This window comes from Aeromonas sp. S5(2024) (assembly GCF_041403025.1).
Classification (GTDB): domain Bacteria; phylum Pseudomonadota; class Gammaproteobacteria; order Enterobacterales; family Aeromonadaceae; genus Aeromonas; species Aeromonas hydrophila.
Window position 1 is genome coordinate 57,672 of the sequence record NZ_JBGLRI010000003.1, and the last position, 56,959, is coordinate 114,630.

The 56,959-nt window shown below is 62.3% G+C and carries 55 protein-coding genes and 1 tRNA gene (2 of these 56 only partly in view); 29 read left to right on the forward strand and 27 right to left on the reverse strand.

Annotation, left to right across the window (positions count from 1 at the left end):
* The 3 genes in view from ACB032_RS06850 to ACB032_RS06860 are tightly spaced (at most 54 nt apart) and all read left to right on the forward strand, a layout consistent with a single transcriptional unit that may run on beyond the window.
* Positions 1-180, forward strand: the end of a protein-coding gene (locus tag ACB032_RS06850; protein WP_011705681.1) for a LysR family transcriptional regulator. 759 nt of this gene lie to the left of the window's left edge; only the last 180 of its 939 coding nucleotides appear in the window; its start codon lies beyond the left edge, outside the window; its stop codon occupies positions 178-180.
* A 54-nt stretch (positions 181-234) separates the two neighbouring features.
* Entirely contained in the window at positions 235-1,269 is a 1,035-nt protein-coding gene (locus ACB032_RS06855) for a response regulator (RefSeq protein WP_371137623.1), read from the forward strand.
* 8 nt (positions 1,270-1,277) lie between these two features.
* Positions 1,278-1,709: a PAS domain-containing protein gene (locus tag ACB032_RS06860; RefSeq protein WP_005346525.1), complete on the forward strand. Its 432-nt coding sequence runs from the start codon at positions 1,278-1,280 to the stop codon at positions 1,707-1,709.
* Between the two features lie 60 nt (positions 1,710-1,769).
* Here ACB032_RS06860 and ltaE read toward each other — a convergent pair whose 3' ends face one another.
* The 3 genes from ltaE to ACB032_RS06875 all read right to left on the reverse strand — a co-directional run bounded on the left by ltaE (position 1,770) and on the right by ACB032_RS06875 (position 4,070).
* Entirely contained in the window at positions 1,770-2,789 is a 1,020-nt protein-coding gene (gene ltaE, locus ACB032_RS06865) for a low-specificity L-threonine aldolase (protein WP_371137624.1), read from the reverse strand.
* Between the two features lie 90 nt (positions 2,790-2,879).
* Positions 2,880-3,581, reverse strand: a complete 702-nt coding sequence (locus tag ACB032_RS06870) for an SDR family oxidoreductase (RefSeq protein ID WP_219311035.1) — start codon at positions 3,579-3,581, stop codon at positions 2,880-2,882.
* Between the two features lie 81 nt (positions 3,582-3,662).
* Entirely contained in the window at positions 3,663-4,070 is a 408-nt protein-coding gene (locus tag ACB032_RS06875) for a helix-turn-helix transcriptional regulator (protein ID WP_017410195.1), read from the reverse strand.
* Between the two features lie 115 nt (positions 4,071-4,185).
* Between ACB032_RS06875 and ACB032_RS06880 the strand changes: the two genes are divergently transcribed.
* Positions 4,186-5,085 (forward strand): aldo/keto reductase family oxidoreductase, encoded by a 900-nt coding sequence (locus tag ACB032_RS06880; protein ID WP_371137625.1) that lies wholly within the window; start codon positions 4,186-4,188, stop codon positions 5,083-5,085.
* A gap of 71 nt (positions 5,086-5,156) precedes the next feature.
* Here ACB032_RS06880 and ACB032_RS06885 read toward each other — a convergent pair whose 3' ends face one another.
* A complete protein-coding gene (locus tag ACB032_RS06885; RefSeq protein ID WP_026080382.1) occupies positions 5,157-5,435 on the reverse strand; it encodes an RNA-binding protein in 279 nt (92 codons plus the stop codon).
* Positions 5,436-5,654: 219 nt separating this feature from the next.
* Entirely contained in the window at positions 5,655-6,197 is a 543-nt protein-coding gene (locus tag ACB032_RS06890) for a hypothetical protein (RefSeq protein ID WP_371137626.1), read from the reverse strand.
* A 175-nt stretch (positions 6,198-6,372) separates the two neighbouring features.
* On the opposite strand from ACB032_RS06890, the gene mepA reads away from it, so the two are divergent.
* The 23 genes from mepA (at position 6,373) to ACB032_RS07005 (ending at position 31,165) form a co-directional block, all read left to right on the forward strand.
* A complete protein-coding gene (mepA, locus tag ACB032_RS06895; RefSeq protein WP_049049043.1) occupies positions 6,373-7,137 on the forward strand; it encodes a penicillin-insensitive murein endopeptidase in 765 nt (254 codons plus the stop codon).
* 42 nt (positions 7,138-7,179) lie between these two features.
* Complete coding sequence (locus tag ACB032_RS06900) at positions 7,180-7,785, forward strand: LemA family protein (RefSeq protein WP_162275663.1); 606 nt, start codon at positions 7,180-7,182, stop codon at positions 7,783-7,785.
* Positions 7,782-8,513 carry a YgcG family protein gene (locus ACB032_RS06905; protein WP_371137627.1) on the forward strand — a complete coding sequence of 244 codons (732 nt, stop codon included), beginning with the start codon at positions 7,782-7,784 and terminating at the stop codon, positions 8,511-8,513. The genes ACB032_RS06900 and ACB032_RS06905 overlap by 4 nt, the downstream gene beginning before the upstream one ends.
* Positions 8,514-8,533: 20 nt before the next feature.
* Positions 8,534-9,151 (forward strand): TPM domain-containing protein, encoded by a 618-nt coding sequence (locus ACB032_RS06910; RefSeq protein WP_011705669.1) that lies wholly within the window; start codon positions 8,534-8,536, stop codon positions 9,149-9,151.
* Positions 9,152-9,296: 145 nt separating this feature from the next.
* Positions 9,297-9,384, forward strand: a tRNA-Ser gene (locus tag ACB032_RS06915).
* 452 nt (positions 9,385-9,836) lie between these two features.
* A complete protein-coding gene (locus tag ACB032_RS06920) occupies positions 9,837-10,595 on the forward strand; it encodes a flagellar motor protein (protein WP_011705668.1) in 759 nt (252 codons plus the stop codon).
* Positions 10,573-11,448: a flagellar motor protein MotB gene (locus tag ACB032_RS06925; protein WP_011705667.1), complete on the forward strand. Its 876-nt coding sequence runs from the start codon at positions 10,573-10,575 to the stop codon at positions 11,446-11,448. Before ACB032_RS06920 ends, ACB032_RS06925 begins: the two co-directional genes overlap by 23 nt.
* A gap of 258 nt (positions 11,449-11,706) precedes the next feature.
* Positions 11,707-12,111, forward strand: a complete 405-nt coding sequence (locus ACB032_RS06930; RefSeq protein WP_016350419.1) for an NADH-quinone oxidoreductase subunit A — start codon at positions 11,707-11,709, stop codon at positions 12,109-12,111.
* Positions 12,112-12,140: 29 nt separating this feature from the next.
* Positions 12,141-12,815 (forward strand): NADH-quinone oxidoreductase subunit B family protein, encoded by a 675-nt coding sequence (locus ACB032_RS06935; RefSeq protein WP_005299840.1) that lies wholly within the window; start codon positions 12,141-12,143, stop codon positions 12,813-12,815.
* 2 nt (positions 12,816-12,817) lie between these two features.
* Positions 12,818-14,623, forward strand: coding sequence for an NADH-quinone oxidoreductase subunit C/D (nuoC, locus tag ACB032_RS06940; RefSeq protein WP_011705665.1), 1,806 nt, complete (start codon positions 12,818-12,820; stop codon positions 14,621-14,623).
* Positions 14,624-14,684: 61 nt separating this feature from the next.
* Complete coding sequence (nuoE, locus tag ACB032_RS06945) at positions 14,685-15,227, forward strand: NADH-quinone oxidoreductase subunit NuoE (protein WP_029303307.1); 543 nt, start codon at positions 14,685-14,687, stop codon at positions 15,225-15,227.
* Positions 15,224-16,591, forward strand: coding sequence for an NADH-quinone oxidoreductase subunit NuoF (nuoF, locus tag ACB032_RS06950; RefSeq protein WP_011705663.1), 1,368 nt, complete (start codon positions 15,224-15,226; stop codon positions 16,589-16,591). Before nuoE ends, nuoF begins: the two co-directional genes overlap by 4 nt.
* 79 nt (positions 16,592-16,670) lie before the next feature.
* Entirely contained in the window at positions 16,671-19,400 is a 2,730-nt protein-coding gene (gene nuoG, locus ACB032_RS06955) for an NADH-quinone oxidoreductase subunit NuoG (RefSeq protein WP_371137628.1), read from the forward strand.
* Positions 19,397-20,365 carry an NADH-quinone oxidoreductase subunit NuoH gene (nuoH, locus tag ACB032_RS06960; protein ID WP_011705661.1) on the forward strand — a complete coding sequence of 323 codons (969 nt, stop codon included), beginning with the start codon at positions 19,397-19,399 and terminating at the stop codon, positions 20,363-20,365. Before nuoG ends, nuoH begins: the two co-directional genes overlap by 4 nt.
* A gap of 128 nt (positions 20,366-20,493) precedes the next feature.
* Positions 20,494-21,036, forward strand: coding sequence for an NADH-quinone oxidoreductase subunit NuoI (nuoI, locus tag ACB032_RS06965; RefSeq protein WP_011705660.1), 543 nt, complete (start codon positions 20,494-20,496; stop codon positions 21,034-21,036).
* A gap of 10 nt (positions 21,037-21,046) precedes the next feature.
* The gene (gene nuoJ, locus ACB032_RS06970) at positions 21,047-21,595 is read left to right on the forward strand and encodes an NADH-quinone oxidoreductase subunit J (RefSeq protein ID WP_011705659.1); all 549 of its coding nucleotides are present in this window, start codon (positions 21,047-21,049) and stop codon (positions 21,593-21,595) included.
* Complete coding sequence (gene nuoK, locus ACB032_RS06975) at positions 21,595-21,903, forward strand: NADH-quinone oxidoreductase subunit NuoK (protein WP_005299823.1); 309 nt, start codon at positions 21,595-21,597, stop codon at positions 21,901-21,903. Before nuoJ ends, nuoK begins: the two co-directional genes overlap by 1 nt.
* Complete coding sequence (gene nuoL / locus ACB032_RS06980; RefSeq protein WP_371137629.1) at positions 21,900-23,747, forward strand: NADH-quinone oxidoreductase subunit L; 1,848 nt, start codon at positions 21,900-21,902, stop codon at positions 23,745-23,747. Before nuoK ends, nuoL begins: the two co-directional genes overlap by 4 nt.
* Positions 23,748-23,825: 78 nt before the next feature.
* Positions 23,826-25,346 (forward strand): NADH-quinone oxidoreductase subunit M, encoded by a 1,521-nt coding sequence (gene nuoM / locus ACB032_RS06985; RefSeq protein ID WP_011705657.1) that lies wholly within the window; start codon positions 23,826-23,828, stop codon positions 25,344-25,346.
* Positions 25,347-25,407: 61 nt separating this feature from the next.
* On the forward strand, positions 25,408-26,871 hold the full coding sequence (gene nuoN / locus ACB032_RS06990; protein ID WP_017410206.1) for an NADH-quinone oxidoreductase subunit NuoN: 1,464 nt from the start codon (positions 25,408-25,410) through the stop codon (positions 26,869-26,871).
* Positions 26,872-27,062: 191 nt separating this feature from the next.
* Complete coding sequence (locus ACB032_RS06995) at positions 27,063-28,193, forward strand: FIST signal transduction protein (protein ID WP_371137630.1); 1,131 nt, start codon at positions 27,063-27,065, stop codon at positions 28,191-28,193.
* Positions 28,190-29,623, forward strand: a complete 1,434-nt coding sequence (locus ACB032_RS07000; RefSeq protein WP_223950206.1) for an HD domain-containing phosphohydrolase — start codon at positions 28,190-28,192, stop codon at positions 29,621-29,623. Before ACB032_RS06995 ends, ACB032_RS07000 begins: the two co-directional genes overlap by 4 nt.
* Positions 29,624-29,638: 15 nt before the next feature.
* Positions 29,639-31,165, forward strand: a complete 1,527-nt coding sequence (locus ACB032_RS07005; protein WP_371137631.1) for an HD domain-containing phosphohydrolase — start codon at positions 29,639-29,641, stop codon at positions 31,163-31,165.
* Between the two features lie 60 nt (positions 31,166-31,225).
* Here ACB032_RS07005 and purL read toward each other — a convergent pair whose 3' ends face one another.
* Positions 31,226-35,131 carry a phosphoribosylformylglycinamidine synthase gene (purL, locus tag ACB032_RS07010; RefSeq protein ID WP_371137632.1) on the reverse strand — a complete coding sequence of 1,302 codons (3,906 nt, stop codon included), beginning with the start codon at positions 35,129-35,131 and terminating at the stop codon, positions 31,226-31,228.
* Positions 35,132-35,280: 149 nt separating this feature from the next.
* Here purL and mltF point away from each other — a divergent pair, with 149 nt between their 5' ends.
* Complete coding sequence (gene mltF, locus ACB032_RS07015) at positions 35,281-36,771, forward strand: membrane-bound lytic murein transglycosylase MltF (RefSeq protein ID WP_371137633.1); 1,491 nt, start codon at positions 35,281-35,283, stop codon at positions 36,769-36,771.
* 358 nt (positions 36,772-37,129) lie between these two features.
* On the opposite strand, the gene ACB032_RS07020 is transcribed toward mltF, so the two are convergent.
* From ACB032_RS07020 to trmJ, 20 genes are all read right to left on the reverse strand, one after another.
* On the reverse strand, positions 37,130-37,363 hold the full coding sequence (locus ACB032_RS07020; protein ID WP_041216326.1) for a zinc ribbon domain-containing protein: 234 nt from the start codon (positions 37,361-37,363) through the stop codon (positions 37,130-37,132).
* Positions 37,364-37,466: 103 nt separating this feature from the next.
* Positions 37,467-38,966: a ribosome biogenesis GTPase Der gene (gene der / locus ACB032_RS07025; RefSeq protein ID WP_011705649.1), complete on the reverse strand. Its 1,500-nt coding sequence runs from the start codon at positions 38,964-38,966 to the stop codon at positions 37,467-37,469.
* Between the two features lie 74 nt (positions 38,967-39,040).
* Positions 39,041-40,225: an outer membrane protein assembly factor BamB gene (gene bamB / locus ACB032_RS07030; RefSeq protein ID WP_024944077.1), complete on the reverse strand. Its 1,185-nt coding sequence runs from the start codon at positions 40,223-40,225 to the stop codon at positions 39,041-39,043.
* The gene (locus tag ACB032_RS07035) at positions 40,218-40,868 is read right to left on the reverse strand and encodes a tetratricopeptide repeat protein (RefSeq protein ID WP_016350407.1); all 651 of its coding nucleotides are present in this window, start codon (positions 40,866-40,868) and stop codon (positions 40,218-40,220) included. The genes bamB and ACB032_RS07035 overlap by 8 nt, the downstream gene beginning before the upstream one ends.
* A gap of 3 nt (positions 40,869-40,871) precedes the next feature.
* Positions 40,872-42,149 (reverse strand): histidine--tRNA ligase, encoded by a 1,278-nt coding sequence (gene hisS / locus ACB032_RS07040; protein WP_049049095.1) that lies wholly within the window; start codon positions 42,147-42,149, stop codon positions 40,872-40,874.
* A 138-nt stretch (positions 42,150-42,287) separates the two neighbouring features.
* Positions 42,288-43,403 carry a flavodoxin-dependent (E)-4-hydroxy-3-methylbut-2-enyl-diphosphate synthase gene (gene ispG, locus ACB032_RS07045; protein ID WP_016350405.1) on the reverse strand — a complete coding sequence of 372 codons (1,116 nt, stop codon included), beginning with the start codon at positions 43,401-43,403 and terminating at the stop codon, positions 42,288-42,290.
* A gap of 10 nt (positions 43,404-43,413) precedes the next feature.
* Complete coding sequence (locus ACB032_RS07050; protein WP_254198138.1) at positions 43,414-44,352, reverse strand: RodZ domain-containing protein; 939 nt, start codon at positions 44,350-44,352, stop codon at positions 43,414-43,416.
* A complete protein-coding gene (gene tapF, locus ACB032_RS07055) occupies positions 44,342-45,133 on the reverse strand; it encodes a PilW family type IVa pilus biogenesis/stability lipoprotein TapF (protein ID WP_371137634.1) in 792 nt (263 codons plus the stop codon). Before tapF ends, ACB032_RS07050 begins: the two co-directional genes overlap by 11 nt.
* A 12-nt stretch (positions 45,134-45,145) precedes the next feature.
* The gene (locus ACB032_RS07060; protein WP_011705642.1) at positions 45,146-46,249 is read right to left on the reverse strand and encodes a bifunctional tRNA (adenosine(37)-C2)-methyltransferase TrmG/ribosomal RNA large subunit methyltransferase RlmN; all 1,104 of its coding nucleotides are present in this window, start codon (positions 46,247-46,249) and stop codon (positions 45,146-45,148) included.
* Positions 46,250-46,417: 168 nt separating this feature from the next.
* Positions 46,418-46,846, reverse strand: a complete 429-nt coding sequence (gene ndk / locus ACB032_RS07065; protein ID WP_011705641.1) for a nucleoside-diphosphate kinase — start codon at positions 46,844-46,846, stop codon at positions 46,418-46,420.
* Positions 46,847-47,115: 269 nt separating this feature from the next.
* Positions 47,116-48,399 carry an aminopeptidase PepB gene (pepB, locus tag ACB032_RS07070; protein WP_016350402.1) on the reverse strand — a complete coding sequence of 428 codons (1,284 nt, stop codon included), beginning with the start codon at positions 48,397-48,399 and terminating at the stop codon, positions 47,116-47,118.
* 103 nt (positions 48,400-48,502) lie between these two features.
* A complete protein-coding gene (gene pepB, locus ACB032_RS07075) occupies positions 48,503-49,804 on the reverse strand; it encodes an aminopeptidase PepB (protein ID WP_371137635.1) in 1,302 nt (433 codons plus the stop codon).
* Between the two features lie 157 nt (positions 49,805-49,961).
* A complete protein-coding gene (gene fdx, locus ACB032_RS07080) occupies positions 49,962-50,300 on the reverse strand; it encodes an ISC system 2Fe-2S type ferredoxin (RefSeq protein ID WP_005299781.1) in 339 nt (112 codons plus the stop codon).
* A 1-nt stretch (position 50,301) separates the two neighbouring features.
* On the reverse strand, positions 50,302-52,149 hold the full coding sequence (gene hscA / locus ACB032_RS07085; RefSeq protein WP_371137636.1) for a Fe-S protein assembly chaperone HscA: 1,848 nt from the start codon (positions 52,147-52,149) through the stop codon (positions 50,302-50,304).
* Positions 52,150-52,177: 28 nt separating this feature from the next.
* On the reverse strand, positions 52,178-52,696 hold the full coding sequence (gene hscB, locus ACB032_RS07090; RefSeq protein WP_016350399.1) for a co-chaperone HscB: 519 nt from the start codon (positions 52,694-52,696) through the stop codon (positions 52,178-52,180).
* A 122-nt stretch (positions 52,697-52,818) separates the two neighbouring features.
* Complete coding sequence (gene iscA, locus ACB032_RS07095) at positions 52,819-53,142, reverse strand: iron-sulfur cluster assembly protein IscA (RefSeq protein WP_011705636.1); 324 nt, start codon at positions 53,140-53,142, stop codon at positions 52,819-52,821.
* A 15-nt stretch (positions 53,143-53,157) separates the two neighbouring features.
* Positions 53,158-53,541, reverse strand: a complete 384-nt coding sequence (iscU, locus tag ACB032_RS07100) for a Fe-S cluster assembly scaffold IscU (protein WP_005299770.1) — start codon at positions 53,539-53,541, stop codon at positions 53,158-53,160.
* A 40-nt stretch (positions 53,542-53,581) separates the two neighbouring features.
* Positions 53,582-54,796: an IscS subfamily cysteine desulfurase gene (locus ACB032_RS07105; protein WP_005299763.1), complete on the reverse strand. Its 1,215-nt coding sequence runs from the start codon at positions 54,794-54,796 to the stop codon at positions 53,582-53,584.
* A 57-nt stretch (positions 54,797-54,853) separates the two neighbouring features.
* The gene (gene iscR, locus ACB032_RS07110) at positions 54,854-55,357 is read right to left on the reverse strand and encodes a Fe-S cluster assembly transcriptional regulator IscR (protein ID WP_011705634.1); all 504 of its coding nucleotides are present in this window, start codon (positions 55,355-55,357) and stop codon (positions 54,854-54,856) included.
* 93 nt (positions 55,358-55,450) lie between these two features.
* A complete protein-coding gene (trmJ, locus tag ACB032_RS07115; protein ID WP_139748649.1) occupies positions 55,451-56,176 on the reverse strand; it encodes a tRNA (cytosine(32)/uridine(32)-2'-O)-methyltransferase TrmJ in 726 nt (241 codons plus the stop codon).
* A gap of 179 nt (positions 56,177-56,355) precedes the next feature.
* On the opposite strand from trmJ, the gene ACB032_RS07120 reads away from it, so the two are divergent.
* A complete protein-coding gene (locus tag ACB032_RS07120) occupies positions 56,356-56,772 on the forward strand; it encodes a hypothetical protein (RefSeq protein ID WP_039214895.1) in 417 nt (138 codons plus the stop codon).
* On the opposite strand, the gene ACB032_RS07125 is transcribed toward ACB032_RS07120, so the two are convergent.
* On the reverse strand, positions 56,719-56,959 hold the end of the coding sequence (locus ACB032_RS07125) for an SCP2 domain-containing protein (RefSeq protein WP_371137637.1). The gene runs 299 nt beyond the window's last position; only the last 241 of its 540 coding nucleotides appear in the window; its start codon lies beyond the right edge, outside the window; it ends in the stop codon at positions 56,719-56,721. The two genes, ACB032_RS07120 and ACB032_RS07125, sit on opposite strands and share 54 nt — an antisense overlap.

The window sequence follows — 56,959 nt, forward strand, 5'->3', positions numbered from 1 at the left end:
GTACTGCCCGACTGGAAAACCGGCAACCGGCCCTTCTATATGTTGCGCTGCCAGCCTCAGTTTGCCCCGCTGCGTGTTAAGATGTTCGCTGAATTTGTTGAAAAATATTCAGCGCGCTACCGGAATCGCCAATGGGACAATCAATTTTCACCGGCGACCAGCCTGTCCCATTGCATCTGACCGTTGGCGGGCCACACTTATAGCAATCCTCGTTGACTAGGCCAGCCTAACACTATGAATGTATTGATATGTGATGACTCAGGATTCGCCCGTAAACAGCTGGCCCGCGCCCTTCCCGCCGACTGGGATGTGACGCTGCATTACGCCGCCAACGGGCTGGAAGGGATAGAGCAGGTGCTGATGGGTCATGGGGATCTGATCTTTCTCGACCTGACCATGCCGGAAATGGATGGCTACGGCGTGCTGGAGACCCTCCAGCGGGAGGGGTTGCGCAACAAGGTCTTCGTGGTCTCCGGCGATATCCAGCCGGAAGCCTATCAGCGGGTGATGGGGCTGGGAGCGCTGGATTTCATCAAGAAACCCGCCGCACCGGAAACCCTCAGCGCCCTGCTGAAACAGCACGATCTGTGGCAGGCCAAAGGCGCCGCCACTGCCCATGACACCCTGCCCGCCGGCCAGAGTGTCAGTGATGTCGGCAGCCTGGATACCGGCATCAAGATCAGTCCCGAGGTACGCGACGTCTATCAGGAGCTCGCCAACGTCTCCATGGGCCAGGCCGCCGACCTGCTGGCCCGCCTGCTCAACGCCTTCGTGGTGCTGCCCATCCCCAACGTCAACGTGCTGGAAGTGTCCGAGCTGCACATGGCCCTCTCGGCCGCCGCCGACTCGGATACCCTCTCCGCCGTCTGCCAGGGCTTCATCGGCGCCGGTATCGCCGGTGAGGCGCTGATCCTGTTCCACGACTCCAGCTTCAAGGATCTGGCCCGGCTGATGAACCATCAGGGCGTGCTCGATCGCAACGCCGAGCTGGAGCTCTTGATGGATACCGCCAACGTGCTGATCGGTGCCTTTTTGCGCGGCTACGCCAGCCAACTCGACACCCCCTTCAGTCAGGGCCATCCTGTGGTACTCGGCCAGCACAGGCCCATCAACGAGCTCATCAACACCAACAAGAGCCGCTGGCGCCGCACCCTGGCCATCGAGATCAACTACCGGGTCCAGGATTACGCGGTGCAGTGCGATCTGCTGCTGCTGTTTACCGAAGATTCCATCGCCACCATGAACAACAAAATCATGCACATGCTCTAGGAGTGACCATGGAAATCCGTGAATTTCATTGGCTGATGAACATAGTCCAGAACCTGGATGTGGGGCTGGTGGTGCTCGACAAGGAGTACAAGGTGCAGGTATGGAACGGCTTCATGGAGAGCCACAGCGGCCGCTTGGCCGGCGAGGTGCGCGATGGCGTGCTGTTCGAGCTCTTCCCCGATGTGGATCGGGCCTGGTTCGAGCGCAAGGCCAACATGGTGTTCAAGCTCAACAACCGCGCCTTCAGCACCTGGGAGCAGAAACCCTATCTGCTGCGTTTTTCCAACTACCGCCCGATCACCGGCTCAGCCCCCCACATGTTCCAGAACCTGACGCTGGTGCCGCTGGCCGATTTTGGCGGTCAGGTGACTCACATCGCGGTAATGATCTACGACGCCACCGACGAGGCCATGCTGATGAGCGGCCAGCGCCAGGCGTGACCCGCTTTCTTCTCAGCAATAAAACAGGGCGCCTTGGCGCCCTGTTTTATTGAGTGAACCTTAACGTACGGCAAGGTACTCGGTGAAGGCATCGATCACCTCGTCGATGTCGTCATCGGTGATCTGCAGGTGAGTCACCAACCGCATCTCGCCGTAACCGGAGAAGAGGATCCCCCGCTCCTTCATGAACGCGAGCAGCGCCTCGGCGTCCCCTTTCACCAGCCGCAGAAATACCATGTTGGTCTGCACCAGCGCGAGATCCAGCTCGATGCCGGGCAATGCGGCCAACCCTTCGGCCAGCTGTCTGGCACGGCGGTGATCGTCCGCCAACCGGGCCACATGCAGATCGAGGGCAAACAGACCGGCCTGAGCCAGGATCCCCGCCTGACGCATGCCACCACCCAGCATCTTGCGCAGCCGTCTGGCGCGGGCGATGAAGGGGCGAGAACCCACCAGTAGCGACCCTACCGGTGCTCCCAGCCCCTTGGAGAGGCAGATGGAGATGCTGTCAAAGGGTGCGGCCAGCTCGTCTACCCCATGACCGCTCGCCACGGCGGCGTTGAACAAACGGGCACCATCCAGATGCAGTTGCAACCCGCGTTCGTCGACGAATTTGCGCATCGCCTGCAGGTAGTCAAGAGGCAGCACCTTGCCGTTATGGGTGTTTTCAAGGCAGACCAGCCGGGTCTGCACAAAATGAGCGTCATCAGGGGCGATCGCCGCGGCGACATCGGCCACTGCCAGCGAACCGTCGGCCTGCATGGGCACCGCCTGCAGCGCGACCGATCCCAGCACGGCGCTCCCCTGCGCCTCATAGCGATAGATGTGGGCCGCCTGACCGACGATGGCGCCCTCCCCCCGCTGACAGTGGCTCATCACCGCCAGTAGATTGGACATGGTGCCCGAGGGGACAAACAGCGCGGCCTCCTTGCCAAGCAGCTCGGCCCCGCGGGCCTCCAGTGCATTGACGCCGGGATCTTCCCCGTAGACATCATCCCCCACCTCGGCATGCAGCATGCTCTGACGCATGGCATCCGTGGGCTGGGTGACCGTATCACTTCGTAAATCGATATAGCGCATGACATCCCTCCTGAAGCAGGAGGATGACGTTAGCCAGCAGGAGCTGGCTTGGCAAGCGGGCCGTTTCCGGAATGTGAAGCCGGTGACGGCTTACCAGGGCAGCGGCTGGCCCTGCAGGTCGAGGAAACTGCCGGACTGGGCCGGCGACAATTGGTTGATGAGATCAAACAGACGCGGCGCCACCAGCGCCGGATCCTGCAAGGTCTCGGCCGCCAGCTCGTCGAGGAAGGGTTGATTCATGGGGGTGGCCATCAGCCCCGGATGCACGGTGACAACCCCGGCGGCGGGGAAGCGCTCCCCCCATTCGTGGGCCAGCGTTCTTGCCCCCATGTTGAGGGCCGCCTTGCTCATCCGGTAGCTGTAACGGCTGCCCGTCTCGTTGGCGCCAAGACTGCCGGCCAGATCGGAGAGAGAGCAAAGCCAGAGACGGGCATCCGGCGTCATCCGGCGGCTCAGGCAGGCGGCCAGAGCCAGCTGCGGCCAGGCGTTGGCCAGCAGGCTGTCGCACAGCCACCTGGGGTTGACCTCCTCCACCCGCCGCTCCGGCATGAAGTTGATGTCGTGCAACAGACCGATGGTGTTGATAACCACGCTCGGCAACGGCGCCGTGTCATAGAGGGTGAACAGGGCATCGAAGGAGAGCACATCCACCTCCTGCAACGGGAAATAGCAGGCGGGATCTACCCCCTTGGGCAGCTGCCTGCCGGCCAGCACCAACTCCTCGCCACGGGCGGATAGCTCATGTGCCAGCGCCGTGCCCAATCCGCCGCTGCCCAAGATCAGATAGCCCATCTCCCTCTCCCTGCTGCCCTTATCTGCTTTAGAGGGTATCAGAATAATCCCCGGCCGTTGCCCGGCCATCCCCATTCAGGCTCACGCCTCATGCAGGTGTTTGCCAAACTCGCGTGCCCGCGCCAGATCCAGAAATCCATCAGCCTGCTTGTGACTGCGCAAGAACTGGTAATAGGCGAGCAGGGTAACCAGCTCGTCTTCTGCGGGCAGACGCTGCTGCGGCAACTGCTCTTGCAACAGGGTGCCGGCGGCGCTCAGCGCGTCTCTGTCCACCACTTCTGCCTGCCGATAAAGGTAGCCGCAGCCGGTGGCAAGCCACTCCAGCGAGCAGTTGGCGGCCATGGCAATCTGGTTGGCCTTGCCAAGGCCGGGTTCGGCTCCTTTCAGATATTTACGGATCAGAGCTTCGCTCAACCCCACCTTGCGGGCAAAGGCACTGATGCTGCCCGTCCCGATCAGGCTCTGCAAGCGCTCGGCAAAACCGTCCATTTCCTTCCCCTTCAGAACCAAAGTTCGAATTAACAAAAGCCGCATTATTGCCTTGCCAGCCATAAGAGACCAAGATGCTGGCAGCATTTTTTCCCTTATCCGCCAAGGAGCCACCATGCCCGTATCCCGCCTCTCCCTGCATCCACAGGGCCCGACCTTCTCTCGCCTCATCATGGGTTACTGGCGTCTGATGGAGTGGCAACTCTCCCCGAACGCCCTGCTGGATCTGATGAAGTACCACCTGGATCTGGGGGTCACCACCATCGATCACGCCGACATCTATGGTGGCTACCAGTGTGAAGAGACCTTCGGCAACGCCCTGCGCCTTGACCCCTCCCTGCGCAACCGGATGGAGATCGTCAGCAAGTGCGGCATCGCCCTCACCGCCAAGCCGGAACACGCGCTGAATCACTACAACACCGGCAAGGCGCACATCATCGCCAGTGCCGAGGCCTCCTTGCAAAAGCTCGCCACCGACCATCTGGATCTGCTGCTGATCCACCGCCCGGATCCCCTGATGGATGCAGACGAAGTGGCCGATGCCTTCATTACCCTCAAGCAAGCGGGCAAGATCAAGCATGCCGGGGTCTCCAACTTCACCCCTCGCCAGTTCGAGCTGCTGCAGTCGCGCCTGCCATTCCCGCTGGTGACCAACCAGCTGGAGATCTCACCGCTCAACCAGAGCACCACCCTGGACGGCACCCTGGACCAATGCCAGCAGCTGCGCATCAAGCCGATGGCCTGGTCCTGTCTCGGTGGCGGGCGCCTGTTCCAGGCCCCCGAGTATGCCCCGCTGCGCGCCGAGCTCGAGCAGATCCGCCAGGAAGTGGGCGCCAAACAGATCGAACAAGTGGTCTACGCCTGGGTCATGATGCTGCCAAGCCAGCCGCTGCCGCTGATAGGCTCCGGCAAACGGGAGCGCATCGCCGCCGCCGTGGCCGCTGAATCCATCGTCCTCAATCGTCAGCAGTGGTTCCGCATCCGCAAGGCGGCGCTCGGCTACGACGTGCCCTGATTCATCCCGTAAACGCCAGAAACAAAAACGGCATGGGGGAAACCCATGCCGTTTTGCGTTATCGAGGCAGCTCAGCGATGGCGCTGGGGGCGACCACGTGGTGCATCTGTCTTCGGCTTGGCCTGGTTGACTGTGATGGTACGGCCACCGATTTCGGTGCCATGCAAACCGGCGATGGCCTTTTCAGCCTCGCCATTGACAGGCATTTCAATGAAGCCAAACCCCTTGGACTGACCGGTATCGCGATCGATGATGATATCGACCTTGTCTACCTGCCCAAATTGGCTGAACACGGTTGTCAGTTCGTCGGCCGTCATCCGGTACGACAGATTACCTACGTAAATCTTCATGCCATCCACTCTCGATTCAAGGTGCCTTCTCTATCCAATCACCAACACAAAGGTAAGGGCACAACCCCCATGCCGGACCTGCCAGGGCATCATGCCTGGGCACTCCCCCGTACGGTTCACTCAAGTCATTGATCTCTTGGGTGAACAGAACGGGCAAGATCAATTCGAGTCACTGGCAGTATCTGAGCTTTGGGGAAGATTGTCGAGAAAATAGTCAGCTCATATGGGGAGCAGGGTATCCAGCAGCCCCTGCAGCGTGCGTCGACCATGCCAGGCGCGCTTAAAGCCAAAGCGATAGATGCCGGGCGCCACGACATGGGCGCCTTCCCGACTCAACCCCATCAGCGCAGTGGCGGCCGCCAACTGCTCATCGTTCAGCGCCAGATCCAGGCTGAAGGCCAGCCACTGACCATCGTGGCCCACCTTGCGATCCCGCTCGATCCCGACCAGCAACGATCTTGGCAAGGCCTGTGCCCGATCACTGCTGCCATTGAGCAGATAAAGATGCGTCTCGTCCCAGGCCAGCTCCGCCAGCCGCCAGCGCTGCCAGCTGCGAGGCAGTATCATCATCAGCAGCACTATGCCGCCAAACACCAGCCCCACCCAGGGCAGCAAGCCCATTTGCGGATAACCCAGACCGACGGCGGCCAGCACGGTGACCAGGCTCGCCAGCAACAGCACCACCATCACCGGATAGAAACGGCGAGCAGGGGGCATCAGCCAGACCAGTCCCTCTTTGTTCACCAGCTCACTGACCTTCATTCTCTTCTCCTCTTGCCTGTGCGTTCACACGCCCTGGATGCACCAATTTTGTCGCGCATTGTGCGCGAGCCCGACACCGGGATGCAACCGGGCTCGCTCATCGGGTGACGGCCTCACCGGACTCTTGGTATCATTCTCTTCACCTGAGCCCATTCGCATGCTTGTCGGGAGTCTCATGCTTGCCACCACCCTGCTCTTCATGGCCAGTACCTTTCTTGCCGAACCTCATCCCCACCAGGCTGAAGCGATTGGCGGCTACTCCGCCGGCTGCCTCAAGAACGGGGTAGCGCTGCCGCTGACCGGCCCCGGCTATCAGGTGATCCGCACCAAGCGACTGCGCTACTACGGCCACCCCGAGCTCATCGCCTACCTGACCACCCTAGCCAACCAGACCCGCATGGCCGGCATGCCGGATCTCTATATCGCCGATCTCGCCATGGCCCACGGTGGCCCCTTCACCTCCGGTCACCGCAGCCACCAAACCGGCCTTGACGCCGACATCTGGTTTCGCATGGCCAACCAGCCCATCTCAACATGGGAGCAGGATGCCCCCAAAGAGTGGGCGCTGATCGATGAGCCCAGCTACCGGGTGCTGCCCGGGCGCTTCGGCCCCCAGCAGCTAAACCTGCTGCGTCTGGCGGCAAGCAAGCCCGAGGTCGCCCGCATCTTCATCAACCCGGTGCTCAAGGCCGAGGTATGCAAACGGGCGCCTGATGAACCCTGGGTCGCCAAATTGCGCCCCTGGGTCGGCCACTTCAGCCACTTTCATGTGCGTCTGCGCTGCCCGGCCGGCAGCCCTGATTGCCAGCCTCAGGCGCCGATCCCGCCCGGCAACGGCTGCGGCGCCGAACTGGCCTCCTGGCTCAAAGACAAGCCACAACTGCCCAAGGTTTCGATGGCTTACCACAAACCCAGGCTGCCCGCCCGTTGTGGCGGTTGACCACAAGCTGGTATGGTGAGCCGTTATCTGCAAAAAATGTCAATGGAGAACAACAAGATGGCCACTTCACTCTGGCAGAGGGCAACCCAGTCCCTGTTGGTTATGAGCCTGCTGCTGGGCCTGACCGGTTGCGGCATGAACAATATTCCGACCCTGGATGAGCAGGTCAAGGCGAGCTGGGGCCAGGTCGAGAACCAGTATCAGCGCCGTGCCGATCTGGTCCCCAATCTGGTGGCCACCGTCAAGGGTTACGCCAGCCACGAGCAAGAGACCCTCAAAGCGGTGACCGATGCCAGAGCCCGCGTAGGCAGCCTGCAGGTCAGCGATCCCGCCCAGCTCAAGGAGTTTGAAGCGGCCCAGAACCAGCTCTCCGGCGCCCTCTCTCGGCTGATGGTTGTGGTCGAGCGCTATCCGGAGCTCAAAGCGGATCAGCAGTTCCTGACCCTGCAGGCCCAGCTGGAAGGCACCGAAAATCGTATCTCTGTGGCCCGGCGCGACTACATAGAAGCGGTACGCCAGTTCAATACCGAGATCCGCACCTTCCCCGGCGTCATCTGGTCCAAGCTGCTCTACTCGGATCTGGAGGCCAAACCCACGTTCAGCGCCAAGCCCGGTGCCGATGAGGCGCCCAAGGTCAGCTTCCAATGAACCGCGTGATCCGTGCCCTGTTGTCCTGCCTGCTGTTGTGGACGACTGTGGTATCCGCCGCCTCCACCTTCCCCGCCTTGAGCGGGCGAGTGGTGGACGAGGCCAACCTGATGTCCCGCAAGCAGGCCCACCAGCTCACCCAGCAGCTGGCGGCATTCGAGAAGCGCAGCGGCATCCAGCTGGTGGTGGTCTCCATCGACACGCTGGCCGGCGACACCATCGAGGAGTACGGCTATCAGCTCGGCCGTCACTGGGGGATCGGCCAGAAGGGCAAGGACAACGGGGTGCTGCTGCTGATCGCCCAGGATGAGCGCAAGGTACGCATCGAGGTGGGTTACGGGTTGGAAGGTGCCCTGCCCGATGCCATCGCCGCCAACATCATCCAGACCCGGATCCTGCCCGCGTTCAAACGCGGCGACATGGTGGCCGGGGTGGTTGCCGGTAGCCAGGCGATCATGCAGGCGCTGGCGGGCGAGTACAAACCGGTGGACAACGCCAGCAAGGATAAACTGGGCGGGCCCTGGCTGTTCATCCTGATGGTGATAGTGATGATCGTGCTGCACAACCTGCGTGGCGGTGGTGGTGGCGGCAGGGGTGGCCGGCGCCGCGCCGCTTACCTCGCCGGTGGCTTCGGTGCCGGTCGCTCCGGTGGCAGCTTTGGTGGTGGCGGCGGTTTCAGCGGAGGGGGCGGCAGTTTCGGCGGTGGCGGTGCCTCCGGTGGTTGGTAACAGGGATTAAGAGACGACACATGATTTCGAAACAGTTCTTTCACACGCTGCAGGCCAGGGTCAAGCAGGCGGAGCAGGCAACCGATGCCGAGCTGGTGACCGTTCTGGCCCCCGCCAGCGACGGCTATCGCTACATCCCCACCCTGTGGGCGGCGCTGCTGGCCATGCTCACCCCGCTGCTGGTATTCGAGCTCGGTTTCTGGCTCGGCTGGTACGAGATCCTGCTGGTGCAGTGGTCGGTCTGGCTGGTGCTGAGCATCCTGTTCCACTGGACCCCCATCAAGATGTACCTGATCCCCAAACAGGTTCGCCAGCACAGGGCCGCCCTGATGGCACGCCTGCAGTTCGTCGAACAGGGGTTGCATCGTACCCAGGATCGGCTGGGGGTGCTGATCTTCGTCTCGGTGGCCGAGCACTACGTGGAGATCCTGGTGGATGACGGCATCGCCCAGCACATCGACAACGGTCAGTGGCAGGAGATCATCGATGACTTCACCCGTCGGGTACGCAACAAGGAAGTGGAGCAGGGTTTCCTCGAGTGCATCGAGCGGACCAGCGCCATTCTGACCGACGCCTTCCCCGCCACCCGCGACCAGAACGAGCTGCCGGACAGCCTGATCATCCTCCCCAAGCCCTGAATGGGTTTAAAAAACCGGCATTCTGTTCAAGGGATAGGCGCTCGATAAAGATTATGAAAAATAAGGGGAAAAGTGGTTGACCCAGGCAGCCCTTTCCCCTAAATTACGCCCCGTTCCAGCGCAACGGCGCTGTGAGCGAAAATTTGGTGAGGTGTCCGAGTGGCTGAAGGAGCACGCCTGGAAAGTGTGTATACGGCAACGTATCGAGGGTTCGAATCCCTCCCTCACCGCCAAATTTTAAAGAACCGACCTGATGGTCGGTTTTTTGCTTTTGGGGTTTTCAGATGCGTTGCTCCCGTGAAAGAAAGCAAAACTCTCGTTGGGTACGAGCAACGTTGCCTGTGGTAATGGAGGGCTGCCCGCCGCCCCCAAGGAAAAACCACACGGACTGAAGCATCCAATTCCCACAATCCAATCTAAGAAAACCGGCCCAGTGGCCGGTTTTTTGCCTTCCAACATTTGCAATCTGATCTGTCGAGGCCCCCTTCCCGTCAAAGTCCTGCGATGGCCCCTCCTCTTTTCGGTAAAACGCCCTGCGTGGCCCGGCTGCTTGCCACCCGGGAAAGAAATCTGTCCATCGAGGTCAAGGCACTCACTTTATTGCTCATCGATTGGATATCATTTTGAAAAACTGATACTTAAATAGCTACACTAGCCATTATCAATATTCAGGGATGTATAAAAAATGAGCTTAATCGGCCTGGTCCTGGCATTGATCGCCATCCTGGGCGGCAACATGATCGAGGGTGGACATCCCAGCGCCCTGCTCGATCTGCCCGCCTTCCTCATCGTGATCGGAGGTACCATAGGTGCCGCCTTGACCCAGTTCCCCTTCTCCGTTGTCGGCAGCACTCTCAAGCGTTTCAAGTGGCTGCTGGCCCCCCTCAAACTGGACATGCAGCAGCAGGCCGAACTGCTGGAAAACCTGGCCGGCAATGCGAGACGCAGCGGCATGCTGGCCCTCGAAGGCATGATCGACGAGATCAAGGATCCCTTCCTGCAAAAGGGGGTGCAGATGATGGTCGACGGCTACGAGAAGACCAAGATCCACGAGGTGCTGGAGAACGAGATCGAGTTCGAGCAAGAAGATCTCGAGCAGACCGTCAAATTCTATGAAGCCATGGGCGGCTACTGCCCCACCATGGGGATCGTGGGGGCGGTGTTTGGCCTGATCCACGCCATGGGCCTGCTGGATGCCCCTGACAAGCTGGGTGGCGCCATCGCGGTGGCCTTTATCGCCACCATCTACGGGGTCTCGGCCGCCAACCTGATCTTCCTGCCTTTTGGCAACCGTTACAAAGGGTTTGCCCATCAGATCCGTCACTACAAGGAGATGACCCTGACCGGTATCCTCTGCATCGTGGATGGCGAATCCCAGCAACGCCTGCAAGTCACCCTCGAACCCTACCTCGGAGGCCACGGTGGCAAAAAAGAAAAAGGCTGAAGCGCCGGAGAACCACGAACGCTGGCTGGTCTCCTATGCCGACTTCATGACATTGCTGTTCGCCCTGTTCGTGGTGCTCTACTCCTTTGCCATGGCCAAGCAGTCTGAAACCCGGGTGCTGATCCAGGGCTTCATCGAATCGCTGGGCAAAATTGGCCTCATCTCCCCTGCCGCGGGCTCCCCCGTGATGCAGGGCGGTACCGGCATCCTGGAACCCGAGTCCAAGACCACTCCCAGCAGCCCGAAGAAAGAGACGGTATTGGAGAAGGATGCCCCCATGGCCGCCTCGGACCCCTTCAACGAGACCATCGGTGCCTCGGAAAAGCCGAGCGCAACGGAATCATGGCCTCACAAGACCAAGGAGCAGGAGTGGGTGCAGGTCACCAAGAAGAAGCTGGAGCAGCAGCTCAAGGCACAGATTGAATCCAAGGATCTGGAGGTGGAACAACTGGGCAGCCAGCTGGTGATCCGCATCGGTGAGAAGGCGCTGTTCCCGGCCGACTCCGCCTTCCTGCAGCCCCAGTTCATTCCGCTGGTCAACAAGATCTCCGGCATTCTGGCTGACATTCCGGGCAAGGTGGTGGTCACCGGCCACACCGACAACTCCCAGGCCCCGGTAGAGCTCTATCGCAGCAACTGGGAACTGTCGGTATTGCGCTCCGCCTCCATCGTGCACACCCTGCTGACCAACCCCAAACTCGATGCCACCCGGGTCATCGCCCAGGGGGTCGCGGATGCCCAGCCCCGCTATCCCAATGACACACCCGAGCATCGTCAGGCCAACCGCCGGGTCGAGATCACCCTCTCCCAGGGCAAGGCAGCCGAAGAGGCGCTACCCATCCTCAAACCCTGATCGAGCAGACCCCGCCTGGCGGGGTCTCTCATTTCACGATTAGTTTATTTTTCAAACGATCCCGCCATTTCCGCCTCATCCTAAAAGCGATTGAAAATGATTCTCAAATAGGAACATTGACTCCGCTAGCAAAATACGATTTTCCTCCCGTTGATTAATAATTAATCCTTTGAAATGACATGTAAATCAGTACGAAAGTGGCATAATACGTAACATCCTTGTTAAGTCGCGTGATTAATTCGGTTAGGGAAAACTCCTATGTTTGCTGATATTGCTGTCCAGCATTGGGCTTTTGCTGTCTATGTAGTTGGGGCCATCTGCATCTGCCTGACCATGATCGGCCTTGCCGCCCTGCTGGGTGGTCGAGCCTATGGTCGTGCCAAGAACAAACCCTTCGAATCTGGCGTCGATTCGGTGGGCAATGCCCGTCTACGCTTCTCCGCCAAGTTCTATCTGGTTGCCATGTTCTTCGTCATCTTCGACGTCGAGGCACTCTACCTCTTCGCCTGGTCCGTCTCCGTTCGAGAAAGCGGCTGGGTCGGTTTCATCGAAGCCACCATCTTTATCTCCCTGCTGCTGGTAGGACTCGTCTACCTGTGGCGCATTGGCGCCCTCGACTGGGCACCGAAAAAGCGCGTCCTGACCGACAAGAAGCCAGACTGAATTACTGATTATCCCTTTGAGGTTGCACCATGAAGTACACCCTGACCCGGATCGACCCAGATGCGCCCGTTGAGCGCTACCCCCAGGAACAGCGCCAGACCGTCGAGGATCCCCTGGCTCAAGAGGCCTCACGCGGCATCATGATCGGGCGCCTCGAAGAGGTGCTGCAAGACACTGTCAACTGGGGCCGCAAGAACTCCCTCTGGCCTTACAACTTCGGCATCTCCTGCTGCTACGTAGAGATGTGTACCGCCTTCACCTCCCCCCATGATGTGGCCCGCTTCGGTGCCGAAGTCATTCGTGCCTCACCGCGCCAGGCCGATTTCATGGTGATCGCCGGCACCCCCTTCATCAAGATGGCCCCCGTCATCCAGCGTCTGTATGAACAGCTGCTCGAACCCAAGTGGGTCATCTCCATGGGTGCCTGCGCCAACTCCGGCGGCATGTACGACATCTACTCGGTTGTTCAGGGCGTCGACAAGTTCCTGCCGGTCGACGTCTATATTCCGGGTTGTCCACCCCGTCCCGAGGCATTCCTGCAAGCGCTGATGCTGCTGCAAGACTCCATCGGCAAAGAGCGCCGTCCGCTCTCCTGGGTGGTTGGCGATCAGGGCATCTATCGCCCCCAAATGCCTGCCGAGAAGGACCGCAAGCGTGGCGAGCGGATCAACGTCACCAACCTGCGCACGCCGGATGAGATCTGACCATGAAACTGACTCGAGAATTCCCCAGCAACTACGCCATGGCCCAGTGGCAACCGAGTGATCACAAAGACGCTCAGGTGATCGGCGAGCTGTTCGCCCATTTCGGTGCCGAACGTTTCACCATCCAGAATACCCGCACCGGCGTGCCGGTGGTCTGGCTCTCCCGCGAACTGCTGCTGGATGTCATGGGCTTCCTGCGCAAGCTCCCCTCCCCGTTCGTGATGCTGTTCGATCTCAGCGCCACCGACGAGCGGATGCGCAGCCATCGCCACGACCTGCCCGACAGCGACTTCACCGTCTTCTATCACCTCATTTCCATCGATCGCAACGCCGACCTGATGCTGAAGGTGCCGCTCAAGGAGGGTGATCTGACACTGCCCACCGTCAGCCGCCACTTCCCCAACGCCAACTGGTATGAACGGGAAGTGTGGGATCTGATGGGCATCAACTTCGATGGTCACCCCCACTTGACCCGCATCATGATGCCCAAGAGCTGGCAGGGTCACCCGCTGCGCAAGGATTATCCGGCGCGCGCCACCGAATTCGATCCCTTCATGCTCGATGCGGTCAAACAGGATCAGGAGCAGGACAACCTGCTGTTCAAACCGGAAGAGTGGGGCATGGCCCGTGGCAACGAGAACGAGGACTACATGTTCTTGAACCTCGGCCCCAACCACCCCTCCGCCCACGGAGCCTTCCGCCTGGTGCTGCAGCTCGATGGCGAGGAGATCCGCGACTGCGTGCCCGACATCGGTTATCACCATCGCGGTGCCGAGAAGATGGGCGAGCGCCAGTCCTGGCACAGCTACATCCCCTACACCGACCGGGTCGAGTACTTAGGGGGGGTGATGAACAACCTGCCCTATGTACTGGCGGTCGAGAAGCTGGCGGGCATCAAGGTGCCACAGCGGGTCGACATGATCCGGGTGATGCTGGCTGAGCTGTTCCGCATCCAGAGTCACCTGCTGTTCATCGGTACCTATATCCAGGACGTGGGCGCCATGACCCCCGTCTTCTTCACCTTCACCGACCGGCAGCGGATTTACACCATCATCGAGGCCATCACCGGCGCCCGTATGCATCCGGCCTGGTTCCGCATCGGTGGCGTGGCCCATGATCTGCCCGTCGGCTGGCAGCGGCTGGTACAGGACAACCTGCTGAGCTGGCTGCCCAAGCGACTGATGGACTATGAGAAGGCCGCCATGCGCAACAGCATACTGCGTGGCCGTACCATCGGCGTCGCCGCCTACAATACCGAACAGGCGCTGGCCTGGGGCACCACGGGCGGCGGTCTGCGCGCCACTGGCCTCAACTTCGACGTGCGCAAGTGGCGCCCCTACTCCGGCTACGATCAGTTCGAATTCGAGGTGCCGGTCGGCGCCAACGGCGATGCCTACGATCGCGCCCTGGTGCGCATCGAGGAGGTGCGCCAGAGCATGCGCATCATCGAACAGTGCATGAAGAACATGCCGGAAGGGCCGTTCAAGGCGGATCACCCGCTCACCACGCCGCCACCCAAAGAGCGCACCCTGCAGGACATCGAGACCCTGATCACCCACTTCCTGCAAGTGTCGTGGGGCCCGGTCATGCCGGCCGCCGAGTCCTTCCAGATGATCGAGGCGACCAAGGGGATCAACAGTTATTACCTGACCAGCGATGGCTCCACCATGAGCTACCGGACCCGGATCCGCACCCCGAGCTTTGCTCACCTGCAACAGATCCCCTCGGTGATCCGTGGCCAGATGGTGTCGGACCTCATCGTCTATCTGGGCAGTATCGATTTCGTTATGTCGGATGTGGACCGTTGAGTAACGGCTGTTACCAAGACCCGTTACACGACAAAAAGGACAAGCCACAAAAGGTTAAGCCATGAGCCAGCAATGTCAGTGCCAACACAACCAGTCCCCGCAGGGACAGAGTTCATGCCAGGGCAAGGGGAACGATTTCGTCCTGAGCCAGGCAGAACGCGATGCCATCGAGCATGAGAAACACCACTACGAAGATCCCCGTGCTGCCAGCATTGAAGCGCTCAAGATAGTGCAGCAGGCCCGCGGCTGGGTACCTGACGGTGCCATTCACGCCATCGCCGCCGAGCTCGGCATCCCCGCCAGCGACGTGGAGGGGGTCGCCACCTTCTACAGCCAGATCTTCCGCCAGCCGGTCGGTCGCCACATCATCCGCGTCTGCGACAGCATGGTCTGCTACATCAACGGCCACGAACAACTGCTGGCCGGCCTGAAAGAGGTGATGGACCTGGCCCCCGGCCAGACCTCCGCCGACGGCCGCTTCACCCTGCTGCCGGTCTGCTGCCTCGGCAACTGCGACAAGGGGCCGGCGCTGATGATCGACGATGACACCTACGGTGGGCTCGACGCCGTCAGCCTGCTCAAGACCCTGGAGGCTTACCCATGAGTCTGGCATCCCTTGGTACCGCCAATCGCATCGCCCGCGCGGCCGAGACCCATCCCCTCACCTGGCGGCTGCGCGACGACGGCCAGCCGGTCTGGCTGGATGAATACCAGAGCAAGCAGGGTTACGATGCGGCCCGCAAGGCACTGGGCCAGATGAGCCCGGACGAGATCGTCGGCACCGTCAAGGATGCCGGTCTCAAGGGTCGCGGCGGCGCCGGTTTCTCCACCGGCGTGAAGTGGGGCCTGATGCCCAAAGACGAGAGCATGAACATCCGTTACCTGCTCTGCAACGCCGACGAGATGGAGCCGAACACCTACAAGGATCGGCTGTTGATGGAGCAGCTGCCCCACCTGCTGATCGAAGGGATGATCATCTCGGCCAAGGCCCTCAAGGCCTACCGTGGCTACATCTTCTTGCGCGGCGAGTACGTCGATGCCGCCGCCAACCTGCGCCGCGCGGTCGAAGAGGCCAAGGCTGCCGGTCTGCTCGGCAAGAACATCCTGGGCTCGGGCTTTGACTTCGAGCTGTTCGTCCACACCGGCGCGGGTCGTTACATCTGCGGCGAAGAGACGGCACTCATCAACTCCCTGGAAGGGCGCCGCGCCAACCCGCGCGCCAAACCCCCCTTCCCCGCCGTTTCCGGCGTCTGGGGCAAGCCGACCTGCGTCAACAACGTCGAGACCCTGTGCAACGTGCCCGCCATCATCGGCAACGGTGTGGCCTGGTATCAGGGGCTGGCGCTGCCGGGTTCGGAAGATCACGGCACCAAGCTGATGGGCTTCTCCGGCAAGGTCAACAACCCCGGCTTGTGGGAGCTGCCGTTTGGCATCACCGCCCGCGAGCTGTTCGAGAACTATGCCGGCGGCATGAAGCCCGGCTATCGCCTGAAAGCCTGGCAACCGGGCGGAGCCGGTACCGGCTTCCTGCTGCCCGAGCACCTGGATGCCCAGATGTACGCCGGCGGCATCGGCAAGGTCGGCACCCGGATGGGAACGGGCCTTGCCATGGCGGTGGATGACAGCATCAACATGGTCTCCCTGCTGCGCAACATGGAAGAGTTCTTTGCCCGCGAGTCCTGCGGCTGGTGCACTCCCTGCCGCGACGGCCTGCCCTGGAGCGTCAAGCTGCTGCGCGCGCTGGAGCGAGGCGAAGGTCAGCCAGGGGATCTCGCCACCCTGGAGCAGCTGGTCAGCTTCCTCGGCCCAGGCAAGACCTTCTGCGCCCATGCCCCTGGCGCCATCGAGCCGCTGGGCAGTGCGATGAAGTATTTCCGGTCCGAATTCGAGGCCGGCGTCAAGGCGCCACAGGATAATCGCAAGCAGCTCAAGGGTATCCAGCCCAACCTGCTGGGCGAGCGCTGGTAAGGCACGCAGGGCGCCCGCCGCGGGCCCGCTGAACCGGCGCGAGCCAAAGAATTTATCTCATTGAAGTCAGGGAAGTTGTATGGCCACCATTCATGTAGACGGTAAAGAGTACGAGGTAGACGGGGCAGATAACCTGCTGCAAGCCTGTCTGTCCCTTGGTCTGGACGTCCCCTATTTTTGCTGGCACCCGGCGCTCGGTAGCGTCGGCGCCTGCCGCCAGTGTGCGGTGAAACAGTATCAGAATGCCGACGACAAGCGCGGCCGCCTGGTCATGTCCTGCATGACCCCCTCCACCGATGGCACCTATATCTCCATCGAGGATGAAGAGGCGAAGGAGTTCCGCAAGACGGTGGTGGAGTGGCAGATGACCAACCACCCCCACGACTGCCCGGTGTGCGAAGAGGGTGGCTCCTGCCACCTGCAGGACATGACGGTGATGACCGGCCACAACAGCCGTCGCTACCGCTTCACCAAACGCACCCACCAGAATCAGGATCTGGGCCCCTTCATCAACCACGAGATGAACCGCTGCATCGCCTGCTATCGCTGCGTCCGTTACTACAAGGACTACGCCGGCGGCGAGGATCTCGGGGTCTACGGCGCCCACGACAACGTCTACTTCGGTCGGGTCGAGGATGGCACCCTGGAGAGCGAGTTCTCCGGCAACTTGGTGGAGGTCTGCCCCACCGGCGTGTTCACCGACAAGACCCACTCCGAGCGCTACAACCGCAAGTGGGACATGCAGTTCGCCCCCAGCATCTGCCAAGGCTGCTCGGTCGGCTGCAACATCAGCCCGGGTGAGCGTTACGGCGAGCTGCGCCGCATCGAGAACCGCTATCACGGCGCTCTGAACCACTACTTCCTGTGCGACCGCGGCCGCTTTGGCTACGGCCACGTCAACCTGACAGACCGCCCGCGCCAGCCCCTGCTGCAGGATGGCAATGACAAGCTGGCCATCACGGTGGACGGAGCCCTGAACCGTGCCGCCGATGCCCTGCGCACCGCCGCTGGCGTCATCGGCATCGGCTCGCCCCGCGCCTCGCTGGAGAGCAACTTCGCCCTGCGCGAACTGGTGGGAGCCGCCAACTTCTACAGCGGCGTCGAGCAAAGCGAATGGGAATGCCTGCTGAAGATGCTGCAGATCCTGCAGCACGGCGGCGTGCGCACCCCCAGCCTGCGTGACATGGAAGAGGCCGATGCCGTGCTGGTGCTCGGCGAGGATGTCACCCAGACCGCCGCCCGCATTGCCCTGGCCCTGCGTCAGGCCGTCAAGGGCAAGGGCCGCGAAATCGCCCGCAAGCTGAAAGTGGATCTGTGGCAGGTCGCCGCGGTGCAGACCCTGGCCCAGAACGAGCGCTACCCGCTGCTGATCACCAGCCTGGACAGCACCCGACTGGACGACGTGGCGAGCGGCACCCTGCACGCTCCCCACGCGGATCAGGCGCGCCTCGGCTTCGCCATCGCCCATCTGCTCGATGGAAGCGCCCCTGCCCTGACCGATCTCGCCCCCGAGCAGCAGGCCTTGGCCGCCAGCTGGGCCACGCTGCTCGGCAACGCCAAGAAGCCGCTCATCATCGCCGGTACCGGTGCCCGCAGCCAGGCGCTGCTTGAGGCGGCCAGCAACATCGCCCGTGCCCTCAAGGGCCGCGGCCAGGCCGTGGAGCTCGCTCTGGTAGCCCAGGAGACCAACAGCCTGGGACTGGCCATGCTGGCCGGCAATGCCGCCCCGCTGGAAGCCGCCCTCAAGCGTATCGAAAGCGAAGAGAAGCTCGCGCTGGTGATGCTCGAGAACGATCTCTATCGCCGCGCACCGCGCAGCCGTGTCGATGCCGCCATCGACCGTCTGCAGCACCTGCTGGTGGTCGACCATCAGGACACCGGCACCGCCCAGAAGGCGAACCTGGTGCTGCCTGCCGCCAGCTTCGCCGAGGCCGACGGTACCCTCATCAACATGGAAGGCCGCGCCCAGCGCTTCTTCCAGGTCTATGCCCCCGCCTTCTACGACGCCGACATCCAGGTGCGCGAGAGCTGGCGCTGGCTGGCCGCCCTGCAAGGCGTGCTGGATCGCAAACCGCTGCGCTGGAACACCTTCGACGAGGTGAGCAGTGCCTGCGCCGCCAGCGCCCCGCTGCTGACCAGCATGCGCGAAGCCGCTCCCAACGCGGGTCTGCGCATCCGCGGCATGAAGCTCGCCCGCGAGCCGCACCGCTACAGCGGCCGCACCTCCATGCTGGCGGATCAGAACGTGAGCGAGCCCAGAGTCGCCCAGGATCCCGACTCGCCCTTCAACTTCTCCATGGAAGGCTACGCCGGTGCCCGCCAGCCGCTGCAACAGGTGCCGTTCGCCTGGGCGCCGGGCTGGAACTCCCCGTCCGCCTGGAACAAGTTCCAGGATGAAGTGGGTGGCAACCTGCGTGCCGGGGATCCCGGTCGCCGTCTGCTGGAAGCGGGCGAGGACAGCCTCGGCTGGTTCGACACCGCCCCCGCCCCGTTCAGCGCCAAAGAGGCGCTGCAGGTGGTGAGCTATGACCAGCTGTTTGGCGGCGAAGAGCTGTCTGCCAGAAGCCCGGTCATCCAGGCCCGCATGAGCGAGCCCGTGCTGGTACTGAACCCGGCCGACGCCAACCGTCTCGCCCTCAGTGCCGGCAGCCAGGTCGCCTTCTCCTGGGGTGGCCACCACTGGCGGTTGACCCTGCGTCTGAGCGAGCATCTGGCCGCGGGTCTGGTGGGTCTGCCGCTCGGTGTCAACGGTCTGCCGACCGCCCTGCACCAGCAATATCTCGCTAACCTGCAGGAGGCCATCGCATGAGTGACTCTCTGATCGATCTGTTGCTGGAAATCGGCAAGGCATTGATCGTGCTGGTGGGGATCGTGGGGGCCGGCGCCTTCATGAGCTTCATCGAGCGCCGTCTGCTGGCGCTGTGGCAGGATCGTTACGGCCCCAACCGGGTAGGCCCCTTCGGCCTGCTGCAGCTGGCGGCCGATATGATCAAGATGTTCTTCAAGGAGGACTGGATCCCGCCGTTCGCCGATCGCCGGATCTTCGTGCTGGCCCCCATCATCGCCTTTACCGCCTTCATTCTGGCGTTTGCGGTGGTGCCGATCACCCCCACCTGGGGCGTGGCGGACCTCAACGTGGGGCTGCTCTACATCCTGGCCATCGCGGGGCTGGCGGTCTACGCCGTGCTGTTCGCCGGCTGGTCGAGCAACAACAAGTACTCATTGCTCGGCAGCCTGCGTGCTTCGGCTCAGACCCTCTCCTACGAGGTGTTTCTCGGCCTATCCTTGATGGGTATCGTCATCCAGACCGGCAGCTTCAACCTGCGGGATATCGTGGAAGCCCAGGCAGGACTGTGGAACGTGATCCCCCAGATCCTGGGCTTCATCACCTTCCTGTTTGCCGGCGTCGCCGTCACCCACCGCCATCCGTTTGACCAGCCGGAAGCCGAGCAGGAGCTCGCCGACGGTTATCACATCGAGTATGCGGGCATGAAATGGGGTCTGTTCTTCGTGGGCGAGTACATCGGCATCGTGCTGATCTCCTCGCTCATCGTGACCCTGTTCTTCGGTGGCTGGCACGGCCCCTGGCTGCCGCCCTTCATCTGGTTTGCCCTGAAGACCGCCTGTTTCATGGTGTTCTTCATCCTGCTGCGGGCCTCCTTGCCCCGCCCGCGCTTTGACCAGGTGATGTCGTTTGGCTGGAAAGTCTGCCTGCCGCTGACCCTGCTCAACATGCTGGTCACCGGCGCCGTGGTGCTGATGAATGCGCAGTGAGGCCGCAATGGACAGAAAAATTGTGATGCCGTTTGGCTGGAACGTCTGCTTGCTCGCCGCCCTGCACCCCGCTCGGGATGCAGCCGGTACGGGCTGTGGTGCTGATGAATGTGCAGTGAGGCACGACTATGAAAATTATTAACATCATCAAGGGTGTCGGCACCCAATTGCGCAGCCTGGGGATGGTGTTCTCCCATGCCTGGAGCCCCCGCGAGACCCTCAACTATCCGGAACAGGCCGTCTATGCGGCGCCCCGCTATCGCGGCCGCATCGTGCTGACCCGCGATCCGGATGGCGACGAGCGCTGCGTGGCCTGCAACCTGTGTGCGGTGGCCTGCCCGGTCGGCTGCATCTCGCTGCAGAAATCCGAGCGGGAAGATGGTCGCTGGTACCCTGAGTTCTTTCGCATCAACTTCTCCCGCTGCATCTTCTGCGGCCTGTGCGAAGAGGCCTGCCCCACAACCGCCATCCAGCTGACGCCGGATTTCGAGATGGGCGAGTACCGCCGCCAAGATCTGGTGTACGAGAAGGAAGATCTGCTGATAAGCGGCCCCGGCAAGTATCCGGATTACAACTTCTACCGCATGAGCGGGATGGCCATCGACGGCAAGCCGAAAGGGGATGCCGAGAACGAAGCCAAGCCCATCGATGTCAAGAGCCTGCTGCCCTGAGGAGTCAATCATGGAACTGGCATTCTATGCCGCGGCCCTGGTCGCCATTTACAGCACGCTGCGGGTGATCAGCACCAGCAATCCGATGCACGCGCTGCTCAATCTCATTATCTCCCTCATCGCCGTGGCCATGATCTTCTTCTGCCTGGGCGCCTCCTTCGCGGGCGCCCTGCAAGTGATCGTCTATGCGGGCGCCATCATGGTGCTGTTCGTGTTCGTGGTGATGATGCTGAACCTGGGCTCGGCCCAGGATCAGGAAAAGAACTGGCTCACCCCCACCACCTGGGTGGGCCCCGGCCTGCTTTCGCTCATTCTGCTGGGTTTTCTGGCCTACGGCATTCTCGGGGTCACCGGCGGTGAACTCGGTCTGACCGACGTCAGTGCCAAAGCGGTCGGCATCGCCCTGTTCGGTCCTTACGTGCTGGCGGTGGAGCTTGCCTCCATCCTGCTGCTGGCGGGTCTGGTCACCGCCTATCACCTGGGCCGTGAAGACAAGAGCGGGGAAGTGCTCTCCGTGCCAAAAGCCTCGGCACATCCGTCTCAAGAAGGAGGTCAATGATGAACGGAATCCCGATGGAACACGGCCTGCTGCTGGCTGCCGTGCTGTTCTGTATCGGCCTGTGCGGCCTGCTGATACGTCGCAACTTGCTGTTTATCCTCATGAGTATCGAGATCATGATGAACGCGTCGGCACTGGCATTCGTGGTGGCTGGCAGCCGCTGGGCCCAGGCTGATGGCCAGATCATGTACATACTGGTGATTTCTCTGGCGGCAGCGGAGGCCAGTATCGGCCTCGCCCTGTTACTGCTGCTCTATCGTCGTTACCACACCCTCAACGTGGACACTGTGAGCGAGATGCGCGGATGAGCCTCCTATACCTGACTTTTCTTTTTCCGCTGCTGGGATGGCTGGTGCTGGCCTTCTCCATCGGTCGTTTCGGCGAGCGCACTGCTGCGCTCATCGGCGTCGGCAGCATAGGACTGTCGGCCCTCACTACCCTGTGGGTCGGCATCGATTTTCTCAACACCATGCCAGCTGGCGGCGTCTATACCCAGACCCTGTGGCAGTGGATCTCGGTGGGTAAATTCACCCCCACCTTCCGCCTAGCGCTGGACGGTCTGTCGCTGACCATGCTCGGCGTGGTCACCGGGGTGGGTTTCTTCATCCACCTGTTCGCCTCCTGGTACATGCGCGGGGAAGAGGGCTATTCGCGCTTCTTCACCTACACCAACCTGTTCATCGCCAGCATGGTGTTCCTGGTGCTGGCCGATGACCTGCTGTTCGTCTACCTCGGCTGGGAAGGGGTGGGGCTGTGCAGCTACCTGCTGATCGGCTTCTACTACCGCAACCCGGCCAATGGCGCCGCCGCCCTCAAGGCGTTCGTGGTGACCCGGGTCGGCGACGTGTTCCTCGCCATCGGTCTGTTCGTCCTCTACCGGGAGCTGGGTACCCTCAACATCCACGAGTTGCTGGTACGCGCACCGCTGATGTTTGCCGAGGGCTCCCCTGCCCTGTCGTTTGCCTGTCTGATGCTGCTTGGTGGCGCCGTCGGTAAATCGGCCCAGCTGCCGCTGCAAACCTGGTTGGCAGATGCGATGGCGGGCCCGACCCCGGTCTCGGCGCTGATCCACGCGGCCACCATGGTGACCGCTGGTGTCTATCTCATCGCCCGTACCCACGGCCTGTTCCTGCTGGCCCCCGAGATCCTGCATCTGGTAGCGCTGGTCGGTGCCATCACCCTGGTGCTGGCGGGCTTTGCCGCCCTGGTGCAAACCGACATCAAGCGGATCTTGGCTTACTCCACCATGAGCCAGATCGGCTACATGTTCCTAGCCCTCGGTGTTGGCGCCTGGGAAGGGGCCATCTTCCACCTGATGACCCACGCCTTCTTCAAGGCGCTGCTGTTCCTCTCCGCCGGTGCCGTGATCGTCGCGACCCACCACGAGCAGAACATCTTCAAGATGGGAGGCCTGCGCAAGAGCCTGCCGCTGGTCTATGCCTGCTTCTTGGTGGGGGGCTCGGCCCTGGCCGCGCTGCCGCTGGTGACCGCCGGTTTCTACAGTAAAGACGCCATCTTGTGGCAGGTGCAGGCCAGCGGCCAGAGCGCCCTGCTGTGGGCCGGTCTGGGCGGTGCTTTCCTCACCTCCCTCTACACCTTCCGCCTGATCTTCATCGCCTTCCACGGCAAGGAGCAGACCCAGGCTCACGCCGGTCACGGCCTGGCCCATCAGCTGCCGCTGCTGGTCCTGCTGGTGCTCTCCACCGGCATCGGCGCCCTGATCGTGCCGCCGCTGGCAGGGGTTCTGCCGGCGGGTCCGGGGGATCACATCGAAGAGGGGCGCCATGGGCTGGAGATCACCTCCGCCATCATCGCCATCGCCGGCATTGCCCTGGCTGCCTTCCTGTTCCTGGGCGAGCGCCGCCTGGCCAGCAGCGTGGCCAACAGCGCGCCGGGCAAGTTGCTCAGCACTCTCTGGTTCAATGCCTGGGGCTTTGACTGGCTTTACGATCAGCTGTGGGTCAAGCCGTATCTGCTGGCGACCCGGCTGCTCGGCAAGGATCCGCTGGACTGGATGATGAACCTGCCGGCCTGGCTGGCACAGAGTGGCCACCAGCTGTTGGCCTGGACCGTTTCCGGCAAGTTGCGCTGGTATGCAGCCTCCATGGGGATGGGCGCCGCCCTGATCCTGGCCCTGCTGCTGCTCAGCTGATCCCGTGATGCAGCCCCTGAACTCGCAGCAAGCCCACGGGCCTGCACAGTGACTAGAACATAGACGAGAGCTGATATCGTGACCTTACTCTGGATCTTGTTAATACCCTTCATCGGCGGTCTGCTCTGTTGGCAGACCGAGCGATTCGGCGAGTACTTCGTACGCTGGGTCGCCCTGCTGTCGATGAGCGCCTGCCTGCTGCTCTCCTGCGCCGTCTGGTGGAGCGGTGACTTCACCCTGGCAGCCCAGGGCGGCGTGCCCGTCTGGGCCGCCGAACTGCAACTGCCCTGGATCCCCCGCTTCGGCATCTCACTGCACCTGGCAGTGGATGGTTTGTCGCTGTTGATGGTGATCCTCACCTGCTTCATCGGCGTGCTGGCCATCCTCTGTTCCTGGAAGGAAATCGTGCAGCGCATCGGCTTCTTCCACCTCAACCTGTTGTGGATCCTGGGTGGCGTGCTCGGCGTTTTCATGGCGCTGGATCTGTTCCTGTTCTTCTTCTTCTGGGAGATGATGCTGGTACCGATGTACTTCCTGATTGCGCTGTGGGGCCATTCGGTCACCGACGGCAAATCCCGGATCAACGCCGCCACCAAGTTCTTCATCTACACCCAGGTCAGCGGCCTCATCATGCTGGTCGCCATCCTGGGCCTGGTGCTGACTCACCATGCCGCCACCGGTGTGTTTACCTTTGACTATCAGGACTTGCTGAACACCCCGATGAGCAAGGGCGTGCAGTGGCTGCTGATGCTGGGCTTCTTCATCGCCTTCGCGGTCAAGATGCCGCTGGTACCGCTGCACGGCTGGCTGCCAGATGCCCACAGCCAGGCACCGACCGCGGGTTCCGTGGACTTGGCGGGGATCCTGCTGAAAACCGCCGCCTACGGCCTGCTGCGCTTCGCTCTGCCGCTGTTCCCCGAAGCGTCCGCCGAATTTGCCCCCTACGCCATGGTGCTGGGTCTCATCGGCATCGTCTACGGCGCCATCGTGGCGTTCGCCCAGACCGACATCAAGCGGCTGGTGGCCTACACCAGTATCTCCCACATGGGCTTCGTGATGATCGCCATCTACTCTGGCAGCGAACTGGCCCTGCAGGGTGCCGTGGTGCAGATGATCGCCCACGGCCTCTCCGCCGCCGGCCTCTTCATCCTGTGCGGTCAGCTCTACGAGCGGCTGCACACCCGCGACCTGCGTCTGATGGGCGGGCTGTGGGGCCGTCTGCGCTACCTGCCTGGCGTGATGCTGTTCTTCTCGGTCGCCTCTCTGGGGATGCCGGGCACCGGCAACTTCGTCGGCGAGTTCCTGATCCTCATCGGCAGCTTCCAGGTTGCCCCTGTGCTCACCATCATCGCCACCTTCGGCCTGGTACTGGCCTCGGTCTACTCCCTCATCATGCTGCAGCGCGCCTGCTTCGGTACCCCCAAGGACGAGAGCGTCCTCAAGGGGCTCGACAGTCGCGAGCTGGTGATGATGATGACCATTGCCGGTCTTTTGGTGTTGCTCGGTGTCTATCCCCAGCCTGTGCTCGACACCGCGGGCAACAGCCTGCTGAGCGTGCTGCACTGGTACGCCCTGCCCTTCGCAGGAGCATTGCAATGAGAGTGACCGCTGTTAAACCGCTGGCCCTGTTGCCTTCCTTGTCCATTACAGGAGCACTGCAATGACCTTCACCGCTTCGCAACTGCTGGCCCTGCTGCCCCTGTTGCTGACAACCGGGGCCATGGTGGCCCTGATGCTGGCCATCGCCTGGAAACGGTGCGATGACACCGCCTTCGTGGTCACCATCGCCGGTCTCAACCTGGCGCTCTTCTCCCTGCCCATCGTGATGGCGCAAGGCGATCAGGGGGTCACCCCGCTGCTGCAGATCGATGGCTACGCCGTCTTCTACATGGGGCTGGTGCTCATCGGCGCCCTGGCGACCTGTACCTTCGGCCGCTCCTGGCTCAAGGGCTATCCGGACAACCGGGAAGAGTTCTACCTGCTGCTGCTGATCGCCACCGCCGGTGGCCTGGTGCTGGCTGGCTCACGTCACCTCGCCTCCCTGTTCATCGGGATCGAGATGCTGACCCTGCCGATGTTCGGTCTGGTGGGCTACGCCTATCGCGAGCGCCACTCGCTGGAGGCCAGCATCAAGTACATGGTGCTCTCCGCCGCCGCCACCGCCTTCCTGCTGTTCGGCATGGCGCTGCTCTATGCCCAGGCCGGCAGCCTGAGCTTCAGCGATCTGGGACTGACCCTGGCCACCACCCCGGCTCACCACCCGCTGCTGATGGGCGGTCTGGGTCTGATGCTGGTCGGCTTTGCCTTCAAGCTCTCCCTGGCACCGTTCCACCTCTGGACCCCGGACGTGTACGAAGGGGCGCCGGCACCGGTGGCCACCTTCCTCGCCACCGTCAGCAAAATCGCGGTGTTCTGCGTGCTGCTGCGCTTCTACCTGGCGGTGCCCGCCGCCGCGGATCCCATGATCCACTGGCTGCTGGCCGCCATGGCGGTGGTCTCCATCGTCATCGGCAACCTGCTGGCTCTGCTGCAGACCAACATCAAGCGGATGATGGGTTACTCCTCTATCTCCCACTTCGGTTACCTGCTGGCGGTGATCGTGGCGAGCCGTCTCGGCCAGATGCCGGTGGAAGCGGCCGGCGTCTATCTGCTGATGTATCTGTTCACCAGCCTGGGGGCCTTCGGCGTCATCAGCATGATGTCCAGCCCCTATCGCGGCAAGGATGCGGACTCCCTGCACAGCTACCGCGGCCTGTTCTGGCGTCGTCCCTACCTGACCGCCGTGCTGACCGTGATGATGCTCTCGCTGGCCGGTATCCCCATGACGCTCGGCTTCATCGGCAAGTTCTACCTGATCGGGGTGACCGTCGATGCGAAGCTGTGGTGGCTCTCCGGCGCCATCGTGCTCGGCAGTGCACTGGGTCTCTACTACTACCTGCGGGTCATGGTCACCCTCTACCTGCGCGAGCCCGGCATGCAGCTGCGCGACGCCAAGGGGGACTGGGCCATCACCTCCGGTGGTCTGGTGGTGCTGCTCTCCGCCGCGCTGGTGGTGGCGCTGGGTCTCTATCCCCAGCCGGTCATCAGCCTGGTGCAGGGCTTCCAGAACGTGGTGCTGCACTGATTTCACTCCACCCCAAAAACCGGCCCAAGTGGCCGGTTTTTTTATCTGCCCAAAGCGCAGGATGCCTGACCAGCTGTCTCAAATTTATCTGCCTTTATAACGGCTTATGGCCGCTTGCCGGACACGACCGGGTATCCACCGCGCCCCCCTTGCTGATATATTGATGATTGGCAGGAAAGGAGTTCCGAGCGATGATGCAGCCCGCGTTTCATTCATTCGATGCGCAGCCACTGGCCGATGCACTGCGCCCCTATCGTGGCCAGCGGCTCGACGTCTTGCTGGCCGAGCAGGATGCAGAGTACGTAACCGACCTGCAGCAGCAGTGCCGGAACCTCGAAATTCAACTCAGCGGCGCCCTCTTTCCACGCCTCATCAGCCGTCATGGCTTTCATGAACGCGGCGCCTGGCTGCTGCCGCGCCCGGCCTCCCACGTCCCGCTGCTCATCCCGCTCGATCCCGTCGCCAGCGCCGATGAGCAGGCCCGTCTGCTCTGCGACGCGCTGGCCCCTCGTCTTGCGCAGTGGCCACCAGCCGAAGGCATACCGACCCTCTTTCTGACCTTCGATGCCATGATCCCCAACATCGCCTCCCTCCTCGAGGGGATCTATCTGCATCTCGCGGACAGGGTCCACTATGCCGGCGTCAATGCCGGCAGTGGCCAGTTCCGCCCCATGCCCTGCCTGTTCGACAACCACAGACTGCTGGAACAGGCGGTCTGCTGCACCCTGCTGCCCCATCGCAGCTACCCCCTGCTCGAGCACGGCTATCAGCTCACCGCCCAGCCCATGCTGGCCACCAGCAGCGAGGGCAACAAGATCTCCTTCATCGACTGGCAGCCCGCCTTCAGCCGCTACCAGTCCCTGGTCCAGCAACAGTTCCAGCAGCGCCTGACTCCGGAGCAGTTCTACCAGTACGGCGTCCACCTGCCGCTTGGGCTGCTACGGGCCAACGGCGACGTCATAGTGCGCATCCCGGTCGCCGTCACCGACGAGGGGGCGCTGCTCTGCGTCGGGGAAGTGCCGGATCACAGCATCCTCACCCTGCTCAAGGCGCCTCACAGCCCGACCGCCCACGCCATCGAGCTGGCCGAAAAGCTGAGCCGGCACGGGGCACCGGAGCGCCTCGAGATCTACTACTGCGCTGGCCGCCAGCAGCACTTCGGCGAGCAGAGCACCCTGGAGCTGGAGACCCTCTTCAGCCACAGCGGCGCCCACGAGCTGGTCGGCGCCCTCTCTCTTGGTGAAATCGGCAACCTGCGGCCGGGGGACTATCCGCTGTTTCACAACGGCGCAATTCTCTGCAATGGGGAGGGATTGCGATGAACAACGACCACGCCATGGCCATCGTCTGCGATCTCGCCCTCTGCATCGGCCGCGAGGTCACTCTGGATGCCCTGCTGACCAAGGTGCTGCAGCGCTTTCTGTTTCACTGCGCCTGCCCGGTCGGGTTGGTGCTGCAGCAGCTGCCGCAGGGGGAGTACAAGATCATCAAGGCGATCGGCGACGAGCAGCTGCTTCGCCATCAGGGAGAGCCGCTCCCACTGCCCCACTGGGTCAGCGACGGCGAGCAGTGCCTCCTGGGGGCAGCGCTGCCGCTGCCAAGTTCGCGCCCCTACCCGTTTGCCTATCGGCTGCGGATCGAGGGTGGCTACCTGATGCTGCTGCTCTCCCCCAATGCGGAACAGCAGGGAGAGCAGCTCTGCCACCTGTTCAGCCCCATCCTCGGCAACCTGGCCCGCGCCATCCAGCTGTGCCGGGACAGCGAGCAGCTGGCCCTGCGCCAGCAGGCGGAGCTGGTCGACATGCAGCGCTTCAACGAATCCCTGCTCAAGGCGATCCCCATTCCGGTGTTCTACAAGGATGTCGAGGGGCGTTTCATCAGCTGCAACCCGACCTTCACCCAGATCACCGGCATTAGCAAGGCCGAGCTGCAGGGCAAGCGGGTGGACGAGATCCTCCCCCCCGAGATGGCCGACGAATACACCCAGCGCGATCTGGAGGTGCTGCGCAGCAGGCAGCCGCAATATTTCGAGCACACCCTGTTTGATCGCAGCGGCCACCGCTATCAGGTCCTCAACTTCAAGGATCTCTTCTACGACCACCAGGGCGAGGTGGCCGGCATCATCGGCGCCCTGGTCGACATCACCCACATCAAGGAGAGCGAGCAGCAGCAACGCACCCTGCTGTTCCAGACCATAGCGGCGCTCTCCTCCGCCATCGCCCACAAGGATCCCGGCACCGCGGGCCACGAGCGGCGCGTGCACGATCTCGCACTGGCCATTGGCCAGCATCTGCAACTTTCCCAAGAACGCCTCGACGGGCTGGGCCTCGCCGCCATGGTGCACAACATCGGCCTGTTGCAGATCCCGGCGGAGATCCTCACCCGCCCCCGCGCATTGAGGGAGGTGGAGTTCGAGCTCATCAAGCAGCACCCGCAGGCAGGCTGTGAAATCCTGCAGCAGATAGACTTCCCCTGGCCCATCACCGCCATCGTGCAGCAGCACCATGAGAACCTGGACGGCAGCGGTTATCCGCAGGGGCTGCAGGGGGATGCCATCTCGCTGGAGGCGCGCATCATCCGGGTGGCCGATTCTCTCGCCGCCATGACAGCCCACCGCCCGTTCCGGCGAGCCATGTCCCTCACCGATGCCTTTGCCGAACTGACCCGCTATGCCGGCGTCCATTACGACGAGCAGGTGGTCAGCGCCTGTTTCGCCGTGTGGCAGGCGGGTTATCGCTTTGCTCCCCTTTGACCGAGGCAGGATGAAATGAGTTCAAGACCCGCACCGCCCTTTCCCCCGCAACCCACGGCCGCCCTGCTTGGCCAGGTGATGGATCAGCTGCCCTACCGGGTGCTGCTCAAAGATACCCGCTCCGTCTTCATCGCCTGCAACCGGCTGCTGGCTGGCGATCTCGCCCTCACCCCGGCCGATCTGGTCGGCAAGTGCGATGCCGACTTCTTCCCGGCCGAACTGGCCAAGCGCTATCGGGATGACGATCTGAAGGTCATGGCCAGCGGCACCACCCAGCGCCATGAAGAGCCCTATCTGAAGGGGGGCGAGGCCCGCTGGCTCAGCACCACCAAGTTTCCTCTGCACGACGAGCTGGGCCAGGTGGTCGGGGTCGGCGTCTTCTTCGACGACATCACCGAGAAGAAGCAGCAGCAGGAGCGGTTGCAGCAATACACCTGGACCCTGGAGGCCATCGGCCGCGCCCACCACGCCATGCTCAAGCAGGATGATGAGCAGACCCTGTTGCAGGAGATCTGCGACGCCATCACCTTCGACGGCCGCTTTCCCCTTGTCACCGTGCTGCTGGAAAACAGTGACCAGCACACCCTGCAGGTGCTGGCGCAGGCGGGCAACGCGGTCTGGTTTGCCAGCGACGACTGGCTGACCCAGGATCCCGCCCTGCATCAGGCCATCGGCACCGGGACGCCGTGCAACGAAGCCCTGGCCAGCGCGCTGGTGCACCACTCGGCCACCCTGCGCGCCCGTCTGCTGCTGCCGCTGCAGTGGCACGCCGGCGGGCATGGCGGCCTGCTCATTCACAGTGAACAGGCCCGCCCCTTCACCGACGAGGAGGTGCACCTCTTCAGCCAGCTGGCGGACTACCTTGCCTACGGCCTGCAGGCCCGCGCGACCCAGCAGGCCTATCTCACCGCCCAGCGCGACAAGGTGCTGCACGCCCGCCAGCTGGAGCTGGCGCTGGAAGATGCCCTCGGTGCCATTGCCGCCGTGCTGGAGCAGCGCGATCCCTACACCGCCGGTCACCAGAAGCACGTCGCCACCCTGGCGCTGGCCATCGGCCGCGAGCTGAAGCTGGACGACAAGCGGCTGCGGGGGCTCTATCTGGGGGCCATGGTGCACGACATCGGCAAGATCCAGGTACCGCTCGACATCCTCACCAAACCGGGCCGGCTGACCCCGCAGGAGTTCAACCTGGTCAAGGAGCACCCGGGCGCCGGCTATCAGGTGCTCAAGGACATCGCCCTGCCCTGGCCCGTCGCCCAGATGATCCACCAGCACCACGAGTTCATCGACGGCTCCGGCTACCCGGCGGGGCTCAAGGGCGAGCAGATCCTGCTGGAGGCCCGCATCCTCACTGTGGCCGACATCGTGGAGTCCATGTCTTCCGATCGTCCCTACCGCGCCGCCCTCGGCATTCCTCAGGCCAGAGCCCACATCATCGAACTGCGCGGCAGCAAGCTGGATGCAGCGGTAGTGGATGCCTGTCTGCGCATCCTCGATCGCGGGGATTTCACCCCCCATGAGCTGGGCCACGGCCAGTTCTAGCGGGCAAACCGTCATAAAAAAACCGGCCACAGGGGCCGGTTTTTTGTTTGCGATGCGTGCTTAACCCAGACGTACCCGGGCGTTGCGGAACATCCGCATCCAGGCGCCATCCTCGCCCCAGTTGTCCGGGTGCCAGGAGTTGGCCACGGTGCGGAACACCCGCTCCGGGTGCGGCATCATGATGGTGGCGCGACCATCCGTGGTAGTGACCGCGGTGATCCCCGCCGGTGCACCGTTCGGGTTGGCCGGGTACTGCTCGGTCACCTGACCGCGGTTGTCGACGAAACGCAACCCCACTAGCCCGCTCTGTTGCAGCGCGGCCAGGTGAGCGGCATCGCGCACCTCCACTCGCCCTTCCCCGTGGGAGACGGCAATCGGCATCACCGAGCCCGCCATGCCGGCGAAGAAGGCCGACGGGGAGTCCTGTACTTCCACCAGGCTGAAGCGGGCCTCGAAGCGCTCGGAGCGGTTGCGCACGAAGCGCGGCCACAGATCGGCCCCCGGGATCAGCTCGCGCAGGTTGGACATCATCTGGCAACCGTTGCACACCCCCAGGGAGAGGGTGTCGCCGCGCTCGAAGAAGCGCTGGAACTGCTCGCGAGCACCGTCATTGAACAGGATGGACTTGGCCCAGCCTTCGCCCGCCCCCAGCACGTCGCCGTAGGAGAAGCCGCCACAGGCTACCAGGCTCTGGAACGCGTCCAGCTTGATGCGCCCCTCGAGGATGTCGCTCATGTGCACGTCCACCGCCGCAAAGCCGGCACGGTCAAATGCCGCCGCCATCTCCACGTGGGAGTTGACCCCCTGCTCGCGCAGCACCGCCAGACGGGGGGAGACCCCGCGGGCAATGTAGGGTGCCGCCACGTCCTCGGCCGGGTTGTAGCTGAGCTTGGCCTGCAGGCCAGGATCGGCTGCGTCCTGACGGGCGGCATGCTCCTGATCCGCGCACTCCGGGTTGTCGCGCAAGCGCTGCATCTGCCAGCTGGTCTCGCCCCAGATGGTACGCAGAGCGGTACGGCTGGCGCGGTAGACCTCCTGACCGGCCCGCTGCAGGGTGATGAGATCCCCCTCGCGCACCGTGCCGAGCACATGGGAGCAAGCCGCCAGGCCGTGACCGGCCAGCAGGGTCATCACTGCTTCTTTATCTTCACGACGCACCTGGATGACGGCGCCCAGCTCTTCGTTGAACAGGGCCGGCAGCAGTTCGCCGCCGATGCGATCCAGCTGCAGGTCGAGACCGCAGTGACCGGCGAAGGCCATCTCTACCAGAGTGACGAACAGGCCGCCATCGGAGCGGTCGTGGTAGGCGACGAGTTTGCGATCGCTCACCAGCGCCTGGATGGCGTTGAAGAAGCCCTTGAGCTGGATCGGGTTGTCCAGATCCGGTGCCTTGTCACCCAGCTGGCGATAGACCTGGGCCAGGGCGGAGGCGCCGAGGCGCTGCTTGCCGTTGCCAAGGTCGATGAGGACAAGGTCGGTCTCACCGAGATCGGTACGCAGTTGCGGCGTGACGGTGTTGCGCACGTCCTCGACCCTGGCAAAGGCGGAGATGAGCAGGGAAAGCGGCGAGGTGACGCTGTGCTCCTTGCCATCCTGCTGCCAGCGGGTCTTCATGGACATGGAGTCCTTGCCCACCGGGATGGTGATACCCAGGGCCGGGCAGAGCTCCTCGCCCACCGCTTTGACCGCCTCGTAGAGGCCGGCATCTTCGCCCGGGTGACCGGCTGCGGCCATCCAGTTGGCGGAGAGCTTGACCCGCTTGAGTGAGCCGATGTGGGCCGGCGCCAGGTTGGTGAGTGCTTCCGCCACCGCCATGCGAGCGGAGGCGGCGTGGGAGAGCAGCGCTACCGGGGTGCGCTCACCCATGGACATGGCTTCACCGTGGTAGCTGTCGTAGGTGGCGGCAGTGACGGCGCAATCGGCCACCGGGATCTGCCAGGGGCCAACCATCTGGTCGCGGTTGACCAAGCCGGTCACGCTGCGATCGCCGATGGTGATGAGGAAGGACTTCTCCGCCACGGTGGGCAGACGCAGCACCCGCTCGGCAGCCTCGCCCAGGGTGACGCCATCGAGCGCCAGCGGCTTGCCCTGCGCCGGCAGGCTTGCAACCTCGCGGTGCATCTTGGGGGTCTTGCCCAGCAGCACGTCCAGCGGCAGATCGATGGGGTGGTTGTCAAAGTGCTCATCCGAGAGAGTGAGATGCTTCTCTTCGGTGGCGCTGCCGATGACGGCATAGGGGGCACGCTCGCGCTCGCACAGCGCCTTGAACAGCGGCAGCTTCTCCTTGGCCACCGCCAGCACGTAGCGCTCCTGGGATTCGTTGCACCAGATCTCGAGCGGGCTCATGCCCGGCTCGTCGTTCGGAATGGCGCGCAAGGAGAAGCGACCGCCGCGATCGCCGTCGCTCACCAGCTCCGGCATGGCGTTGGAGAGGCCGCCGGCCCCCACGTCGTGGATGAAGACGATGGGGTTGTCGTCCCCCAGCTGCCAGCAGCGGTCGATCACCTCCTGGCAACGGCGCTCCATCTCGGGGTTGTCGCGCTGCACCGAGGCAAAATCGAGATCTTCTGCCGACTGGCCAGAGGCCATGCTTGATGCGGCACCGCCGCCCAGACCGATGTTCATGGCCGGGCCGCCCAGCACGATGAGGGCAGCCCCCACCGGGATCTCCCCTTTCTGGACGTGCTCGCTGCGGATGTTGCCGATACCGCCGGCCAGCATGATGGGCTTGTGGTAGCCGCGCACCTCGACGCCGTTGTGGCTCGGCACCTGCTCTTCGAAGGTACGGAAGTAGCCGAGAATGGCCGGACGGCCGAACTCGTTGTTGAAGGCGGCGCCGCCGAGCGGCCCCTCCTGCATGATGTCAAACGCGCTGACGATGCGGCTCGGCTTGCCGAAATCCTGCTCCCAGGGCTGCTCGAAGCCGGGGATGCGCAGGTTGGAGACCGAGAAGCCCACCAGACCCGCCTTGGGCTTGGCACCGCGACCGGTGGCACCCTCATCGCGAATTTCGCCGCCGGAGCCGGTAGCAGCGCCCGGGAACGGGGAGATGGCGGTCGGGTGGTTGTGGGTCTCCACCTTCATCAGGATGTCGACGCGCTCCTGATGATAGTGATACTCGCCGCTGGCGGGGCTCGGGAAGAAGCGGCCACCCTGGCTCCCTTCCATCACCGCAGCGTTGTCTTTATAGGCAGACAGGACATGATCCGGCGTCTGCTCGAAGGTGTTCTTGATCATCTTGAACAGCGACTTGGGCTGCTGCTCACCGTCGATGGTCCAGTCGGCGTTGAAGATCTTGTGGCGGCAGTGCTCGGAGTTCGCCTGGGCAAACATGTAGAGCTCGATGTCGTTGGGGTTGCGGCCCAGCCGGGTGAAATTCTCCACCAGGTAGTCTATCTCGTCATCGGCCAATGCCAGACCGAGCGCCACGTTGGCCTCGGCCAGCGCGGCGCGACCACCGCCCAGCACATCCACCTGGGTGAAGGGGCGCGGCTCGTGATGGGCAAACAGGGCGGCGGCCTCGTTCATCTCGCCAAACACCGTCTCCATCATGCGATCGTGCAGCACGGCGGCCACGTCGGCACGCTGGGCGGCGCTCAGCTCACCCTTGGCCTGCACGTAATAGGCGATGCCGCGTTCGAGCCGCTTGACCTGATTCAGGCCGCAGTTGTGGGCGATGTCGGTTGCTTTGGAAGACCAGGGGGAGATAGTGCCGGGGCGGGGGGTAACGAGAAACAGCTGACCGCTGGGGGTGTGTTCGGGGATGGTCGGGCCGTAGCGCAGGAGCTGGCCCAAGGTCGCTCGCTCCGGGGGCGACAGCGGGCTCGAGAGCTCGGCAAAGTGCACGTATTCGGCATAGACATCCTCTATCTCTACTCCTCTCTCCTGTTTCATCTGCGCGAAGCGTTGCAGCAGTTTTTGGACACGAAACTCAGACAGTGCGGGGGCACCACGCAAGATATCCATATGACCTTTCTCACCAAGTGTTGAAGTGGGGGGGAATTGAGACGCGCGTATTATAGGGATCAGGCCCATGCCGGACAAACGTTTTTCTTGTTTTGCCCAGTGTGACTCGGTGCACACTCTCTGGTATAAAGGTGCCTCTTTTTTGACAAATGCCGATTTTTTCAACAAGGGTACTCACCTACTTGCGCTGCATTTTTCGACTGTTTATCGGGCTGACGTTGCTGCTGACCCTGGTCGGTTGCGACTTCTACACCCCCTCCAGCCAGCTGGAGCAGATCCGCCAGCGAGGCGAGATCCGGGTTGGCACCATCTACGGCCCCACCTCTTATTACCAGCGTGACGACACCGCCCAGGGGTTCGATTACGAGCTGGCGCAGAGCTATGCCGACTGGCTGGGGGTCAAGCTGACCATAGTGCCGGTCTACTCCACCGCCGAACTGGTGGAACTGCTGAGAAAGGGCAAGCTGGATCTGGCTGCCGCCGCCATCGTGGTCACCCCGGAGCGGCGCCAGCTGTTTCGCTTCGGCCCCGGCTTCTACCAGGTCTCCCCCAAGCTGGTCTATCGCAACGGCTCTCCCAAGCCCAAGGACATCGGCGATCTCAAGGGCAACATAGTGGTGCCGGCCGGTTCCACCGGCGAAGACCTGCTCAAGGAGCTCGCCAAGCAGTACCCCAACCTGAAGTGGAGCACCAATCGGGATGCCGACGTGGAGGAGCTGCTCAAGCAGGTGGCCGACGGCAAGATTGACTACACGGTGGTGCAGGATACCGTGCTGGCCCGCACCCAGCGCTACTACCCCGAGCTCACCGAGGGGATGACCCTGGCCAAGAACCAGACCGTGGCCTGGGCCATGACCAAGCTGCCGGACGACAGCCTCTACGCCAGCATCATCGACTTCTTCGGCCAGCGCTTCATGGACGGCGCCATCGCCAAGCTCGACGAGAAGTACTTCGGCCACGTGCAGAATTTCGACTTCGTCGACACCCGCACCTTCCTGCAGCGGGCCAAGAGCCTGCTGCCCAAGTATCAGGATCTGTTCAAGACCCACGCCAACGTGGTGGACTGGCGCCTGCTGGCCGCCATCAGCTATCAGGAATCCCACTGGGATCCGGAGGCGCGCTCCTACACCGGGGTGCGCGGCATGATGATGCTGACCGAGCCCACCGCCAAGGCGATGGGGGTCAACAACCGGCTGCACCCGGAGGAGAGTATCAAGGGCGGCGCCCGGTATCTGGAGCAGATGATGGAGAAGGTGCCCGCCTCGGTGCCCGATGACGAGAAGGTGTGGTTTGCCCTCACCGCCTACAACATCGGTTACGGCCACATGATGGATGCCCGTCGCCTGACCAAGGAGCTCGGCAAGAATCCCGACGCCTGGAGCGACGTGAAAGAGGTGCTGCCGCTGCTACAGCAGTCGCGCTGGCATCGCAAGGTACGCTACGGCTATGCCCGTGGCGGCGAGGCGCGCAACTACGTCAACAACGTGCGCCAGTACTACCAGAGCCTGCTCTGGCTCGACAACGAGCAGCAGAAAGCCCACCGCCGTGAAGAACTGGATGATGACGACAGCAGCGAGCCGTCCAGCGCCGAACGCCCCACCGTCATCGCCGAAGTAGTCAAGCAGATCACCCTGCGCTGATCCCTTGTTGACAGGTTTGTTTTTCGGGTGGTTTCTCTGTTACCATCCGACCATACCGGAGCCTATCCGAAACTGTTTTTATCGCGCTATTTCATTCACTTGCACTCGGGATGACAGTACTTTCAGATAGGCTCCCATCATCACCCAAGGCCGGGATGGCCACCCAATGGGAGGAGACCAAGATGCGAGCTCGCAGAAGAACGACACTGGTCAGAAAAGCAAAGTGCGGCTGGAGCCCCAGACGCAAACTCAAGCTCAATGACATCAAACGCAAGATATGGCGCCGAAACCGCTCCTTCACCTTGCTGATAGCAGAACACACAGCATAAACCCGGCAATTGCCGGGTTTTTTATCGCCTCAATTCCCCGCCTGCGGGCTCACCTCAAAGACCACTGCCCGCTTCGATACCAGGCTGTTGCAGTGATTGCAGAAGTAATCCACCGCGCCGCAGGCCTTGAGCCGCTCCAGCTCCTGCCGGCAGGTCGGGCAGAGGGCCCGGATCTGGAAACGGGCCTGGCACTGGCTGCAGGTGGTCTCGCGGCTGCGACTGTCCAGCTCGCCCTGACAGGCAGGGCAGTGAAGGTGGCTCATGGTTGGCTCCTCGTAAAGTGAATGTGCAGTGGGTCAGCCCACTGCACATTCCCCTCCCCTGGCCCCAGAAAAAACGGCTGCCGGTGAGGGCAGCCGCTGGGCCTTATTTCTTGGCTTTGGCCTTGAGCAGGCGCTTGCGTTGACGCTCCTGGCTCAGGGTCAGGGTATTTTTCTTGCCCTCGAACGGGTTGGCAGACTCCTGGAACTCGACCCGGACCGGCGTCCCCATGATCTTCAGCGACTTGCGGAAGTAGTTGATGAGGTAGCGCTTGTAGGAATCCGGCAAATCGTTGAGCTGGTTGCCGTGGATCACGATGCGCGGCGGGTTGTAGCCACCGGCGTGGGCATATTTGAGCTTGACGCGGCGACCGTTCACCATCGGCGGCTGGTGGTCTTCCTGCGCCATCTGCATGATGCGTGTCAGCATGGCGGTGCTGGTACGGCGGGTGGCGGACTGGTAGGCCTCCTGAATGGATTCGAACAGGTGGCCAACCCCGCTGCCGTGCAGGGCGGAGATGAAGTGCACGCGGGCGAAGTCGATGAAGCCCAGACGACGATCCAGCTCGTTCTTGACGTCCTCTTTCACCTTCTGATCCAGACCATCCCACTTGTTCACCACCAGTACCACGGAGCGGCCGGTGTTGAGCACGAAACCGAGGATGCTCAAGTCCTGATCGGTGATGGTCTCCTGGGCGTCGATCACCAGCAGGCAGACGTTGGCATCTTCAATCGCCTTGAGGGTCTTGATGACGGAGAACTTCTCCACCGTCTCGTGCACCTTGCCGCGACGACGCACGCCGGCGGTGTCGATGATGACGTACTTCTGCTCGTCACGCTCCATCGGGATGTAGACGGAGTCGCGGGTAGTCCCCGGCATGTCATAGACGATGACCCGATCTTCACCCAGCATGCGGTTGGTCAGGGTGGATTTGCCGACGTTGGGGCGACCGACGATGGCAAACTTGATGGGCAGATCGGCGAACGGCGTCTCCTTGGTGTCTTCCTTGGTGTCGAGTTCACCGGCAGCCACCATGCGCAGCAGGGCTTCTTCGTCGAAGTCCTCTTCTTCCTCATCCTGCGCGGTTTCTTGTGTGGCGGCGTCGACCAGGGTCTCCAGATGGGGGGCCAGCGCCAGCTCCAGCAGGCTCAGTACGCCACGGCCATGGGCGGCCGCCATCTGGTAGACCTCGCCCAGGGCCAGACCGTAGAACTCGGACACGGCGGAGTCACCGTCGATGCCGTCGGTCTTGTTGGCCACCAGAAACACCTTCTTGTGGGTCTTGCGCAGGTGCTCGGCGATGGCCTGATCCGCCGCGGTCAAACCGGCACGGGCATCCACCATGAACAGCACCACGTCGGCCTCTTCGATGGCCAGCAGGGACTGTTCTGCCATCTTCAGCTCGATCCCCTCTTCGGTGCCATCGATACCGCCGGTATCCACCACGATAAATTCCAGCTCGCCCAACTTCGCCTGGCCGTACTTGCGGTCCCGGGTCAGACCGGGGAAGTCAGCCACCAGGGCATCCCGGGTACGGGTCAGGCGGTTAAACAGGGTGGATTTCCCCACGTTGGGGCGGCCCACCAGGGCTACTACAGGAGTCATAAAAGCCTCATTCTCAAGACGACAAAGGCTCCGGGTCCGAAGACCAGGAGCCGGATATTCAAATTGACGGGCGATCAGGGACGCTTGATAGCGTACAACTTGCCGCCACGGCTCTGCACATACAGGGTGTCACCATCCACCAGAGGGGCGGCGTACAGACCACTGCTGTCGAGCTGCTGCATGGCCTTGATGGTACCGTCGGTACGATCCAGCCAATACAGGTAACCTTCCACATCGCCGACCACCACATAGTCACCCAGGATGACGGGGGCGGTCACGGTGCGGTTTTCCAGCTGGGTATTGGACCACAGCTCGAGACCATTGCGACGGTCGACCGCAAACAGGTGGCTGCGGCTGTCGGTCAGCACGATGGCATTGCCGGTCACCGCCATGTCGCGGTAGCCGGAATACTTGCGCTTCCATACCTCGTCACCGGTCATCAGCTTGCGCGCCATCAGCTGGCCATTATAGGCGATGGCATAGAGCTCATCGCCGGCGATCAGCGGGGTGGCGTCCACGTCGACCATCCGATCCAGCTCGGTGGCACCGCGCGGGTCGGCGACCTTGGACTGACGCACCGGCTGACCGTTGCTGAGCAGGGCGATGCCCACCTTGCCATCGGCGCGGCCGTACAGCACGGCACCGTTGGTGATGATGGGGGCGCCGGCGCTGCGCAGGGTCAACGGCGGCTGTTCTTCCGCCAGGGTCCACTGCAGCTTGCCTTCATCGGTATCGAGCGCCACCAGGCGGCCCGAGGTGGTCAGCACCACCACCCGGCCATCTTCGACGGCAGGGCTCGCCACCACTTCCCCCGGCACCGAAGTCTGCCACAGCACTTCGCCGTTCTCCTGGTTCAGGGCGTACACCACCCCGTTCTCGGAACCCAGGAACAGCTTGCCGTAACGGGATACCAGGCCACCGGAGAGACGGGCGCTGCGCTTGTCGGCGTTGATCGGCAGGTCAGCCAGATCCACGCTCCACAGCTCCTTGCCGCTTTCGCGGTCAAAGGCGGTCACGTCGCCATCGCGAGCGGCGGCATAGATGCGCTCCTCTTCCACCACCGGCTTGAGCTGGGAGTAGAAGTCGCCGATGCCGTCACCCACCGAGGAGGACCAGCTGGTATCGGCCGTGAAGGCGGACTCGACCTTGGGCAGCGGCGCCATCGGGTTGAGATCCTCTTCCGAACTGAACAGGGAGCACCCCTGCAGGGCGAAGGAGACCGCAGCCCCCAACACCACCATCTTGAACAGATTACGCATCCGGAGCCTCACCCGTGGTCACCGCTGGCAACGCCAGATCGTCCATTTTCAGCTTGAGCTCGGCGCTGCCCTGCAGGCCGCCGGCATCGGCCGCAGCCTGATAGGCATCGCGCGCCTCTTCGGCCTTGCCCTGCTTGAGCAGTACGTCGCCGCGCACTTCCGCGACCTGGGCCTTGAAGGCATCGTTGTTGATCTTGCCAAGCTGGGCCAACGCCTCGTCAGCCTTGCCCTGATCGTTCAGAACCCGGGCCAGACGCAGGGCGGCGATGGGACGGATGCTCTCGTCACCGCTGGTGGCCACCTGGGTCAGCTGCTCGGCAGCCAGATCCAGCTTGCCGGCCTTGACGGCGGCGGCGGCCAGCTGCAGGGCAGCCAGTTCGGCATAGGAGTCACCCTTGTGGGCGCTGATGAAGCTTTGCGCCTGCTCGAAGCCGGCGGCATCACCCTTGGCCAGCTGGGCAGCCATCTCGTTGTAAGCCTGGGAGGCAGTCTCCTGGCTGGTCTGCTGATGCTCGTTGTAGTAGCGCCAGCCAAAGAGTCCAACCAGACCGATAACAGTTCCTGCGATCACCGAGGTTCCGTTCTCTTTCCACCAGCTCTTGATGACCTCAACCTGTTGTTCTTCGGTGGTATAAACTTCCACAGCTTACTCTCCTTTGGCTGCCAGCAGGGCAATGGCGGCGTCGACCGTGACGGTCTGTTGCTCGGCCTGGCCACGCAGATATTTGATGGTGATCTCCCCGTTTTGCACCTCGGTCTCGCCAAGGATCAGGGCAATGGCCGCGCCGCTCTTGTCGGCACGCTTGAGTTGTTTCTTGAAGTTGCCGCCGCCGCAGTGGCTCATCAGGCGCAAGTCAGGCAGGGCATCGCGCAGCCGCTCGGCCAGCTGGAAACCAGCCTGTTCAGTGCCCTCGCCCACCATGGCCAGGTAGACATCCACCGCCGGGCGGATATCGCCGTTGAGTTCGAGGGTCTCGAGCATCAGCACCAGTCGCTCCATGCCCATGGCGAAACCCACAGCCGGCGTCGGCTGACCACCGAGCTGCTCCACCAGACCGTCGTAGCGACCACCGGCACAGACGGTGCCCTGAGCGCCCAGACTGTTGGTGACCCACTCGAACACGGTGAGGTTGTAGTAGTCGAGGCCGCGTACCAGCCGCTCGTTCACTTCGTACTGGATGCCGGCGGATTCGAGCAGGCGCTTGAGCCCCTCGAAGTGGGCCAGGCTCTCTTCGCCCAGGTGATCGAACAGACGCGGGGCGTTCACCAGAATGGCTTGTACTTTCTCGTCCTTGGAGTCCAGCACCCGCAGCGGGTTGCTGTACATGCGGCGCTGGCTCTCTTCGTCCAGCTGATCCTTGTACTGCTCCAGGTAGGCGACCAGCGCATCGCGGTAGGCGGCGCGTTCGCTGCTCTGACCAAGGGTGTTGAGCTGCAGGGTCACGTGCTCGCTGATGCCGAACAGACGCCACAGGCGGTGGGTCAGCATGATGAGCTCGGCATCGATGTCCGGCCCATTGATGCCGAACAGCTCGACCCCGAACTGGTGGAACTGGCGATAACGGCCCTTCTGGGGACGCTCGTGACGGAACATGGGGCCCATGTACCACATCCGGCGTTCCTGGTTGTAAAGCAGACCGTGCTCGATGCCGGCACGCACGCAGCTCGCGGTGCCTTCCGGGCGCAGACTCAGACTGTCGCCGTTGCGGTCTTCAAAGGTGTACATCTCTTTTTCGACCACATCGGTCACTTCACCGATGGCTCGCTTGAACAGATGGGTCTGCTCGACAATCGGCATGCGCACTTCGCTGTAGCCATAGCTGGCCACGACCTGGCGCAGGATCTGTTCTACTTTCTGCCATACCGGGCTCTGCTCCGGCAGGCAATCATTCATACCGCGAATAGCTTGGATCTGTTTTGCCACGTTGATACTCGAGAAAAAGAGGTAAAATTTGGCCGCATTATAGGGATTTTCGACCCCGAGGTAAAATCAGGGTATTCCAATGCGGGATGTAAAATCAGCAACCTAAAGACAGGGCCACCCTGAGTGGCCCTTGGTTGCTCAACCCTCGTCCACCTGGATCTGGTTGGCCGGATCCAGCATGGCGGCCCGGGCGCGAATGCGGCGCTCCAGGGTCGGGATGAGATCCTTGTTGTCGAGCCGGTCCACCCGCTGACCACCCTCGTAGAAGGCGCTCTTGTTGGCCGCCCCCGCCAGACCCAGATCCGAGACCAGCGCCTCGCCCGGGCCGTTCACCACGCAACCGATGATGGAGACATCCATCGGGGTGATGATGTCTTCCAGCCGCTCTTCCAGTGCGTTGACCGTGCCGATGACGTCGAACTCCTGGCGAGAGCAGGAGGGACAGGCGATGAAGTTGATGCCGCGAGAGCGGATGCGCAGGGATTTCAAAATGTCGAAACCCACCTTGATCTCTTCCACCGGATCGGCGGCCAGCGAGATGCGCAGGGTGTCGCCGATGCCTTCGCTCAGCAGCATGCCAAGGCCGATGGCGGACTTCACCGCGCCAGCGCGAAAACCGCCCGCCTCGGTGATGCCCAAATGCAGCGGCTGTTCAATCTGCTTGGCCAGCAGGCGATAGGCGCCGACGGCCAGGAAGACGTCGGACGCCTTGACGCTCACCTTGAAGTTGTCGAAGTTCAGGCGATCCAGATAGTCCACGTGGCGCATGGCTGACTCAAGCAGCGCCTCCGGGGTCGGTTCACCGTACTTCTCCTGAATGTCTTTCTCCAGCGAGCCGCCGTTGACGCCGATGCGGATCGGGATGTTGTAGTGACGGGCGCAGTCGACCACGGCGCGGACCCGCTCCTCGTTGCCGATGTTGCCCGGGTTGATGCGCAGGCAATCGGCACCGTATTCGGCCACTTTCAGGGCGATGCGGTAGTCGAAGTGGATATCGGCGACGATGGGAATGCGGGTCTGCTGCTTGATGAGCTTGAAGGCTTCCGCCGCTTCCATGGTGGGAACCGAGACCCGGACTATGTCGGCGCCAACCCGCTCGATCCGCTGGATCTGCTCGACGGTGGCGGCCACGTCCGTGGTCTTGGTGTTGGTCATGGTCTGCACCGTGATGGGGGCATCGCCCCCAACCGGTACATTACCGACCATGATCTGCCTGGATTTACGACGAATGATGGGAGATTCGTGAGCGGACATGGCGGACAGATTACTCCTGCGGCAGTGAGAGGCGAGCAGTCCGGCCGTTGTTGTAACGGCTCATGTCGATGGACTTGCCCTGATATTCGATATTGACGGCCATGGGCGCACCAATGATGAATTTGAGCGGCTCGGGTCCTTCCAGTACCAGTTCGTCATTGGCCTTCTTGAGGCCGCTGAACAGGGTCTTGCCCTTGGCATCCTTGACATCCAGCCAGCAGTCGGCGGTGAAGCTCATCTTGAGCTGGGGCACCTTGGCCGGCTCGCTCGCGGCGGTGTCGGCAGCCGGCTGCGTGGCTGTGGCGGCAGAGGTCGCAACAGCCGTGGTCGCCACGGCGCTGCTGGCATCGACCGGCAGGGTGGTCGCGGCAGCGCTCGCCACGGGATCAGCCGAGGTCGCGGCCGCAGCGGAAGTTGCCGGAGCAACCACAGGGTCAGCCACGTCCACCGCCGGCGGCACTGTGGCGCTCGGGGTGTTGCTGGTTGCGCCCATTTCAGTCGCGGCCAGGGCCTCGTCACCGGCGGAGCGACGCGCCGTGCTCTGCCACCACCAGGCGACGGAGAGCGCGATCAGCACCAGAATCACCAGCCAGGTGACTACCTTGAGGCGGCTGTCGTTGGCCTGCTGACGGGAGCGACGAGAGAAGCTCTGCATGTCGATGTTGTCGGGGGGAGTCAGCCCCAGCTTGTCATAAGCCGCAAGGATGGTCTCTTCCGGGATACCGACCAGCTTGGCATAAGTACGCAGATAGCCGCGAATGAAGGTATGGGACGTATGCTTGTCATACGTATCCGATTCGATCGCGGCAATCAGAGTCAGACGAAGGTGAATGCGAGACGCAACCTGTTCTCGTGTCCAGCCGAGCTGTTCACGGGCGTTGCGCAGCAGCTGGCCTGGGCCAACTGCCTGGGAGTCGTCTTGAAAATCGTGTGGCTGTTCAGTAGTCATTGGCTAAGTAACGCTTGGCTTGTTGCGAAGTGGGATATTGCCTTACCAGCTCAGTCCCGAATTGGTGAAGTAGTGCCGGTTTGTCCATGGCCTGCGCCAGCCGCAATCTCAACCAGAGACTGTTCTCGTTCTCGTCTGACACATCGGCAAAACGGGCGAGATAGGCCTGCACATCAGGCAGCTTGCCATCTTTCATGGAAAGCTCCGCCATGTCCAGCAATAACCTTGGATTGCGGGGATTATACCCCAAGGCCAAGCGATAATACTCGCTTGCTTTATCATTTCTGCGATTTTGCGCGGCGCAAAGTGCCGCGTTTTCATAGGTATCGGCAATCTTGATGTAGCTGGGCTGGCTGACGGCCTGCAGGAAGGCCTTTTCCGCCTCGTCGAAGCGACCACGATTGCAAAGGAAGGCGCCATAGTTGTTCATCGCGTCAGCATTGGACGGATCCATGGCAAGGGCTTTCTTGTAGCTCTCTTCGGCCGCCTTGAAATCTTCCACCTGCTGGTAGAAGTAGGCAAAACCGACGTAAACCTGAGGGTTGGCAGGGTCATACTGCAGCGCGCGGTCAAGGTTGAACTTGGCCTGCTCGGCGTTGCCTTGTTGCAGATATTGAATACCCAAATCCAGACGGGTCTGGGCTGCCGCCTTGAGATCGGGACCCACTTCACGCTGGGTGGAATTCTGGCCAGCGTAAGTGGTCTCGGTAACACAGCCTGGCAGCGCGCAGAGCGCTGCCACTACGATCAATGTACGTGTATCCATTCCCTGACTATACAATGGCTTAGCAAGTTAAACCATTTTGACGGAAATCCCATCCTGTTGCATCCGATTTTTCATGGTGCGCTTGGTGCGATCGATCACCTCCCCCACCAGCTGGCCACAGGCCGCATCGATGTCGTCACCACGGGTCTTGCGCACGATGACGGTGAAGCCGTACTCCATCAATACCTTGGAAAAACGGTCGATACGGCTGTTGCTCGGCTTGCCGTAGGGGTTGCCCGGGAAGGGGTTGAACGGGATCAGGTTGATCTTGCTCGGGGTATCCTTGAGCACCTTGGCCAGCTCGTGGGCGTGCTGCATGTCGTCATTGATATGATCGAGCAGCACATATTCCACCGTCACCCGGCCGCCGTTGGCGTTGGACTTGCCGAGGTAGCGACGGACACCGGCGAGAAACTCCTCGATGTTGTACTTGTCGTTGATCGGCATGATCTCGGAACGCAGCTTGTCGTTGGGCGCGTGCAGGGAGATGGCCAGGGCCACGTCAATCTGATCGCCCAGCATGTCCAGCGCCGGCACTACGCCGGAGGTGGAGATGGTCACCCGGCGCTTGGAGATGCCGTAGCCGAAGTCGTCCATCATCAGACGCATGGCCGGCACCACGTTGGCGAGGTTGAGCAGCGGCTCACCCATCCCCATCATCACCACGTTGGTGATGGGGCGCTTGCCGCCGACGATCTTGGCGGCGCGCCATACCTGGCCGATGATCTCGGAGACTTTCAGGTTGCGGTTGAAGCCTTGCTGGGCGGTAGAGCAGAACTTGCACTCCAGGGCGCAGCCTACCTGGGAGGAGACGCACAGGGTCGCCCGATCCTCTTCCGGAATGTAGACGGTCTCCACTTCCTGGCCGCCAACCTGCAGCGCCCACTTGATGGTGCCATCGGAGGAGCGCTGTTCGCGGCTCACTTCCGGCGCCCGGATCTCGGCGATCGCCTTGAGGCGCTCGCGCAGCACCTTGTTGACGTTGTTCATCTGATCGAAATCATCACAACCAAAGTGATAGATCCACTTCATCACCTGATCTGCCCGAAACGGCTTCTCGCCCAGTTCGACGAAGAAGGCGCGCATGGCATCTCGATCAAGATCCAGCAGGTTGGTTTTTGTTTCGCTCATCAAGGGCCTCAGCTCACACACTTCATAAATTATCGGCTGACCTACGTCAGGGGGCGGCATTGTACAAATTATGGGTCCGGCTTTCCACCTGGAGAATAAGTGGATATTGACCGAATGACCAAAAAACAAAAGGGAGCCGAGGCTCCCTTGGGGTTCTTTCGACAGAAATCAGCCGCGCGGGCAGATCTCGGCGTCGGAGAAGAAGTAGGCGATTTCACGGGCAGCGGAGGCCGGTGCATCGGAGCCGTGCACGGCGTTGCGGTCAATGCTCTCGGCGAAGCAGGCGCGCAGAGTGCCGGCCAGGGCCTCTTTCGGGTTGGTGGCGCCCATGATTTCACGGTGACGGCGGATGGCCTCTTCGCCTTCCAGCACCTGGATCATGACGGGGCCGGAGGTCATGAAGCTGACCAGGCCGTCATAGAAAGGCTTGCCCTGGTGCTCGGCATAGAAACCGGCGGCTTGCTCGCTGCTCATGTGCAGCATCTTGGCGGCGATGACTTTCAGGCCAGCGCTCTCGAAACGGTTGTAGATGGCACCGATCAGGTTCTTGCTGACGGCATCCGGCTTGATGATGGAGAAGGTACGTTCGATGGCCATTGAGATCTTTCCTTAACTACAGAGATTTATTGTTAGAATCCATGTTCGGCGGCGATTATACGTAAACAAAAAGCGAAATAACACACAGAAAAGCAACTTTTTATTAAACAAATTCTTCCCTAAAACAACATCACCACTCATCTTGGCCCAGGCCGGCAGGAAAAAATGTGCGCTTGTGCACGATAGTCATGTTAACCCCCTGAAACCCAGGCTATTGCTCACCCTCCCCCTGTCGAAAGGGCACCCGAGGGTGCCCTTGTCGTTGCCGGTCAGCGGACCTCCGCCAGCAGGGTGTGGGCGATGGTACGCATCCCCAGGGTGTTGGCCCCCGGCGCCCACAGGTTGTCGCCGTTCTCGCTGAAACAGGCGGCGAGATCGACGTGCAGCCAGCCCTGCCCCTCATTGGCAACGAAACGGGAGAGGAAGCCCGCCGCGTTGGAGGCACCCCCCGGACCGCCGCCCGGCACGGGCCGGCTGTTGGCGGTGTCGGCATAGTGGGATGGGCACTGCTGGCGATGCCAGGGTTCCAGCGGCAGCGGCCAGGCGGGTTCCTGCTCGGCATCCGCATAACCCATGGCGCGGCTCACCAGCCCCTTGTCCAGCCCGAACAGGGCATTGTAACGCCCCCCCAGCGCCATCACCGCCGCCCCGGTGAGGGTCGCGGCGTCGATGACCAGCGGCGCGCCGGAATCCCCGGCCAGCTGCAGGCCGTCGGCCAGCACCAGCCGCCCCTCGGCGTCGGTATTGACGATCTCCACCGTGGTGCCGTTCTTGTAGGTGAGGATGTCGCCCAGCTTGTAGGCATGACCGGAAACCAGGTTCTCGGCGCAGCAGAGGATGAGCTTCACCCGCTTGTCGAGGCCGCGCAGAATGGCCAGCGCCAGGGCGCCAGTCACGATGGCGGCACCGCCCATGTCGTGCTTCATGGTCAGCATCCCCTGGGAGGTCTTCATGGAGTAGCCGCCAGAGTCGAAGGTGATGCCCTTGCCCACCAGCGCCGCCGCTACCGGGGCTTTGGGATCCCGGCTCGGGTTGAAGTCCAGCTCCAGCAGCACGGGCTCGCGCTCGCTGCCACGGCCGACCTGATAGAGACCGACCCAGCCTGCCTGCTGCAAGGCTTCCCCCTTGAGGATGCGATGACTGATCCGGTCCGGCGCCAGCTCGGTGATGAAGGCGGCAGCTTCAACCGCCAGCTCCAGCGGCCCCAGCTGTTCCGGCGTGGCATTGGTCATCTCCCGCACCCAGCGCCCGCACAGCCAGCGCGCCTCCAGTTCCTCCCGATCCTCCTCGGACGAAGTGGCCCACTGCAGCTCTACCTCCACCTTGGGGGTCTGCAGCCCTTGGGCAAAGGCCCACTGCTGCTCGCGCTCCCAGTGACCGGCCAGCACCACCTGCTGGATCCCCTGACTGCACAGACGCCGTGCCGCCTGCTGGATATCCAGCAAGGGGCTGGCGGTCACCAGATGGATCACCATGCCGTCGGCGCGGTGGGAGAGCAGCGCCCCTTCGCCCCACTCGGGAGCGGCAAATTCTCGGCTCAACCAGATGTTCATGCACTCACCTCCTGCAGCCAGCGGGTGACAGATAATACGCAGGCCGTGGCGCTTTTCGCCGATTGTCCAAAGCCTTCACCAAATGCTTGATTCAGCCAGACTCTCATTCACTCACCTCCTGCAGCCAGCGAGCAATAGTGCGCAGACCGTGGCCCTTGGCACCGGTCGCCCACAGATCGTTGCCCGATTTTTGATAGGAGGCGGCCAGGTCCAGGTGCACCCAGCCCTTGCCTTCGTCACGCACGAAGCGCGACAGGAAGGCCGCCGCGGTGGTGGCACCGGCGGTGCCTTCGGCAGACGCCACATTGCCCAGCTCGGCAAAGGCGGAGGTAAGCTGGCCCGCATGCCAGGGCTCCAGCGGCAGCGCCCAGGCCTGCTCGTTTTCGGCTTTGGCGGCTGCCAGCGTACGGGCCTGCTCGGCCTCATCGAGGGCAAACACGGCGTTGTAGTCGCGGCCCAGCGCGGTCTTGGCGGCGCCGGTCAGGGTAGCGGCGTCGAGGATGTAGGCAGCCCCGCTTTCGCTGGCGGCCAGCAGGCCGTCAGCCAGCACCAGGCGACCTTCCGCGTCGGTGTTCTGGATCTCGACCGAGATGCCGTTGCGATAGGTGAGGATGTCGCCGAGCTTGAAGGCATGGCCGGAGACCAGGTTTTCGGCGCAGCAAAGGATGAGTTTCACCCGCTTGTTCAGGCCGCGGCTGATGGCCAGCGCCAGCGCGCCGGTCACCATGGCGGCGCCGCCCATATCGGACTTCATCGGCAGCATGTTGTCGGAAGACTTCATGGAGTAACCGCCAGAATCGAAGGTGATCCCCTTGCCCACCAGCGCCGCCAGCACGGGAGCATTGGCATCCCCGGTCGGGTTGTAGTCGAGCTCCAGCAGCACCGGCTCGCGCTCGCTGCCGCGGCCCACCGACCAGATCCCGATGTGACCGGCCTCCTGCAGCGCCTCCCCGGCGGTAATGCGGGCGGTCACCTTGTCACCGGCGAGACTGCGGATGAGCAGCAGGGCGGATTCCGCCAGGCTCATGGGATAGATCTCCTGCGGGCAGCCGTTGGTCACTTCGCGCACCCAGCGGGTCGCTTTGAGCAAGGCAGCCAGCTCGGCAGCCTCCTGGTCGCTCTGCTCGCCGAAATCGAGCTCGCGAACCCCCTTGGCGGCATAGAAGCCCTGGGCAAAGGCGTAGCGACGCTCCCCATTCCAGCCCTCACCCACCAGCTTGACGCGCTTGATGCCACTCGACTCGAGTCGTCTGGCAGCGCGCTGGATGGCGCGCAGCGCCTCCTTCTCCTGGCCGATGCCCAGATGGAGATGGGCTTCGTCGCCGCTGAAACTGAGCAGGGCACCCTCGCCCCAGTGGGCGGCGGCGGCCTGGGAAGACAACCGTACGTTCATCATGTCAGCCATGTTCTCTTGCTTCCTTTTTATTGGCACTTTTATCAACGAATAGGGAAATCACGGGCACAAAAAAGGCCGCGCCCTCAAGGGTCACGGCCTTCACCATATCATTACTGCACCACGAGATGCTGCACGCGCAATTCACTCATGTGTAATTAAGGGGTCATCAGTGGCGCTCAGACGCCAGATTCAGGGTGTACTTGGGCAGTTCCACCACCAGATCCTCGTCCGCCAGTCTGGCCTGGCAGCTGAGACGGGATTCCGGCTCCAGTCCCCACGCCTTGTCCAGCATGTCGTCTTCCAGCTCGTCGCTCGGCTCGAGGGAGTCGAAGCCTTCCCGCACCACGCAATGGCAGGTGGTGCAGGCGCAGGACTTCTCGCAGGCGTGCTCGATCTCGATGCCGTTGCGCAGCGCGATGTCCAGAATGGTTTCACCGGTCGCACCTTCGAGGGCCGCGCCGTCCGGACAGAGCTCGGGATGGGGCAGAATAATCAGTTTTGGCATATTACACCTTGTTGACGTTTTGTCCGGTCAGCACCTTGCGGATGGAGGCATCCATCCGGCGGGCTGCAAATTCGCCACTGGCAGCGTCCGCCGCCTCGATGGCCTCTTTGATCTGGTTGGTGGTGCCCGTGCTGCGCATGGTCAGCAGATGGGCGATGGCGGCATCCAGCTCGGCCCGCTCGGCGGGGCTCAATAAAGCCTCCCCATCGGCGGCCAGGGCGGCGTTGAGGCTCTCGACCACCCGGTCGGCCTCGACCTGCTGCTCCGCCAACATGCGGGCATCCATGTCCTGCTGGGCATTGGCGATGGAGGCACTCAGCATGTTGAGGATGTCATCCTCGCCCAATCCGTAGGAGGGCTTGACCTGGATCTCGGCCTGCACGCCGGAGGATTTCTCCATGGCGCTGACCGACAGCAGACCGTCCGCATCCACCTGGAAGGTGACGCGAATGTGGGCTGCCCCCGCTGCCATGGGCGGAATGCCGGTCAGGGTGAAGCGGGCCAAGGATCGGCAATCTGCCACCAGCTCGCGCTCGCCCTGCACCACATGGATCGCCATCGCGGTCTGGCCATCCTTGAAGGTGGTGAACTCCTGGGCGCGGGCCACCGGAATGGTGGTATTGCGCGGGATCACCTTCTCGGCGAGGCCGCCCATGGTCTCAAGACCCAGGGAGAGCGGAATGACGTCCAGCAGCAGCATCTCGGCGTCGGGCTTGTTGCCCACCAGGATGTCGGCCTGGATGGCGGCACCGATGGCCACCACCTTGTCCGGATCGATGCTGGTCAAGGGGGGACGCTGGAAGAACTCGCCCACCAGCTCGCGCACCAGCGGCACCCGGGTCGAACCGCCGACCATCACCACTTCCAGCACCTCTTCCTGCTCGAGCCCCGCATCGCGCAGGGCGCGGCGACAAGCCAGCAGGGTGCGCTTGACCAGCGGCTGGATCAGCTCGTCAAACTGGTTGCGGGTCACAGAGCCCTGCCAGCCGGCAAAGGTGCAGGGAACGGCGTCGGCGTCGGTCAGACCATGCTTGACCGCGGCGGCCACATCCAGCAGCTCGCGCTGCAGACGGGCACCCAGCTCACCAGTCAAACCGGCTTGTTCTTTCAACCAGTCTGCCAGCAGGTGATCGAAGTCATCACCGCCGAGGGCCGAATCGCCGCCGGTGGCCATCACTTCAAATACCCCGCGATGCAGACGCAGGATGGAGATATCGAAGGTACCGCCGCCCAAGTCATAGACGGCGATCACCCCTTCCTGACCGGAGTCGAGGCCATAGGCGATGGCGGCGGCGGTCGGTTCGTTGAGCAGGCGCAGCACGTGCAGACCGGCCAGGCGGGCCGCATCCTTGGTGCCCTGGCGCTGGGCGTCATCGAAATAGGCAGGCACTGTGATGACCACGCCGTCGAGATCGCCACCGAGGGCGGCAGCGCCCCGCTCGGCCAGTTTCTTGAGGATCTCGGCCGAGACCTGCACCGGGTTGACCAGCCCTTGACGGGTCTGCAGTTGCGGCATGCCGTTGTCGGCCGCCACGAATTGATAGGGTTGCTGGCGGGTATCGATGTCGGCCAGTGCCTTGCCCATCATCCGCTTGGCGGAAACGATGGTGTTGTGCGGGTCGAGGGCGGCCTCGCGCTTGGCATCGACGCCGACCCGGATGGTATCAGCCTGGTAATGCACGACGGAGGGCAGCAGATCACGCCCCTGCTCGTCGCAGAGGGTATCGGCCTGACCGCTGCGCACGGCGGCGACCAGCGAGTTGGTAGTGCCAAGATCGATGCCAACGGCACGTTTGTGCTGATGAGGTGCGGCGCTCTGGCCGGGCTCGGCGATTTGCAGTAATGCCATGGGTAATCAAACTTCCAGCGTTAAAGGATCAAGACTCGAACAGCGAGTCTTCGAATCGTTCCAGCTCCTCGAGGAGCTTGTCGACAAACTTGAGTTTGCGAACACAATCAGCCGCTCGCGGATCCTCGCCTGTGGCGAGGGCCTGGGTCAGCTGCTGCATCAACAACTGGTGATCATGCCTGATCTCCTGGCGAAAATCCTTGATGGCACGCTCAGGGTCAGTCTCCCCTTTCAGGTCGGCCAGCCGCTCGCGCCACTCCAGTTGCTGCATCAGAAACGCGGTATCTTGCAACGTCTGTTGCTCGCCACGAAGTTCGGTGCCACGCAGGGAGAGCAGGTACTCGGCTCGGCGCAGGGGCGCCTTGAGGGTAGTGAAGGCATCGTTGATCTGGGCGGCACGTTGCACCGCAGCCAGCTGCTCCCGCTCGGGGGCGGTGGCAAAACGATCGGGATGAAACTGGGTTTGCAACTGGCGGTAGGTCTCTGCCAGCTGACGGGTATCGAGCTCGAAGCCTTCAACCAGCCCAAACAGCTCGAAATAATTCATGCAGACCTCTTAGACACTGATGCTGCCCCCATGCCGCTCGCGCTCAGGTGGGCGAAGCGGCATGGTTGAACCGGCCGTGGCCGACCAGTTCAACGGACAAGCGATCATGTGTTGCACACATCTCAGACACTGAAGCTTTCGCCGCAACCACACTCGCCCTTGGCGTTGGGGTTGTTGAACTGGAAGCCCTCGTTGAGACCCTCCTTGACGAAATCCAGTTCGGTGCCATCCAGGTGGATCAGACTCTTGGCATCGACGATGATCTTGACCCCGTCCTGCTCGAATACCTGATCTTCATCTGCCAGCTCATCGACGAACTCGAGCACATAGGCAAGACCCGAGCAGCCGGTGGTCTTGACGCCGAGGCGCAGGCCGATGCCCTTGCCCCGGTTGGTCAGAAACGAGGAAACCCGTGCCGCTGCGGCATCTGTCATGGTAATGGCCATACTGCGCTCCTGACCTTAGAGACCTTTCTTCTGCTTGTAATCGGCGATGGCGGCCTTGATGGCATCCTCGGCCAGAATGGAGCAGTGGATCTTCACCGGTGGCAGCGCCAGCTCTTCGGCGATATCGGTGTTCTTGATACCGGCCGCTTCATCCAGGGTCTTGCCCTTGACCCACTCGGTCACCAGGGAGCTGGAGGCGATGGCGGAACCACAACCGTAGGTCTTGAACTTGGCATCTTCGATGATGCCATCGTCGCTGATCTTCAGCTGCAGCTTCATCACGTCACCACAGGCCGGTGCACCGACCATGCCGGTAGCGATGCTGGGATCGTTCTTGTCGAAGCCGCCTACGTTACGGGGGTTCTCGTAGTGGTCGATTACTTTTTCACTGTAAGCCATATCTAACTCCTGCTAATTCCGTTGAACACCGATCCGCGGATCAGTGATGAGCCCATTCGACCGTGTTCAGATCGACGCCGTCCTTGTACATCTCCCACAGGGGAGACATCTCGCGCAGACGACCGATGGAGTCACGGATAAGCTTGATTGCGTAATCAATCTCTTCCTCGGTGGTGAAGCGACCCATGCTGAAACGGATGGAGCTGTGCGCCAGCTCGTCGTTCAGGCCCAGTGCACGCAGCACGTAGGAGGGCTCCAGGCTGGCCGAGGTACAGGCAGAACCAGAAGAGACCGCCAGATCCTTCAGCGCCATGATGAGGGATTCCCCTTCCACATAGGCGAAGCTGACGTTGAGGTTGCCCGGCACACGCTGTTCCAGGTCACCGTTGATGTAGACCTCTTCGATATCCTTGATGCCGTCCCACAGACGCTGACGCAGGGCCATGATGCGCTGACCTTCGCTCACCATCTCTTCCTTGGCGATGCGGAAGGCTTCGCCCATGCCGACGATCTGGTGGGTCGGCAGGGTGCCGGAACGCATGCCGCGCTCGTGGCCACCACCGTGCATCTGGGCTTCCAGGCGCACACGCGGCTTGCGACGCACGTAGAGGGCACCAATGCCTTTCGGGCCGTATACCTTGTGGGCAGACATGGAGAGCAGGTCAACCTTGAGCGCTTCCACGTCAACCGGGATCTTGCCCACGCTCTGGACTGCGTCCACGTGCAGCAGGATCTTGCGGGAGCGGCATAGCTCGCCGATGGCGGCAATGTTCTGCACCACGCCGATCTCGTTGTTGACGTGCATGATGCTGACCAGAATGGTGTCATCGCGCAGGGCACCTTCGATCTGCTCCAGAGTGAACAGGCCATTGGGCATCGGCTCGAGGTAGGTTACCTCATAGCCTTCGCGCTCCAGCTGGCGACAGGTATCCAGTACCGCCTTGTGTTCGGTCTTGGAGGTAACGATGTGCTTGCCCTTGCCGGCGTAGAAATGGGCGACGCCCTTGATGGCGAGGTTGTTGGATTCAGTCGCACCGGAGGTGAAGACGATCTCGCGCGGGTCGGCACCGATCAGCTCTGCCACTTGATTACGGGCCAGATCGACCGCCTCTTCGGCTTGCCAGCCAAAGCGGTGGGAACGGGAAGCTGGATTGCCGAACAGGCCATCCATGGTGAGACACTGCATCATTTTTTCTGCGACACGCGGGTCCACCGGACAGGTTGCCGAATAATCAAGGTAAATAGGCAGTTTCATGTTTTTCTCCGTTACAGCCAGGGTCATACATCGACCAGCTGTGGAAAGCACGTTTGTTTATAGTTGGACTTTCAAGCTCACATCGCCGCGTTCTGCCCGGTCTACCAAGGACAACACGGTTTTCATTTGTTCATCTTGCTTGCCGGCAATCCGGCGCACATCGGCCTGATCAACCAGCTCAGCCAGGGTGATGTCCCCCAGGAAGCTGGAGATCCGCTCGCTCAGGTCACGCCACAGGGAGTGAGTGAGGCACTGGGTGCCGCCGTGACAGCCGCCCTTGCCGAGGCACTTGGTAGCATCCACCGATTCGTCGACCGCGGTGATCACCTGACCGACCGAGATGGCATTCGGCGCCAGACCGAGACGATAACCGCCGCCCGGACCACGCACGCTGCTCACCAGGCCATGCTTGCGCAGGCGGGCAAACAGCTGCTCCAGATAGGACAAGGAGATGCCCTGGCGCTCCGAAATATCAGCCAGGGGCACGGGCCCCTGCTCTGCATGCAACGCCACGTCGAGCATGGCAGTCACAGCGTAACGTCCTTTTGAGGTCAGTCTCATATGCCTTACCGTTTTGCGAACCAATCAATATGGGCATATGGTCACATACCCGACTAAATCAGTCAAGTATATGGTTGAGTAATCCAGTCGGGTTTAATCCTGCGGTCTCGGTTTTTGTACCGAGGTCAGAATGCCGCGCAGGATGTTGAGTTCCACCGCCTCCGGACGAGCCCGGTTGAACAGGCGGCGCAGCTTGCTCATGACCTGTCCCGGATGATCGTCGGCGATGAAGCCGGTCTTGAGCAGCGTCTGCTCCAAGTGCTGATAGAAACCTTCCAGCTGCTCGGCACTCGGATAGTCCACCACCATGTCGGTCTCGCCGACCTGTTCCTGCTGCAGCCAGTGCATCCGCACCTCATAGCAGAGGGTCTGCACCGCCATGGCCAGGTTGAGGGAGCTGTACTCCGGATTGGCCGGAATGGCCACGTGGTAGTGGCACTTTTGCAGCTCGTCGTTGGTCAAGCCGGTGCGCTCACGGCCAAATACCAGCGCCACCGGATGCTGCATCCCCTCGGTTACCAGCTTCTCGCCCGCTTCGCGAGGGTCGAGCATGGGCCAGCTCAGGGTACGAGAACGGGCACTGGTACCGATGACCAGACCACAATCCGCAATGGCTTCATCCAGGGTTGACACGATACGGGCATTGGCCAGCAGATCGCTGGCACCGGCGGCCAGCGCATAGGCGTTGTCATCGGGCTGTGCTTGCGGATCAACCAGCACCATCTGGCTCAAGCCCATGGTCTTCATGGCGCGCGCCGCAGAGCCCATGTTGCCGGTGTGAGAAGTGTTTACCAACACGATACGAATCTGATCCAACATGCCCAGTCAATCTTCAGTCAAAAATGGCGCGCAATTGTAACATAGCCAATCGCTATTTTGGCACCGTAAATGGCGCGCCAATTCACAACAATGACGCTGTTTTGCAGAACAAAGCGATATGAGACGGGTGCGCTGACTGGCTAGACTTAAAGGATGGGAAGGTGAAAAGTGGAGGCAACATGTGCCCACGCTGGCTTTATGAGAGGTTGCCGGTCTGCTATCTGCTGATGGCGGTCGGCATCATCCTGCTCAGCCACTCCCCGCTGCTCTGGCTGGCGGGTACCTTGCTATTTGTCGCCGGCGCCACCGTCTGGATGATGCGATCCAGCTATCGGCGCACCGATCTGGTCATCTTCCCGACCAAACGCTGGTTCCAGCCGGAGTGGCTCTACGAGGCCCAGCCGTTCATCTGGCTGGCGCTGGGTCTGCTGCTCTCGCGCCTTCCCAACGCCGGCGCCCTGCTAGCACTGCTGCCCTGTCTGTGGGCCTGTCGCTGCCTGTGGGCTCGCAATCACTACCGCCACCATGCCGATGGGCTGGTCTCACAACTGAGGCGCAACCCCACCCGCCGGCGCAGAGTGCGCCTCTTGCGCTGATCCCGCCTTCGCCCGCTCGATGAAGGTGGCAAGATCCAGCAAGGGATAACGCACCAGGCTTGGCAAACCGTCCAGATCCAGGCTGTCCATCAGGTTTTTCACCTCCAGCCCCAGCTCGGTGTTCCCTTCAATCTTCAGCTTGCGCTGGAAGAAGAGAGAGTCGGGATCTTCCTTGCGTCCGGCGATC

Coding starts and splice junctions, on each gene's coding strand:
- trmJ (WP_139748649.1), bottom strand. CDS start 56,176: ATGTTGGATCAGATTCGTATCGTGTTGGTAAACACTTCTCACACCGGC.
- pepB (WP_016350402.1), bottom strand. CDS start 48,399: ATGAACATCTGGTTGAGCCGAGAATTTGCCGCTCCCGAGTGGGGCGAA.
- nuoE (WP_029303307.1), top strand. CDS start 14,685: ATGAGCCAGCAATGTCAGTGCCAACACAACCAGTCCCCGCAGGGACAG.
- ACB032_RS07050 (WP_254198138.1), bottom strand. CDS start 44,352: ATGACTACTGAACAGCCACACGATTTTCAAGACGACTCCCAGGCAGTT.
- der (WP_011705649.1), bottom strand. CDS start 38,966: ATGACTCCTGTAGTAGCCCTGGTGGGCCGCCCCAACGTGGGGAAATCC.
- ACB032_RS06900 (WP_162275663.1), top strand. CDS start 7,180: ATGGAGAACAACAAGATGGCCACTTCACTCTGGCAGAGGGCAACCCAG.
- nuoF (WP_011705663.1), top strand. CDS start 15,224: ATGAGTCTGGCATCCCTTGGTACCGCCAATCGCATCGCCCGCGCGGCC.
- nuoH (WP_011705661.1), top strand. CDS start 19,397: ATGAGTGACTCTCTGATCGATCTGTTGCTGGAAATCGGCAAGGCATTG.
- ndk (WP_011705641.1), bottom strand. CDS start 46,846: ATGGCCATCGAACGTACCTTCTCCATCATCAAGCCGGATGCCGTCAGC.
- nuoK (WP_005299823.1), top strand. CDS start 21,595: ATGAACGGAATCCCGATGGAACACGGCCTGCTGCTGGCTGCCGTGCTG.
- nuoG (WP_371137628.1), top strand. CDS start 16,671: ATGGCCACCATTCATGTAGACGGTAAAGAGTACGAGGTAGACGGGGCA.
- mltF (WP_371137633.1), top strand. CDS start 35,281: ATGCCGATTTTTTCAACAAGGGTACTCACCTACTTGCGCTGCATTTTT.
- pepB (WP_371137635.1), bottom strand. CDS start 49,804: ATGGCTGACATGATGAACGTACGGTTGTCTTCCCAGGCCGCCGCCGCC.
- ACB032_RS06905 (WP_371137627.1), top strand. CDS start 7,782: ATGAACCGCGTGATCCGTGCCCTGTTGTCCTGCCTGCTGTTGTGGACG.
- ispG (WP_016350405.1), bottom strand. CDS start 43,403: ATGTCCGCTCACGAATCTCCCATCATTCGTCGTAAATCCAGGCAGATC.
- iscU (WP_005299770.1), bottom strand. CDS start 53,541: ATGGCTTACAGTGAAAAAGTAATCGACCACTACGAGAACCCCCGTAAC.
- hscB (WP_016350399.1), bottom strand. CDS start 52,696: ATGAATTATTTCGAGCTGTTTGGGCTGGTTGAAGGCTTCGAGCTCGAT.
- ACB032_RS07020 (WP_041216326.1), bottom strand. CDS start 37,363: ATGAGCCACCTTCACTGCCCTGCCTGTCAGGGCGAGCTGGACAGTCGC.
- ACB032_RS06890 (WP_371137626.1), bottom strand. CDS start 6,197: ATGAAGGTCAGTGAGCTGGTGAACAAAGAGGGACTGGTCTGGCTGATG.
- nuoN (WP_017410206.1), top strand. CDS start 25,408: ATGACCTTCACCGCTTCGCAACTGCTGGCCCTGCTGCCCCTGTTGCTG.
- nuoJ (WP_011705659.1), top strand. CDS start 21,047: ATGGAACTGGCATTCTATGCCGCGGCCCTGGTCGCCATTTACAGCACG.
- ACB032_RS06885 (WP_026080382.1), bottom strand. CDS start 5,435: ATGAAGATTTACGTAGGTAATCTGTCGTACCGGATGACGGCCGACGAA.
- nuoL (WP_371137629.1), top strand. CDS start 21,900: ATGAGCCTCCTATACCTGACTTTTCTTTTTCCGCTGCTGGGATGGCTG.
- ACB032_RS06910 (WP_011705669.1), top strand. CDS start 8,534: ATGATTTCGAAACAGTTCTTTCACACGCTGCAGGCCAGGGTCAAGCAG.
- ACB032_RS06875 (WP_017410195.1), bottom strand. CDS start 4,070: ATGGACGGTTTTGCCGAGCGCTTGCAGAGCCTGATCGGGACGGGCAGC.
- ACB032_RS06870 (WP_219311035.1), bottom strand. CDS start 3,581: ATGGGCTATCTGATCTTGGGCAGCGGCGGATTGGGCACGGCGCTGGCA.
- hscA (WP_371137636.1), bottom strand. CDS start 52,149: ATGGCATTACTGCAAATCGCCGAGCCCGGCCAGAGCGCCGCACCTCAT.
- purL (WP_371137632.1), bottom strand. CDS start 35,131: ATGGATATCTTGCGTGGTGCCCCCGCACTGTCTGAGTTTCGTGTCCAA.
- fdx (WP_005299781.1), bottom strand. CDS start 50,300: ATGCCAAAACTGATTATTCTGCCCCATCCCGAGCTCTGTCCGGACGGC.
- ACB032_RS07060 (WP_011705642.1), bottom strand. CDS start 46,249: ATGAGCGAAACAAAAACCAACCTGCTGGATCTTGATCGAGATGCCATG.
- iscA (WP_011705636.1), bottom strand. CDS start 53,142: ATGGCCATTACCATGACAGATGCCGCAGCGGCACGGGTTTCCTCGTTT.
- ltaE (WP_371137624.1), bottom strand. CDS start 2,789: ATGCGCTATATCGATTTACGAAGTGATACGGTCACCCAGCCCACGGAT.
- mepA (WP_049049043.1), top strand. CDS start 6,373: ATGCTTGCCACCACCCTGCTCTTCATGGCCAGTACCTTTCTTGCCGAA.
- ACB032_RS06930 (WP_016350419.1), top strand. CDS start 11,707: ATGTTTGCTGATATTGCTGTCCAGCATTGGGCTTTTGCTGTCTATGTA.
- bamB (WP_024944077.1), bottom strand. CDS start 40,225: ATGCGTAATCTGTTCAAGATGGTGGTGTTGGGGGCTGCGGTCTCCTTC.
- ACB032_RS06995 (WP_371137630.1), top strand. CDS start 27,063: ATGATGCAGCCCGCGTTTCATTCATTCGATGCGCAGCCACTGGCCGAT.
- ACB032_RS07120 (WP_039214895.1), top strand. CDS start 56,356: ATGTGCCCACGCTGGCTTTATGAGAGGTTGCCGGTCTGCTATCTGCTG.
- iscR (WP_011705634.1), bottom strand. CDS start 55,357: ATGAGACTGACCTCAAAAGGACGTTACGCTGTGACTGCCATGCTCGAC.
- ACB032_RS07105 (WP_005299763.1), bottom strand. CDS start 54,796: ATGAAACTGCCTATTTACCTTGATTATTCGGCAACCTGTCCGGTGGAC.
- ACB032_RS06920 (WP_011705668.1), top strand. CDS start 9,837: ATGAGCTTAATCGGCCTGGTCCTGGCATTGATCGCCATCCTGGGCGGC.
- nuoI (WP_011705660.1), top strand. CDS start 20,494: ATGAAAATTATTAACATCATCAAGGGTGTCGGCACCCAATTGCGCAGC.
- ACB032_RS07000 (WP_223950206.1), top strand. CDS start 28,190: ATGAACAACGACCACGCCATGGCCATCGTCTGCGATCTCGCCCTCTGC.
- ACB032_RS06855 (WP_371137623.1), top strand. CDS start 235: ATGAATGTATTGATATGTGATGACTCAGGATTCGCCCGTAAACAGCTG.
- ACB032_RS07005 (WP_371137631.1), top strand. CDS start 29,639: ATGAGTTCAAGACCCGCACCGCCCTTTCCCCCGCAACCCACGGCCGCC.
- ACB032_RS06880 (WP_371137625.1), top strand. CDS start 4,186: ATGCCCGTATCCCGCCTCTCCCTGCATCCACAGGGCCCGACCTTCTCT.
- nuoC (WP_011705665.1), top strand. CDS start 12,818: ATGAAACTGACTCGAGAATTCCCCAGCAACTACGCCATGGCCCAGTGG.
- ACB032_RS06935 (WP_005299840.1), top strand. CDS start 12,141: ATGAAGTACACCCTGACCCGGATCGACCCAGATGCGCCCGTTGAGCGC.
- ACB032_RS06860 (WP_005346525.1), top strand. CDS start 1,278: ATGGAAATCCGTGAATTTCATTGGCTGATGAACATAGTCCAGAACCTG.